Origin of the sequence: Myxococcus guangdongensis, from assembly GCF_024198255.1 — a bacterium.
GTDB classification, from domain to species: Bacteria; Myxococcota; Myxococcia; order Myxococcales; family Myxococcaceae; genus Myxococcus; species Myxococcus guangdongensis.
On sequence record NZ_JAJVKW010000012.1, the window covers coordinates 288,358 to 343,507 of the forward strand.

Below are 55,150 nucleotides of genomic sequence, written 5' to 3' on the forward strand. Positions count from 1 at the left end.
AGGCGCGCTGGAGGAACCGCGCCCCCACGCCCGCGGGGTCGGCCACGGTGAACACCACGCGCACGAAGCCCTGCGCCGCGCTGGGCAGGAAGTCATCCGGCAGGGGCAGCGTGGTCTCTCCCGCGAACGTGGCCGAGTGCAGTTGCCGCCGCTCCTGGCCCTGCATCTTCCCGCTCACCACCATCCGCATGGCCACGGTGTTGAGCGTGCCGGAGGGACGCTCCAGCACCAGCTTCGCCCCCTTCCGGTCCGCGCGAGGCACCGGGATGGTGGACTCCAGCTTGTCGCTTCCCGACATGATGTTCCCCCCTCGTGAGTCTGGGCGGACGCCGACGTCCTGCCCACCGTCCATTCTAGCGCCCGGCATGACACGGCTTGAAGGCAGCCGGGTGCGCGCGAGGCACACCTGGCGGCCGAGCGTGCCACCGGGTGCGTCACACTGACGCATGGACGGACAGGCCCGGGGGTGGGAGAGAGGACGAGGAGACCCTCATGCTGAAGACCCCCCTTGGACGATTCCGCGCCGTGGCCCTGCTGGAGGGCCTGTCCTTCATCGCGCTGCTGTTCATCGCGATGCCCCTGAAGTACGCGGCGGGGATGCCCCTGGCGGTGCGCTTCGCGGGCATGGCCCACGGGCTGTTGTTCGTGCTGTACCTCTTCGCGCTGATGGAGGTGGCCATCGCCCTGCGCTGGTCCTTCTCGCGCGGGGTGTTCGCGTTCGGCGCGTCGCTGGTGCCGTTCGGCAACTTCCTGCTCGACGCGAAGCTCCGGAAAGAGGAAGCATCCAGTCCCCCCCGCGCCGCCGGCCCCCTTGGTTCCTGAACCAAGAGCGCTGAATGGCCCAGAAGAAGACGACGAAGCCGTCCTCCCCCGCGAAGCCCGCGGGGGCCAAGAAGTCCCCCAAGCCGAAGCGCGCCCCCGCGCCGTACGGGGATGATGCCCGGGCGTTGGAGTCCGCCTCGGCGAAGGGCGACGTGGCCGCGGTGAAGGCCCTGCTCGCGCGGGGCGTGCCGGTCCACAGCGCGGAGCCCACGACGGGGCAGACCTCGTTGCACGTCGCGGCCAGGGAAGGGCGCCTGACGGTCGTCGACCTGCTGCTCGAGGCGGGCGCGGACGCGGCGGCGCAGATGCGCAGGTCCAAGGTGACGCCCCTGTACCAGGCGGTCCTCCACGAGCACGTCGCCGTGGTGAAGCGCCTGCTCGAGGAGGACGTCCCGCTCGACGGAATCCAGGGCACCAAGAGCATGTCGCCCCTGCAATGCGCCGCGCGCACGGGCAACGTGAAGCTGGTGAACCTGCTGCTCGACGCGGGCGCGCCCCTCGAACAGAAGGACAAGTTCGAGCTCACCCCGCTGGCCCATGGCTTCTTCGACGACGACAACCCGGTGGTGAAGGTGCTGCTCGAGCGCGGCGCCCGACTCGACGCCCTCCCCGCGCACATCACCGAGCAGCTCGCCACCTGGGAGCAGTACGCCTCCGTGCGCCCGCTACTGTACGAGTATGGTTTCCCCCGGCCGACCGCCAAGGCCGGTGGGAAGAAGGCGTAGCGGCCCCGCCGAGGGCCTCCACCCGACCTCGTGCGTCAGCCCGTGCTTCACGCGGAGCGCGCGTCATTCGGTGGAAGCCCTCCAAGGAGTTCGCGCGCGAGAGCAAGCTGTGCGAGCATTCCGCGCGGATTTTTTCACGGTGGAGGTTGGCTCTCATGGAACGCGGCATCTGGAACACGCCCGAGGACGTCCAGCGCGAGCTGGATGCGCGGCTCGCGCTCGTGCAGCCCACCGAGCACATCCGTGGGATGCACTTCGCCGCCGTGCTCGACACCGTGCGCTTCCTGGGCGGTGAGCAGGCGGTGAAGCGCATCGTCGACGCGGGTGACATGCCCGCGGACCTGGACCCCACCGAGCTGTACCCGGTGCCGCCCTTCATGCGGCTGTTCTTCGCCGCGGCCCACCTGCTCGCGCCCCAGCTGGGCGGCTTCGAGGAGGCCATGCGCCAGATTGGCGTCCAGGGCACGCTCGCCTTCGTGCACTCCATGTTCGGCTCGGAGGTCCGCCAGCAGGTGGGCGGCGACCCGAAGCAGCTCGTCAACATGCTGCCGGAGGCCTACCGCATGGCCATCGACTTCGGTGAGCTGGTGGTGGAGTGGACGAGCGCCCGCGCGGGCCGCATCCACATGCGCCGCATCTTCACTCCCGTCGCCTACAACGAGGGCATGCTCGAGGGCGCGCTCCAGGCCGTCGGCGCCCAGGACATCCAGGTGCGGGGCCGCCAGACGTCGCTGCTCGACAGCGAGTACTCCCTCTCCTGGGACGACTGACTCACGGCGCGTCCAAGACGAAGGCGCCGTAGCCCACCACGCCTTCGTGCGCGCCAAACGCATCCCCGGAGCTGCGCAGCGCCACCAGCCGGGGCCGCAGCTCCCGTCGCTTCGCCACCCGCAACAGCCCGTTGATGGCCTCCGAGCCACACGCGCTCCCCGCGTCCAGCGGCTCCTCCAAGGACAGCACCCGCGCCGCCGTCACCTGGTCCGCGCGCGCGGCCTGCTCGTAGGACAGGTGGTGGGACAGGTCCGAGGTGATGACGGGCAGCACGTCCTCGTCCCACAGCGCCTCCAGCACCTGGGCCACCGCGTCCGACGCGCCCCGGCCCACCACCAGGGGCAGCACCGTGAAGTGCTCCAGCATTCGCTGCAGGAAGGGCAGCTGCACCTCCAGCCCATGCTCCGCCTCGTGCGCCCCCGTCGACGCCGTCACCTGGGGCAGTCGCCGGGCCCGCTCGCGCAGCCCCTCGTCGAGCCGCACGTCTCCCAGGGGCGTGCACAGCAAATCCACCTCCGGATACGCCACGCCCCGCAGGGGCACGAAGTGGCTGGGGCCCAAGAGCAGCACCCGCGTGCGCGCCGCGCGTCGCGCCCACAGCGTGGCGTAGGCCGCCGCCGCCACCCCGCCGGAATAGACATACGCGGCATGGGGGACGATGAGCGCCGCGGGCGGCGTGTCCCCCGGCACACGCGCCTGCTCCAGCCACGTGTCCAACTGGGTGGACAGCGTGGAGGGCTGGGCCGGATAGAAGGAACCCGCGACCGCGGGCGTGCGCACTCGAGGCATGGTCCCCTCCCGACGCGAACGGGGCACCTGCTGGAATCCTAAAGAAGCACGGCAACGCCAGTCATGCCAATCATTGCAAGACTGTTCGCTTGTGGGATGAGCGGGTCCCACCTCCGCGCGTCCGCCATCGCCTCGGGCCTGACAAGGGATTGATTTCGCCGGGGCGCGCGGGTGGCTCGGTGATTGCTATCCAACGCTTCGTGCCGTGCACTCCTCCCGGGCGGTCAGGGCCGCCTGGTGCGCGGGACTTCGCGAATGGGAAGGCCGGCCGGGACCCATGACTCCTCCACCCGGTCGCGCCTTCTCGTCCGCGGGCTCGTCGCGTGACACGCGTGCGCTGACGCCGTGTCTCAGCGATGTCTCACGCCGGGCCCCGCTGCCGTGTGCCCACCTTGGGAGACACCGGCCAAAGCCCCGTTCTCCGGGCTCCCCGGCCACTTGTCGTACGGTGCGACGCGAATTCTCAAGGAGTGGTGATGTGATAGCCGACACATGAAGAACGAAAAAAGGATGCACGCTTTCGTGCATTGACTAGAAGGGGCCGCCGAGCGCCCGGGAATGACCGCGGGCTAGCGCAACGGAGGGACGCTTCATGAAGGCAAATCAGTGGCAGGCGATGGCCGTGGCGGCAGGGTTGATGGTGGCGTCGACGGCGAGCGCGCAGGAGACGGGTGGCGGTTCGGGGAGCTTCGGCAGCGCCGGGCAGATTGTCGTCAGCTCGGATGCGTACGGGAACCTGGGCTACACGACGGAGGGTGCGGGGTACGGCTACTTCCACCTCGCGCCGAGCGCCGATTACTTCCTCAAGGGGAACCTCTCCGTCGGCGCCAACGTGCAGCTGCGCGTGCTCTTCGGTGAGGGAGACACGCTGGCCGCCTTCGGTATCGGCGGGCGCGTGGGCTACAACATCCCGCTGGCGGAGAAGATCTCCGTGTGGCCGAAGGCCGGCGTCACGCTGTTCGTCGGTGACGACATCATCGCCGCGCAGGACGGGACGGGCGCTGCGTCCACCGTCATCCTGGATGGCTACGCGCCGTTCCTGTTCCACGTCACCAACCACTTCTTCGTCGGCGGGGGCCCCCGTCTGGCCATCGGCCTGGGCGACGACGTGGACGTGACGTTCGGCGTGTCCACGACCATCGGCGGCTACTTCTAGGCCGTAGGTCATCGGTAGGACCCACGAGCCCCGCGCACGGTTGGACGTCTCCACCGCGCGTCGGGGCTCGTGTCGTTCAAGGGGACGCCACCTCCACCCAGCCGCCCGCGGCCGACGCGCCCGGCTCGTGCACCAGGCGCAGCCCCAGCTGCAGTGAGCGCGAGCCCGTCGCCGGCGCATGGAGCAGCAGCACCGAGGCCGTCTCCTCCAGCACCCGTCGAGACACCGGGCGCGTCGCGTCGTCCCGGCCACCCCGCAGCTCGCGCCAGTCCTTCAGCCCCCAGCCCACCACGCGCCCGTCCCGCACCCGCACCGTCACATCCGCCCACGCGCTGCCACCCACCGGGACGCGCACCGGCGCGAGCAGCTTCTTCAGGCCCTCCACCACGGCGCCGGGCTCGGGCGTGCCGGCCTCGCGTCGACCCGGGGCGCTCCTCGCTCCTGGCGGACGCTCACCGGGGAGCATGAGGGGCGGCTCCACCCGCCACGAAGAGGCCCCGCGCTCGAGCGTCAGCACCACCTCCCCCGGCGGCTGTCGCGTGGTGGACAGAAGTCTCATGGCCACCTGCCGTTGCAGCTCCGCGGCGTCCACGGCGCGGCCCGCGCGTCCGCCGCGCTCCTGGGACTGGTAGCCCACCAGCGTCAGCGCGCCCTGCTCGGACCAGAAGGTGAGCTCCAGCTTGGAGCCGACCTCGCGCACGGTGCCAGCCAGCGCCGCCACGCGCGCGGCGACCTGCCGCGCCTCATGAAGTCGGGCCGCGTCGTGTTCGACGTGCACGTCGGGTCGCCCCGAGCCTCCCGTGCCGCCTCCCGCGCACGCGAGCCCGAGCGCGAGGAGGAGCGCGGCGCCCGCGCGTGTGCAACTCCGGAGTCGGAGATGGATGGCCATGTGCTTCCCCCTGCCGGGCGCGATGCACCCGGGTGTCCTGGCACGGCGTCGTGGCGGCGGGACGACAGGAATTCCCGTGGGAGGAGGACGCACGCGGTGCGTGAATCCTGAGCGCTCGCGACTCGCGGACGGGACGTCTGTTCAATCGGACACGCGCGGGCCGGTGTCCGCTTCAACCTCGCGCGAGGCTCTTCAGTACGAAGGCTAGGTTCGCGGGGCGCTCGGCCATGCGGCGCATGAGATAGGGATACCAGTGGCGACCGTATGGGACATACACGCGCACCGGATGTCCCTGGTCCGCCAGCTGGCGTTGCAGGTCCTGGCGGATGCCATGGAGCATCTGGAATTCGAACGCATCGCGAGGCAACCCGCGCCGCGCGGCGTGCTCCAGCGTCGCGTCAATCATCCGCTCATCGTGCGTGGCGATGCCGTGATACACGCCGCTGTCGAGCAGCACCTTCATGCACCGCACGAAGCTCGCGTCCACGTCCGCCTTGTCTGGATAGGCGATGGCCTCGCTCTCCAGATAGGCGCCCTTGCACAGACGGATGCGCACCCGCTCGGCGCACAGCGCGCGGGCGTCCGCCTCCGTACGCCTCAAGCAGCTCTGCAGCACCGCGCCCACGTGCGGCTCACCGAACTCGGCGTGGAGCTTGCGCACGATGTCCAAGGTGACCTGCGTCACCGCGCCGTGCTCCATGTCGATGCGCACGAAGCAGCCGCGTGACGCCGCGTCCGCCACCACCTGTCGCGCGTTCTCCAGCGCCAGCGCCTCATCCAGCAGCAGCCCGCACTGCGTCAGCTTCAGCGACACGTTGGCCCGCACCCCCGTCTGGTCGATGCGCGCGAGCAGCCGGCGGTACTCGCGCACCTCCTCGCGCGTCTCCGCCGCGTCCTTCACCGCCTCGTTGAGGTGGTCGAAGGAGGCCCGCAGCCCCTTCGCGGTGAGCGCCTTCACCGCGTCCATCGCCTCGTCGAGCGTCTCGCCCGCGACGAAGCGCCGCGACAGCTTCTTCAGCGGGGGCAGCCGCGTGGCCCAGTCCTTCAGGCCCGTCTGCCGCGACAGGAACATCAGCGCTCCGCGAGACCACTGTTCGGCGATGGCGCTCATCCACGCAGCTCCCGGGGGGCGACCCCATACTCCTCGAGGAAGGCCCCCACGAGGGCGTTGAACGCCTCCGGGTGGCTCATGTACGGCAGATGGCTCGCGTCGCGCAGCAGCTCCAGCCGCGCTCCGGGGATGTGCTGGGCCACGTCCACCGCGGCCTCGGGCGGCACCAGCAAGTCCCTGCCGCCCTGGATGACGAGCGTGGGCACGCGCAGCTCGTGCAGCCGGGGATGGAAGTCCGCGGCCAGCACGTCCCGCAGTCGACGCAAGAGCTCCAGGGGCGTCAGCCTCCGCGCCTCGCGCACGATTTCCGCGCGCCCCTCCGGCGGCAGTCGCGCGCCACCCAGCACCCGCGCCACCATGGGCGCCACCAGGTAGGCGAGGGGACGCGGCGCGCGGACCAGCGTCGACAGTGACACCGCCAGCCGCCTCACCCGTCGCACGCTGGCCACGGGGGAGATGAGCACGAGCGCCCGCACCCGCTCCGGATGCGCCAGCGCGAAGGCGATGGAGAGCAGGCTCCCATAGGACGAACCCACCAACGCGAAGCGCTCTGGCAGCCGCGCCTCGACGTGGTCCAGCACGGCCAGGTTCCACGCGAGCGGCGTGTGCGTGGCCGGTGTGTGCAGGGGCGGCGTCCACAACAGCAGACGGAACAGGCGCGACAGCGGCTCCATCGGCGCGAAGGAGCGGCCACTGGCGCCCAGGCCCGGCAGACACACCACGGTGCGCGACGCGTCCGTGTCGCCGTCGGGAAAGGTGAACAACCGCACCGGCGTGCCCTTCACCGGGCGCTCCTCGCACACCAGGCGCTCGTAGCCGGAGGGGATGTCCTCCACATCGGGGACGAGGGGGGCTGCGCGACGACGCTCCAGCGAGGAGGAGGGCTCAAGCATGGCGGGCCTTCACCATCAACCGGTGCACGCTCGTGGCCACCCGGTCGCGAAACGCACGCAGGCGGGACTCGGACGCTCCGGCCGGCGGCGGCATGTGCGGGCTTCCCAACGCGAAGGTGAGCCGCACCGGGAAGGGCAGCGGTCCCAACCCCACGAGCAGGGGCACGCGGTACTTCTCCTCGTCGGTGAGGCGCACGCCCAGCCTCGCCTCTCCCGGAGGGAACAGGAACGTGTCATCCACCCCGAAGCCCGCGAAGGGCACCACCGGCACCCCCGCGTGCGCCGCCACCTGCGCGAAGCCCAGGGCCCGCTCCCACCGGAGCTGGTAGCGGCCTCGGGGACGCTTGAAGACCTCGCGCGCGCCGCCGGGGTAGCACACCACCAGCGCCCCTCCCTTCAGCGCCGCCAGCGCGTTGTCCTTCGTCCCCTCCACCCCGCCCAGCCACGGCAACACCGTGCGGAGGACGGGGACGCGGAAGAAGCCGCGCTCGGCCAGCCCCAGCGCCCAGCGTCCCGTCGCCCGGTGCAGCAGGTGGAAGAAGGCCGGTGTCTCGTAACCCCAGACGCCATGGTTGCCCACCAGCAACACGGGGCCCTGGGCGGGGATGTGCTCGGCCCCCACCAGTCGGGCGCGATGGTAGCGCGCGGACAGCGCCGCACCCCGCTCGGCGAGGTGGAACACGGCCCTGCGCACGGTGGCGAGCGAGGCTTCCACGGAGGAGACATCATGGAGACGCCCGAGCGCCACGTCAGCCGGACCGGCCGGGCAACCGGGCCCCTGGACTCCATGTCCGTAGGTCCCAAACCCACGCACCGTCCTTGGGGGGGATGACCCGGGCCCACCCCCCAGGTTGCTTTGAGTAGGCAACGCTTGGCGTCGACCCCCATGGGCTTTCAGCCCCGGGATACGGCACGATTCCAGGGGGGTGTTTCACCCCTGTCGAACGTTCGCTCCACCCCTTCGTTTGAGTTTCGATAATGTGAGGATGAAGCCCGCCTTTGGTTGTCTGCCTGCCGCGTCGTGCAGATGGTTCAGGGATGGGAGGCCCTTTCGACATCCTCGTCGAGCAGCACCGGGAGCTCGAGGAGCGCTTCGAGCACCTGGGAGCGGGTGACGATGAGTCTGGGTCATCCGGGGTCGTGCGGGAGCTGGTGGCGCTGTTGCGACACCACCTGTGGCTGGAGGAGCGCTGTCTTCAGCCCTGGGTGACCCGGGTGGAGGGGCGTGCCCGGGGTCGGCAGCAGGCCGGGGACCGGCAGGCCATGCATGAGCTGTTGGATGAGATGGAGGAGCATCCTCCCGACAGCGCGGAATGGCAGGCCCGCTTCCTCACGCTCGAGGACCTGTGGGTCGCGCATCTCCAAGAAGTGGAGTCCTCATTGCTGCCCCGGCTCACGTCGGTGATGGATCCACGCGAGCAACAGGCGCTCGCCCAGGAGCTGTCCCGGAGCCGACGGGACATGGGCTCCGAGGCCTCCGAGGCCTGTTTCTCGGGCTCCGGACCCCTCCTGGATGACCTGCGCTGGGAGGGTTGAGCGCCGTTCCCGCCTCACTGGAATGGGACCCGACCTGGGACGGCGGGGGGGGTGATACGTCCTTCAGTCACACCTTTTATCGCTTCCTTTAGACAAATCCTAAATTGGAAGGTATGGGTATGGACGGCTTCACAAATCAACTCCCCCTTCCAGACCTTCAACACCCAGACTAGCCAAGACGAGGATTGAACGAATGTCCGTGGATAAAGCGTTTCGGGACATGATCCGTAACGAAATCGAGGTCCAGCTCAAGCCGCTGCGCGACGTGGTCTCCCGCCTGGAGTCCGGTACGGCGGATCTGGATGCGCTGCGCAACGTGGCGGAGCGACTGGCCCCCCTGGCCGAGGTGGTGGGCCCCCTGTTCGGCGCCCAGCTGCCCGCGGCGAAGGCCGGCCGCAAGCCCGTGGGTCGCCCGGCGACGGCGGCGCGCAGCGCGGTGAGCGTGGCGGCCCCCAGCAGCGCGGGTGGCAAGCGCCGGGGCCGCAAGCCCGCGGTCGCGACGGCGGATGGCTCGCGCGCGTGCGCCATCGTCGGCTGCGGCAAGCCCAGCCGGACCAAGGGCTACTGCGCGGCGCACTACCAGAAGCTGCGCATGCTGGAGAAGACCAACCGTCGCCCCTCCGCGTGGGTGGATTACGCCCCCGCTGACAGCGTCGAGGACATCAAGCTTCCGCGTGGCCGCGCCGCGTCGAAGGCCCTGGCAGCAGCAGCGCAAGCCGCGAACGGTTAATCCGCGGCACGCTGCCCCGGCCCGGGCAGAGAGTGACCGCGCACCTTCGTCAATCCAGCTCCGTCGTCGGGAGAGGGTTCGAGGGACGCCCGTACGGGAAGTCTTGCCCGCGGGGGCTCGCAGGGGCATGAATGCCCGGGCCCATGAACAAACGAGATCTGGAGCCTGGCATCATCACCGACCTGGCCGGACGGACCACGTACGGTGAATACCTACAGCTCGACCGGGTGTTGTCGGCGCAGGTTCCGCGCTCGCAGCCACCGCATCACGACGAGCTGCTCTTCATCATCCAGCACCAGACGAGCGAGCTGTGGATGAAGTTGCTCATCCACGAGCTGAGCGCGTGTATCCGCTATGTCCAGGCGGACCGGCTGGAGCCTTCCTTCAAGATTTTCGCGCGCGTGGGGCACATCCAGCGGATGCTCTTCGAGCAGTGGAGCGTGCTGGAGACGCTCACGCCCAATGAGTACCTGGAGTTCCGTGACGCGCTGGGGCCCGCGTCCGGCTTCCAGAGCTGGCAGTACCGCGCGGTGGAGTTCCTGTTGGGCAACAAGGACGTCAACGCCCTGGGCCCCTTCCGCCACCAGCCGGACGTGCACGGGGAGCTGGAGCGGCTGCTCGAGTCCCCCAGCCTCTACGACGAATTCCTGCGCTACCTGGCTCGCAAGGGTCACGCGATTCCCGAGGACCACGCGAAGCGCGACTGGAAGAAGCCGTACGAGAAGAGCCCCGCGGTGGTGGAGGTGTTCCGTCGCATCTACGAGGACACCGAGGCGCACTGGGACGCGTACGAGATGTGCGAGAAGCTGGTGGACACCGAGGAGCGCTTCCAGCTCTGGCGCTACCGTCACATGATGACGGTGATGCGAATCATCGGGTTCAAGCAGGGCACCGGTGGCTCGTCGGGCGTGTCCTTCCTGCGCAAGGCGTTGGACCTGCGCTTCTTCCCGGAGCTGTGGGATGTGCGCACGGAGCTGCTCCCGCCTGGCGCCCGGCCCCCGTCTCCCACGCGGTGAGTCTTCTTCCCCGCCCCGGTCATGGCAGGCGTTGCGCGCCTGTCCTGACATCCGAGAGGGTGAGAGGAATGAGGCGAAGCCGGGGGTGACAGGCTTCGGCGGCTGAAACATCGACAATGTGACGTGGGAGGGCGGGTGGGGTGGCACCCCGAGGGCCGAGCGAAGCGGCCGTGGGTGGAATGACGCCTCCCGGACACGTGGGCGAGGAAGGGCGCTTGGCGGCCTGAAGGGTGGGAGCCAGCGGCTAGGCTTCCGCGCACCATGGCCGCCGAGTCTCCCCTGCTCTTCGAGAAGGCGCACATCCTGTGCTACCGGACCTTCGATATCGCGGAGGAGATCAACCTCGAGCGGGCGCGCAGGGCCGTCTCCGAGGACACCCGCCGGTTGAAGCTGTCGCGCGAGAATGGCCAGTACCTGCAGCTGCCCAATCCGCCGCTGGCGTATGAGTTGGGGCGGCGGGCGCTGGCGCTTCGTGACAATCCTGTCACGGTGGATGCCACCGCGCGCCTGTTCGACCATGGCGCGGCGTCCATCATCTTGAGGGTGCCGGTGGTGCCGGGCACGTCGTTGGAGCAGCTCACGCGGGTGGCGGACGAACTCTACGACAGCCAGGCGCTGGAGGACCTGGCGTTGGATTTGGTGGAGGGCGTGCGGCGCACGATTGCGCCGGCGGTGCAGGGCGCGCACCTGTGGGACCAGAACGAGAGCTACACGGTCATCTTCGCGGAGAGCATCCGGGGCCACCCCACCGCGGAGGCGCTGCTGGAGCAGGCGGACCTGGCGCGGCTCTTGTTGGGGGAGAACGGGGAGACGCCGCTGTCGCGCCGGGAGAGCGAGGCCGTCACCCAGGTGCGCTTCAGCTACACGGTGAACGATTTGGTCGTCATCGACTGGAACAGCGCGTTCGTCTACGAGCCGTCGGGCTCCGGGGACATCCCGGACCTGCTCGAAATCGCCAACGCGCAGCTGTTGGAGTTCCGTTACTTCGACGAGAAGCTGGACCAGCACATCGCGCGCATCCACGACGAGGTGCAGGCCAAGCGCCACGGGTGGACGCGGCTGTTCCGCAGTCCGTACCGCACGCTGACGCGCCAGACGTTGGGCACGCTGGTGGACCTGAACGAGTTCATCGAGCGGGTGGACAACAGCCTGAAGATCATCGGCGACTTCTACCTGGCCAAGGTCTACGAGGCCGCGGTGCGGCGCATGCGCATCCCCGCGTGGCAGGGCTCGGTGACGCGCAAGCAGCAGCTGCTCGCCCAGACGTACGGCCTGCTCAAGGGCGACGTGGACATCGACCGCTCGCACACCCTGGAGGCGGTCATCGTGCTGCTCATCGTCCTGGAAATCTTCTTCGCCTTCTTCAACGTGTTCGCCCACTGAAGCGGAGTGTTCGCCCACTGAACTCCCGGGCGACTTGTCCCCGGGTCCTGGGCGCGCTCGGGTTTCGCGGGCACAGCGGACATGGGACACTGGGCCTTCGCGGTGGGGCCCGCCGGTGGGCCTTGGCTGGGGGGACGTGTGGGCATGAAGGTGCCCGAGAGCAACCGGGGAGCCGCCGAGGACCGCGTGACGCGGACGTTGGAGCGGCTGCCCCTCGCGCCGTCCGTGGAGGCGGTGCTGGAGGCGCTGCTGCGTGAGGCCGCGTCCGCCCTCGCCGTGTCCGGTGTCTTCATGTGTTGGCGAGAGGACGGAAGCGACCTGCGGGTGCTCGTCACGCCGGGGCTGTCCGTCGACGCCGCGCGCGCCCGGGGTGGGCGGCTGCTGGACGGCCTGAGGGACATCGACGGTGGCCTGTTGCCGTACGTGGCGTTGGACGCGGAGCGGGAGGTGCTGGCGGCGCTGCCGCTGCTCTCGGGTGTGGAGCCAGGGAGCGGCGTGGGCGTGCTGTGCGCGGTGCTGCCGGAGGGCCGGGTGCCGACAGAGGAGGAGCTGGCTCGGCTGGGATTGCAGGCGCGGCTGGCGGGCCTGGTGTTGGAGCGCGAGTGGGCGGTGGCGGGCACGCGCGAGGCGGTGGCGCGGGCGCGCGCGGAGGTGGAGCAGGCGGAGGTGCTGCGGCTCAGCCGCTTCCAGGCGGTGACGGAGGCGTTCGGCCAGACGCTCACGCGCGAGGAGGTGGCCCATGTCGTGCTGGACTTGGGGCTGCCCGCGGTGGAGGCGACGTCGGGCATGGTGCACCTGACGGCGGAGGGGCGCGCGGCCTCGGAGCTCGTCGCGGTGGTGGGCGTTCCGGACGCGCTGGTGGAGCCCTTGCGCGTGTTGCCCCGAGGGGGCGAGGAGTTGTTGGCCGAGACGGCGATGCGCGCGGAGGCGCCGGTGTGGCTGGAGACGGTGGCGGCGATACGCGAGCGCTATCCGGCGCTCACGGAGCCGTTGGGGGAGGGGCCGCCCTGCTCACTGGCGCTGTTGCCGCTGTTCGTGGAGGGGCGGGTGTTCGGGACGCTGGCGTTCGGCTTCGCGCGGGAGAAGGGCTTCTCCGCGCTGGAGCGCGCGTCGCTCGTGGGGTTGTCGCGGCAGTGCGGGCAGGCGCTGGAGCGCGCGCGGTTGTACGAGCGGGAGCACACCGCGCGCCTGGAGGCGGAGGCGCTGGGGGCTCGGCTGAGCCTGCTGGCGGACGCGAGCGCGTGGGTGTCCGGCTCGTTGAGCTGGGAGGAGACGGTGGCGGGCGTGGCGCGGCTGGCGCTGGGACACTTCGCGGATGGGTGCGCGGTGGACTCGTACGAGGACGGCGTGGTGCGCCGGCTGGCGGTGCTGCACGCGGACCCGGAGAAGGCGGAGCGGGTGTTGGAGCTGACCAGCTTCCCACTGGATGCGGGGCAGCCGTCGCTCCTGTCGCGGGTGCTGACGAGCAGGCAGTCCCGGCTGGAGACGCGCAGGACGCGGGGGCCCGTGGACGCGAAGCTGGGGGCGTCCTGGCGCGCGAGCACGCTCATCCTCACGCCGCTGGTGGCGCGGCAGCGCACGTTGGGGGCGCTGACGTTCGTGCGGGACTCGGAGCGCTCGCCCTTCGACGCGGCGGACGTGTCGCTGGCGGAGGAGCTGGCGCGGCGCGCGGCGCTGGCGATGGACAACGCGCGGCTGTTCCGGGACGCGCGCGCGGCGGAGGAGGAGAGTCGCCGGGGCGCGGCCAGGTTGCACGTGCTGGTGCAGGTGAGCCAGCTCATCGCCGAGGCGGGGTTGGACTTGCCCACGGTGCTGGACGTGCTGGCGAGCAAGGTGTCGGAGGCCTTGGGGGGCGGGTGCGTGCTGCAGTTGCTCGGGGAGGACCGGGAGCAGCTGGAGGTGGTGGCGGCGCACCATCCGGATCCGCTGGCGCGTGGGGTGCTGGAGGAGGCGTTGCGCAGGGACCCGGCGCGGGTGGGGGAGGGGTTGTCGGGCCGGGTGGTGGCGACGGGCAAGACGCTCTTCGTGCCTCGGCTGAGCGCGGAGGAGCTGCGCGGGGACCGCTCGCCGGAGGGCGTGGGTTTCCTGGAGCGGTACGGGCCGCAGAGCCTCATCGTGGTGCCGCTGGGCGCGCGGGGGCGGGTGCTGGGGACGTTGGGCGTCATCCGCGAGGCGCGGGGGCGCGAGTACACGGCGGAGGAGCGGGCGTTGTTGGAGAGCCTGGCGGCGCGGGCGGCGTTGGCCATCGAGGACGCGCGGCTGTACGGCGCGGCGACGCAGGCGGTGAAGGCGCGCGACGAGCTGTTGTCGGTGGCGGGGCACGAGCTGAAGTCGCCGCTCAACGCGCTGCAGTTGCAGATTCACCTGTTGGCGCGGATGGCGAAGGACGCGATGTCGGCGAGCGGGCTGGCGGAGCGGGCGGAGAAGGCGGCGCGGGCGGGGCAGCGGTTGGGGCTGCTCATCGATGACTTGTTGGATGTGTCGCGCATCAGCGCGGGGCGGCTGAGCCTCAACCGCGAGGAGTTGGATTTGGCGGCGCTGACGCGCGAGCTGGTGTCGCGGATGTCGGAGGAGCTGGCGCGCGCGGGCAGCGAGGTGCGGTTGGTGGCGGACGTGGAGGTGTTGGGGCACTGGGACAAGCTGCGATTGGAGCAGGTGTTGGTGAACCTGTTGTCCAACGCGGCGAAGTACGGCGCGGGGCGGCCGGTGACGGTGCAGGTGGAGTCGAGGGGGCTGGTGGCGGCGCTCGCGGTGCGCGACGAGGGCATCGGCGTGGCGCAGGAGGACCAGGAGCGCATCTTCGAGCGCTTCGAGCGCACCGAGTCCGCGCAGCACTTCAAGGGCCTGGGGTTGGGGCTCTGGATTACCAAGCGCATCGTCGAGGCCCACGGCGGCGGCATCCGCGTGGAGAGCCAGCCCGGCCGGGGCTCCACCTTCACCGTGGAGCTGCCGTTGCCGTCAGCCGCCCCGCGTTGAGCGTCAACAGGGGCCGGGTCCTGGATGCCTCGCCCGCTCTGGATGAGAGCGTCCTCGTCGCGGTGGTGGGAGTCCTCCCGGACCGGGGGCAGGTCGGATACGCTGCGTCCTTGCGTCCCTGGCTTCCTGGACGCGGAAGGCCGCCCCCACATGAGCGCATCCAGCCCCCTCTTCGGTGACCTGTTGCTCAAGCTGGGCATCGTCACGCCCATGCAGGTGCAGGAGGCCCTGGCCCTCCAGGCCCTCACCGGCCAGCGCGTGGGTGAGGCCCTCATCTCCCTCGGCTACGTCACCCGGGAGCAGATTCAGGACGCGCTCGGCGAGGCCCTCGGCCTCCACCACGACAAGGGCCCCTCGCAGCCCGCCCTGGGCGAGCTGCTCGTGGGCCTCAAGTACGTGACGCTCGCCCAACTGGAGGAGGCGCTCGCCCGTCAGCGCCGCGATGGCCGCAAGCTGGGCGAAATCCTCGTGGAGCTGGGCCACTGCACCTACAAGCAGATCTACGAGGCCCTGGGCCTGCAGAACCGCATCGCCGGCCGCCAGGAGAACCCCCGCCCCTTCATCGACGGGCGCCGCCGCGTCGTCGTCGTCGATGACAGCCCGCTCGCCTGCGCCTTCGTGCAGGAGGGGCTCGTCGCCCTGGGCTACGAGGTGCTCTGCTTCCAGGACCCGTTCGAGGCCCTCGAGGGCATGAGCCGTCTGCAGCCCGCCATCGTCCTGAGTGACTTGGAGATGCCCGGCCTGGACGGCCTGGAGCTGTGCCGCCGCCTCAAGGAGGGCCCCACGCGCGGCCTGCCCGTCATCTTCCTCACGGCGAATGACCGCGAGGCGGAGAAGGTGCGCGGCCTGCGCGCCGGCGCGGACGACTACGTCAACAAGTCCGCGTCCATGGATGAGCTCGCCGCGCGCATCGAGAGCGTGGTGCGCCGCACCAGCGAGACCGAGCGCATGCGCAAGCTGTTCGCGCGCTACACGTCCGCGGCCGTGGTGGACGAAATCCTCAAGAGCGCCGACGGCGTGGTGCTCACCGGCGAGAAGCGCGAAGTCACGCTGCTGTTCGCGGACATCCGCAACTTCACGGGCCTGGCCGAGAGCCTCCCTCCCGAGCAGGTCGTCGGCGTCCTCAACCAGGTGCTGGGTCGGCTGTCCGACGCGGTGCTGACGTGCGGCGGCACGCTGGACAAGTTCCTCGGCGACGGGCTGATGGCCGTGTTCGGCGCCCCGGTGGCGCGCACGGACGACGCGCTGCGCGCCCTCCAGTGCTCGAAGATGATGATGGACGCGATGACGGACCTGCGCGTGGAGGCGGAGGCCGAGTGGTCCGCCAACGGGCGCGAGGGACACCCGCTGGTGCTCGAGCTGGGCGTGGGCATCAACTCCGGCGTCGTCGTCGCGGGCAACATCGGCAGCACCGTGCGCTCGGAGTACACCTGTATCGGCGACGCGGTGAATGTCGCCGCGCGCCTGTGCGCCCTGGCTGGCCCCGGGGAAATCCTGGTGGGCGAGCGCACCCGGGACCTGGTGGACGCCCGGGAGACGGCCTTCGAGGACCTGCCTCCCGTGCGCCTGAAGGGCAAGCAGCAGCCCGTGCCGCTCTACCGCGCGCTCTAGGGCCCCAGGCGAAGTCTTTCGCGCCCCAGGGCGTCTCAACGGGTAGGGTGGGGGCATGACAGCACCCGCCTCCGATGCCCACCCTCCGCCCTCCCGCCGCTCTCCCGTCCTCTGGGTGGGGCTGGTGTTCGCCGTCGCGCTCGTGGGCGCGGTGCTGATGGGGGCGCTGACGCGCTCGAAGGCGGTGCACGCGGAGCGCATCCATCAGGACCTGGCGGTGCTGGAGGACGCCCTCAACCGCTACCACGCGGACGGCAACGTGCTGCCGGAGGAGGCGGACCTGGAGCCGCTGCTCGTCCCCAAGTACCTGTCCGCGCTGCCCGTGGACCCGTGGGGCCGGCACTACCGCTACACCAGCAACGGCAGCCAGGTGTTCCTCGCCACCTTCGGCAAGAGCGACGACCGGGGCGGCAACGGCGAGGAGCAGGACCACACCAACCACGACGGCCACCCTCGGCCGGAGGCGAAGTAGCCGTCCGGGCGGGCGTTTGCGCGGCGTGAGGAGAGCAGGCGTGCGGTGGGCCCGCCGCCCCTCCCCGTCCGAGGAGGGGCCCCCGTCCGGCGACAGCGTGCGCATCTGTCCTCCAGGGGGTGGAGTCTCGGCCATCCCTTCCGAGGAGGGCGGCCATGGCCATCGTCTGTGCGAGCCCGCTGATGGCGCGGGAGTCCCGGGAAGTGGAAGTCGCCGCGGCGCTGGCGGCGCGGCTGGGTGAGCCGCTGTTGCTCGTGGGGGTGATGGACGGCGAGCCCCTCACCGACGCCGTGCGCCGGGAGGCCCAGCATCACCTGGAGGCCCAGGCGGAGCGGCTGCACCTGCCTGCGGGTCGGGTGAGCTGCCGGGTGCGCTCGGATACCGAGGAGGTGCTCGCGGACGAGGAGTGCCGGCACTCGCGCTGGGTGGTGGCCGCGGCGGAGGGCTGGCGCACGTCGGCGTGGCGGCGCGCCTCGCTGCCCGAGCGGCTGGCCCGACACGGCTGTGGCCCGGTGCTGTCGGTGCGCCGCGCGGACGCGCTGGTGGACTGGATGCGCGGTCGCAGGCGGCTGCTCGTCGTGGTGGGCGTGGATCCGCTGTCCCCCACGGCCGACGCGGCGGTGGGCTTCCTGCGGGAGCTGCGCCGGGTGGGGCCGTGCGACGTGCTGGCCACGTACGTGTGCTCGCCCTTGGAAGAGCGCGAGCGGCTGGGCATCCACACGCCGGTGCACGTGGACGTGCTGGAGCCCGGCTTGCGGGACATGGAGGCGCTGGACCCCGCCGTGCAGACGGTGCTGCTGCGCGAGGTGCGCGAGCAGGTGGGCGACTTGCTGGGCGAGGGCGGCGTGGACGTGGTGCTGGAGCCGGGCTTCGGCCGGCCCGCGGACCACCTGCTGCACGTGGCGCTCTCGCGCGGCGCGGACCTGGTCGTCGTGGGCATGCGCGCGCAGGGGCCGGTGAAGCGCTGGTGGCATGGCTCGGTGTCCGCGGGCGTGCTGCGGCACGCGGAGCAGGCGGTGGTGTGCGTGCCGGACACGTTGCACGCGCCCCGTCGCGCGCAGCCTCCGAAGAGCGTGCTGGTGCCGGTGGACTTCTCGGATGCGTGCCTGCGCGCCATCACCCAGGCGCGCTCGATGGTGGGGCCGGGAGGCCGGGTGCACCTGCTGCACGTGCACCGCCGACGCTTCGGCGAGACGGGCTTCATGGACCACTACGGCGTGCTGCCCGAGCCTCCGCGCGAGCACGAGGCGACGCTCCAGCGGCTGTGGGGCCTGGTGCCCCAGGACGAGGGCGCGCGGGCGCTGCGCTGGAGCGTGGAGGGCGTGTCCGGCGAGGACATCGCGCTGGCCATCTGCCAGGCCACGGAGCGCGAGGGCGTGGATCTGGTGTGCCTGGGCACGTCGGGCGTGCCCTCCCAGGCGCCGGACGCGCTGCCCGTCGTGGTGGCGCGGGAGCTGGTGGCGCGCTGCCGTCGCCCCGTGATGGTGGTGCCCGCCTCGTGACATCTCCGAGACACCAGTCACCCAGGTACACATGAAAGGGCTTTCAGGTGGGTCGCGCCGAGCCCCACCTGCCAGGATACCCGGGGCGTTGAATGGAGCACCCGAGGGGGCGTTAGAATCCGGCCTCCACGCTTCAGGCAGCAGGGGGTTTGCCGGTGACGCTCAGCGGTTACCGAGAAGAAGAGCTCGTCTGCAATCGTGCCTCGCTCATCATCCACGGAGGTACCGAAGAGGAGCGACGCAGCTGGGCCCAGGAGGCCGCGCGCAGCTTCGATGTGGAGCTGATGGAGGTGCGGCAGGCCGTGGACCTGGCCAACGCGCTCCGCCAGCGCAACGGCGTGGTGTTCATCCCGGACGCGGTGAAGCTGGGGCGCGAGGCGCAGGGGCTCATCCTGCGCTGCCTGCAGATGCAGGAGGAGCGGCCCAAGGTGGTGGTGGGCGTGTCGGGCGCGGCGGACGCGGCGCTCTCACGCGGCACCCTGCGCGAGGACCTGCACTACCGGCTGCATCAGGCCCAGGTGGACTTGCAGAAGGAGGGCCTCCGGGACTTGCTGCGTCGTCGCTGGGCGCTCCAGGCGGAGCAGCTCGCGGTGAAGGCCGCCGCCGTCCGCGCCGCCGAGGAGAAGGCCCGCGCCGCCGCCGAGGCCCGTCGCCCCGGCACCGTGACGCGCACCTTCCCCAAGGCGCGCAAGCCCGTGTCGAGCTCGCGCAAGTCGGCGCCTCGCAACGCCTCGCCGCGCTGAGCAGGCGCACAGGTCCGGCTCTTCCGCGCCTCGAGTCAGGCGCGGTGGCCGGAGGCGTCGTCCGTGGCCCACTGGTGACAAGAGGAGAGGCCATGACCCTGGAGCTCATCCGAGGAGACATCACCCGCGTCGACGCGGACGCCATCGTCAACGCGGCCAACAGCGCGCTGTTGGGCGGGGGCGGCGTGGACGGGGCCATCCACCGCGCGGCCGGGCCGGAGCTCCTGGCCGAGTGCCGCATGTTGCACGGCTGTCCCACGGGGCAGGCGAAGCTGACGAAGGGCTACCGGCTGCCCGCCCGCCACGTCATCCACACGGTGGGGCCGGTCTGGGGTGGAGGGACCCGGGGGGAGGAGGCGACGCTCGCGCGGTGCTACAAGAGTGTCTTCGCCCTGGTGGAGCAGCACGGCCTGCGCTCGGTGGCGTTCCCGTCCATCTCCACGGGCGTGTATCGCTTCCCCATCGAGCGGGCGGCGTCCATCGCGCTGCGGGAAATCCGGGCGGCGCTCGGGCGGCTGCCCCAGCTGGAGAAGGTGACGGTGGTGCTCTTCTCCCAGGCGGACCTGGAGACCTACCAGCGAGCCCTCACGGGGCTGTCGTCAGAGGGGGGCGGGGGCGAGAATGTGTGAACGAGAAAAACTGGGCTAGAGTTTCGCCCACGTCCTTTCTTCGTCGGAGCATCACATGTCTCAGGATAACGCCCCCGCCAAGCCCAAGCGCGGGCTCAAGCGACCCATCGAGGTCGTTCGCGCCGAGCTGCTGAACGACGCGGACACCAAGAAGATTGCCAAGGCCGTCGGCATGAAGCTGGAGGACTACGTCGAGCTGGTCCTCAAGTACGCGCAGGACAAGGACCTGGAGCCGGAGCTCAACATCGTCCCGGACGAGGAGCTGAAGAAGAACGGCATCACCCCGGTGACGGCCGACGAGGCCGCGGACCTGCTCATCCGGGGCATGAAGGGCGAGCTGCCCGGGTCGGCTCCGGACTTCGACAACTCCAAGTTCGAGAAGGCCACCTCGGGCGCCGCCGCCGGGAAGCCCTCCCTGAGCGTGGACGCGCCTCCGTCGACGCCCCAGGCCCCGGCCCCCTCCACGGGGACCCAGGACGCCGCGGCGCGGCAGGCGATGTTGGATCAGATCAAGCGGGGTGGTGGCGGTCGGGCCTGAGGTCCTGCCCCGGGGGGATGGAAGGCCGGAAAAATTCCCACGGAAATTCTGGCGGAAACTATTCAGCCGCCCTGTCGAGAATCACTTCGAGTCTTCCTTCTCCCAAACTTCCGCGTCCCCCGCGAACCTCTGAGGTGTCACCATGGGCCTGTTCAATCTGAAGAACCTGAACCCCGCGAACCTGTTCAAGGATGTCCTCAAGACGGTCGGCTCCGCGGCGGAGAAGGTCGGCGGCCTCGCCGGTGGCATCGCGAAGTTCGGTGAGAAGCTCCTGGGCTTCCTGAAGAAGCCGGCCTCGGAGATCATCGAGCCCATCACCAACAAGATCAGCGAGCAGATCAACAAGATCCCCTACGTGGGCAAGTTCCTGGCCCCGGTGGTGGACGGCCTGCTGAAGCAGGGCGTGACGTCGCTGGTCGGCGAGGGCCCCATCGGCGGCATCGGCGCGCTGGCGAAGGCCACCTCGAAGATCGAGGACGTGACCAAGGTCGCCGAGCAGGTTCGCGCTGGCGCCGAGAAGGTGGGCGCGTGGACGGACAACGTCCTCGGCCAGCAGAACGTGCAGAACATCATCGCGCAGCGCCACGCCGCCTTCCTCGAGTAAGGCACCTCGCGCCCCTGGCGCGAAGCTGTGGCAAGCCAGAGGGCCGGTCCTCCGCCAACGCGGGGCCGGCCCTTCGGCTTTGCGGGGCAGCAGCGCGGGCCGGTCCTCCGAGCGGGAGGCGCCGGCCCTTTGGCGTTGTGGGGTGGCTTCCGCGCGTGAGGCAGGGCGGCCCTCTGGCTTTGAGGGACGCTGCGAGGGCGGGTTCCGCGCGTGAGGGCGGCCCTTCGGTTTTCGGGGGCAGATGCGAGGTCTGGAGGCGCTGCCCCCTCGGCTTCGGGGCCGTGGCGAGCCGCGAGCCTCCGAGGCGTGAAAGACGGCGAGGGCCGACTCGTCGGTTCCACAGGTCCATCGGGGGGCTACTGCCAGAGGCGCGAGGCCACTCGATAGACGTCGGGTGGGCAGGCATCCGCGAGGGCCGGGCTGCTCGGGCCCGACTCACCTCACGGGGCAGACCGGATGATCCTCATTCCTCAAGAATCGGGAGTCCGGAGGCATACTGCCAGTGAATGCATTCGCCCGACTCACGAAGGCAGGCGATTCGTTGCGTCGCCGGAGGCGAAAGGCGCGCTCACGGTCTCACGAGCGCGAGCTGGCGGCACGGTCGAGCGCCACGCCACGGATCAACATCCCCGGGTCCATGGGACCCCGCCCGCCTCACGCCTCTTCGCGCATCAGCCGCTTCACGTCGACGAGGAGTCGGTCCGTCGAGTCGCTGTCGGCGCTGTCGTAGTACCCGCGGACCTCCCCCTTCGAGTCCACGAGGACGAAGTGGGAGCCGTGGAAGATGGAGGTCAGGTCGTCCTCGGGGGCGCCGGCCTCGCGGCCCATGCTGACCTTGAAGCCCTGGACGATGACGTCCTGGAGGACGGCGTAGTCCCCGGTGAGGAAGCTCCAGCGGGCGAAGTTGGCGCCGTGCGTCTGGCCGTACTCGGCGAGGCGCTCGGGGGTGTCGTACTTCGGGTCGACGGAGAAGGAGACGAGCTGGAGGCCCGTGCCGTGGGCGTCGGTGCTCTTCTGCACGTGCGCCATCTTCCGGGTGAACGCGGGGCAGATGGTGGGGCAGCGGGTGAAGATGAAGTTGGCGATGTAGGGGTGCCCGCGGAGCTGGGCGTTGCCGAAGGGCTGTCCGTCCTGCCGGGTGAAGGAGAAGTCCGGGAGGGTGCCGAGTCGGGGCAGCGGCTCGCTGTTGCCGCGCACCAGGGACAGGCCCAGGGCGGCGGTGAGTCCCAGGGCGATGACGGCCAGGCCAGCCCAGAAGGCGGGGCGCTGGGTGAGACGGGCCTGGGGGAGCGCGAGGGGCGATTCGGCGGACATGGGCCTGGGACTAACGAAAGGCCTGGGAGGGCACAAGCGCCGAGGTGTCGCAGGGGCCAAGCCGCCTACTCGCGAGGTGTAGCCGGCGACAGGTCACCCCGGTGGGCAGGCGAGCCCAGGAGGGCCTCGGCTTGAGGCGGCCACTTCCGCGTGCTAGCCGGGAGGGCGGTGATGACCGGTGAGCGCTCCAACCTGGGTCGACGAGCCGCATCCCGCCTCTCGGGACCGAGCGGGCACGTCCTTCGTGGGTCCTGTGTGAAGTCCCCACGGGACGCCAGGTCCCGTCGAGGCAGCGTGAACCATGGGCACTCCGCGATTCTCGCGCTGACGCTCCTGTCCCTGATGCCCGCGGAAGCCTGGGCCTGCGCGACGTGCTCCCTGCGGGAGCCGGAGTCCGCGGTGCGCTCGATGCTGCTCGTCGTGGGGTTGATGCTCACGCCCTTCGCGGTGTTGGGCGTGGGCCTGTGGGCCGTGCGCCGCGCGAACCGTGAGGACCCCCGGAAGGACCCGACATGAGCACCCCCGTCGAAGGGTCCACCCCTGTCTCGACGGGCGCGCAGACTCCCTCCGGGCTGAAGACCCTCGCGTTGCCCGAGAACGCGAGCACCCACGGCCCTCGCATCGACGCGCTGCTCGGGTGGAGTCACCGCATCGAGGCGGGCCTCGCGGCGATTGCGCTCGGGTGGATGCTCATCGCGGTGTGGCGCTTCCGAGGCGCGAAGCGCGCGGCCTCGGACGGCGGCACGAAGCGCTCCATCGCCTTCGTGCTCGGCCTGGCGCTGAGCACGTTCCTCATCGTGGACGGGACGTTGCTCGTGGGCTCCGAGGGCTACCTGCGGGACGTGCTGTGGAACCTCCAGGTCCCCGCCGAGGACCCGCGCACGGTGCGCATCGAAATCAACGCGCATCAGTGGTCCTGGGAGGCGCGCTACGCGGGCGAGGACGGCCGCTTCAACACGCCCGATGACGTGGTGACGTGGAACGACCTGCGAGTCCCCGCGGGAGTCCCCGTCTGGGTGCAGCTCGTCTCCACGGACGTGGTGCACGGCTTCTCGCTGCCGCACTTCCGCGTGAAGGTGGACGCGATTCCAGGTCGGGTGAATCAAACCTGGTTCCAGGCCGCGCGCGAGGGCACGTGGGAGGTGGCCTGCTACCAGCACTGCGGCACCAGCCACTACCGGATGCGCGGTGAGCTGCGCGCCCTGTCCTCGGAGGCCTATGCCGCGTGGCTGCGCGAGGCCGGACGACAGGCGCTCCAGGCGTACGACGCGGACGACGTCGCGGCCCACTGGGGTTGGGACTGGAGGACGCCGTGAGCGTCGACCACAAGCAGGTGGCCCGTCGCTACCTGTGGAGCGGGCTGGGCTTCCTCCTCCTGGGCGGACTGCTGGCGCTGCTCATCCGCTGGCAGTGGGCGTGGCCGGGGCAACCCGTACCGGGGCTCGCGTGGGCGCTGCCCGAGTCCCGAGGCGCGCTGACTCCGCCCACGTACACCTCGGTCTTCACCATGCACGGCCTGGTGATGATCTTCTTCGCGGTGACGCCGCTGCTCTTCGGCGCGCTGGGGCACTTCGTGTTGCCGCTGGCCATCGGCGCGCGAGGGCTCGCGTTCCCCCGACTGTCGACGCTGGGCTTCTGGGTCTACGCGCTGGGCGGCGCGCTGGTGCTCGTCTCGTTCGGGGTGCGGCTCGGGCCCGCGAATGCGGGGTGGACCGCGTATCCCCCGCTGTCGACCACCGCCTTCACGCCGGGCCTGGGGCAGACGCTGGTGACGGTGGCGGTGCTGTGCGCGGGCGTCTCGGCCTTCACGTACGGGCTGAACTTCGTCGTCACGGTGGCGCGGTGCCGAGCGCCCGGGATGACCTGGGGCCGACTGCCGCTCACGGTGTGGGGCCTGTTCTTCGCGTCGGTGTTGAACGTGCTCTTCGTGCCGGTGCTCGCGGCAGCCACCGTGTTGCTGTTGATGGACCGGTTGCTGGGGACACAGTTCTTCATCGCGGGCGCGGCGGCGGTGGGCGGCGGCGGGGACCCGGTGGTGTACCAGCACCTGTTCTGGCTGTTCGGTCACCCGGAGGTCTACATCCTCATCCTGCCCGCGTGGGGCATGGTGGGGGACATGGTGTCCTTCTTCAGTCGCAAGCCCGCGCACGGCTATCGACTGACGGCCGGGGCCATGGGCGTGGTGTCCGCGCTGAGCGGGCTGGTCTACGCGCACCACCTCTTCACCAGCGGGATGTCGCCCATGTTGGGGCGCACGTTCATGGTGTTGACGCTGCTCATCTCGTTGCCGGCGGAGGTGATGTTCCTCAACTGGCTGATGACGCTGTGGCGAGGGAGCGTGCGGCTGACCTCGCCGATGCTCGCGGCGCTCTCGACGGTGGTGGTGTTCGGGCTGGGCGGAATCACCGGGCTCGCGCTGGGCGCGGTGGCCACGGATGTGCCGCTGCACGGGACGCTGTGGGTGGTGGGGCACTTCCACCTGACGATGGGCGCGGCGAGCTTCCTGGGGGTCTTCGCGGGCCTGTACTTCTGGTTCCCCAAGATGTTCGGGCGGCAGCTGCACGAGGGGCTCGCGAAGGCGCACGTGGTGTCGAGCGCGGTGTTGTTCCTCGGGGTCTTCGGCGGACAGCTCGCGGCGGGCTACGCGGGACAACTGCGCAGGCTCTATGACCCGTACCAGTACACGTACCTGAAGCACCTGTTGCCGCTGAACCAGTGGACCACGGCGTGTGCGTTCCTGCTCGGGGCCGCGCAGGGGTTGTTCGTGGTGAACCTGGTGTGGACGCTCTGGCGCGGGCGCGTGGCGGACGCGAATCCGTGGCAGGTGGGCACGCTCGAGTGGACGTGCGCGGCCAGCCCTCCGAGCGACGAGAACTTCGAGCGAATCCCCGTCGTGCTGCGCGGGCCGCATGCGCTGTCCCAGCCCGAGGTGCTGGAGCAACTGGGCCGCGACTGGGTCGGACAGGCAGAGGCGCTGCCCGCGGAGGCCCCGGCCATCAGCGGTCCGCAGCCCCTGCTGGAGCGCACGTCATGAGCACGCCCGCTCAGGACACGTCGCCTGAAGTCGACACACGGGCCGAGGCGACACGGTGGCTCGGAACGGTGCTTGGCCTGTCCGCGTGGGCGATGTTCTTCGCGGCGCTCGTGTTCGCGGTGGGCTGGTACCGGATGCGAGAGGCGTGGCCGTCGCCGCGAGTGCCCACGTGGGGCCTGTGTCTCACGGGGCTCCTGCTCGTCGCGGGGAGCGTGGCCCTGCACCTGGGCTCACGGCGCGAGGGCCGCCGTCCCCTGTGGACAACTTGGGGAGTGTGGACCGCGGGGCTCGGGTTCCTCGCGCTCCAGGCGATGTGGATGCACCAGGCCTGGTGGACCGAGTACCTGCGCATCCCCGAGAGCGGCGTGCCCGCGTCGGCCTTCCATGGCCTCACCGCGCTGCACGCGCTGCACGTGCTCGGGGTGGAGGTCGGGCTCTTCGCCTGCTGCTGGCGTCACCTGCGCGGAGCGGACGCGCGAGCCTCGTGGCGGACCTGGTCCCTGGGCTGGCACTTCGTGACGGTGACGTGGGTGTTCCTCTTCGTGGCGGTGTACCTCCCATGACCTCTCGTGTGCTGTCGGCCCTGCTGCTCCTGGTGTCGCTGGCGTTCACGGGGTGTCGCTCGAAGAGCGCGCCCACCTTCGAGCCCCTGAAGCTCGCCGATGGCCGCGTCCTCTCCGCCCAGACGCTGGCGCGTGGGCACTCGGTGTACGCGTACTACTGCGCCTCCTGTCACGGAGAGCAGGGCGACGGACAAGGCCCGGCGGGACGGGGCATGCGGCCCGTGCCTCGCAGCTTCCGTCAGGGACTCTTCAAGTTCGGCGGCGTCTCCGTCGGAGAGCTGCCCACGGATGAGGCGCTGAAGCGCACGCTGCGACGCGGGCTCCACGGCACGCCGATGTTCGCGTGGGACGTGCCCGACGCGGACCTGGACGCGGTGGTGCAGTACCTCAAGACCTTCAGCCCGCGTTGGAAGGAGGAGGTCCCCGGCAAGCCGCTGGAGGTGTCCGCGGACCCGTGGCGAGGCCGTGACGCGGAGGCCATCGAGCGGGGCCGCGTCGCCTATCACGTGTCGGGCGCGGGGAACGCGGGCTGCTCGAGTTGTCACGTCGCGTACCTTCCGCGCGCGGAGCTGGCCGCGCTGATGAAGAAGGCCTTCGGGCGCGATGTGGACCTCTCCAAGGTGGACCCCTACACCGCGCAGGTCCGCGAGTCCGACCACCCCGTGGAGGTGGACACGAAGGGCGAGCCCACGCGCACGCAGAAAGTGCTCCCGCCGGACTTCCTCTTCCAGCCCCTGCGCACTATCTGGGCGGTGGGAGACACCGTCGAAGGCGCGCCGTACACACCCGAGCGTCAGCGCGAGGACCTCTACCGGGTCATCGCGGCGGGGGTGGGCGGCGCGGCCATGCCGACGTGGAAGGGCGCGATTCCGGAGGAGAACCTGTGGGCGCTCGCGTACTACGTGCAGACCCTCGTGATGCTGCGCGACACGGACGAGGCCGAGGCGCTGAGGGCTCGGCTGCGCGGCTCCACGATGAAATGAAGAGGCCGATGAGCATCTCTCGCCCTCGGGTCCGCGCGCGCCCTGCGCGAGGAGGCTTCATGTCCCCGCCGTGTCGTGTCCCCGCGCCGAGGGGGGGCTGAAGCCGCCCTCGTTGGTCCAGGTGTCCTGGTCCAGCAGGTGGTGTCTCCAGGTCGAGGGTGCGGTGGCGAGGGCACCCCGCGTCGTGTCCCCGAAATCCAGCAACCGCAACAGGTGCTCCTGAGGGGTGATGCGATAGGAGAACCAGAGCCCGCCGAGCTCCACGAGGTGCTCGCCCGCGTCCAGGCCGGCGATGTCACTGCGGCTCGGACCTCCATCCACGGCGGAGTATCGCCGGGGCGCCAGCTCCGCCATCGCCAGCAGATGCAGCGCGACCGCCATGCGCATCTCATTGGGCAGTTGCCAGTATGCGTGGTGGAGATGGAGCGGGATGTCGACCGTGTAGGAAGGCATGGCGGACCTCGGGCGGCCCGCCGCGCGACTTTGCGAGAAGGACGGCTTGGAAGGGTGGGTAGAGCCTCTTGAGGATGGACACGAAGGAGGCGGCGGACATGGAGCGGTGGGCCACTCGCCCGCCGAGGGGGCTCGGGGATGCGTCCTCGGGGCCGGAGACCCGAGCCCTGTCGCGACCTCCCGGAGGCGTGTGTGCCAGCGAACGGTGGCCCGAGGGCTCGGCGCTCTTCCCGCTCACCTCCGTCAGGCTCAATCCTTATCCCCTCTCCCGGGATGCACGGGACGGCGCCTCCGTGCGGCAGCGCGATGGGGTCACACGATGAACCGCATCTCCGACATCATCCACCGGCACTACGACGACATCGTCCGGATGTGGACCGAGGTGGCGACCCGTGCCGCCTCTGCCCGAGGGCTGGACGCGCCCGAGCTCAAGAACATCATGCCGGCCTACCTGGCCTCGCTCGCGGATGACGCGAAGGGGCAGGCAGTCACTCTCGCCGAGCGGCGCAAGTTCGTGGAAGCGCATGTGGCCGCGCGACTCCGCCAGGGGTTCCATGTGGCGGAGGTCGTCGAGGAGTTCGCGCTCCTGGGCAGGTGCATCTCCCGGATGTGGGCCGGAGCTCCTCCCGAGGCGCGGCCCGGTGTCGAGGACGTCGAGCAGCTCTTCGGCGAGCTGCATGCGGCTTCGGCGAACGTCATCGCCTTGTTCAGTGAGCACATGCGGGAGGATGAGCAGACGGAGAAGCGCTACCTGCGGCTCATCCAGAAGGTGGCGAACGAGGCCCTGGAGGTGGATGCCGCTTCCCTCCGGGAGCGATTGAAGGAGGTCCTCGAACTGGTCATGGAGGCGCTGGGGGGGCAGAGCGCGGCCCTGCTCTTGAAAGAGACCCCGCTTCCCGGGTTCGGCACGGTGGCCTCCACGGGCGTGGCGATGGAGGCCCTGGCGCGCTACGCCACCCTGCAAGGCGTCTCGGACGATGCCCCTGGCTCGGGAGAGGAGGCGGAGGCCACGCCGATGGCTGTGAGCGAGGACCTGCGGCGCGAGGGGCTCTCCTCACTGCTCGGAATCCGGCTGGCCACGCGCTACGCCCTGAGGGGCATCTTGTACGTCGGTATCACCGCGTCGCGCGACTTCACGGCCCGGGAGCGAAGGCGGCTCGAGTCCCTGGGCGAACGGCTCACCATCCACCTGGACAACGCGAAGCTGTACGCGGACCTGCTGGCGAAGGTCGAGACCCTGCAGGAGGAGCGTGTGCTCCGGGAGCGCTTCGTCTCCGTGCTGGCCCATGACCTGCGGGGGCCGCTGTCGGCGGCGAAGGTGGCGGCGCAACTGCTCTTGCGCCGGCCGGAGGTGATGGAGGAGCGCAGGGACCTGGCCCGGCGCATCGACCAGAACATCGAGCGCACCGACCGCATGGTGAGGGACCTGCTCGACGCCAACCGCCTGCGCGCCGGGGAGCAGCTCTCGCTCCAGTTCGCGCCGTGCGACCTGAGGGCCATCGCCCGGGAGGTCATCGAGGAGCTGAGCACCATCCACGGTGAGCGCTTCCTCCTCGTGGCCGAGTCGTCCGTCGAGGGCTGGTGGAGCGAGGACGAGCTGCGCCGCGCGCTCTGGAACCTGACGAGCAACGCAGTGAAGTACGGCGCCCTGGACGAGCCCATCACCCTCACCGTCGCGCGGACCGACTCCGTCGCGTGGGTCTCCGTCCACAACGAGGGCCGGGCGATTTCGCGGGCCGACCAGGAGAGCCTCTTCAAGCCGTTCTCCCGCACGCGCACCGCGCAGACCGGCGTCGCGAAGGGCTGGGGCCTGGGGCTGACCCTGGTCTGGGGCTGCGCCCAGGCCCACGGGGGCCGGGTGCGCGTGGAGAGCGAGGAGGGCGACGGGACGACCTTCACGCTGGAGCTGCCGCTCGACTCCCGGGCCGTCGCCGCCGTGGGCACCTGAGCCCTCACGGGCGCCTCCTGGCGAGGACGTCCGCTTCGGGAGATTGCGCGTCCGGAACTGGCGATGGCCCGAGGGCGCTCGGGGCCCAGGTGCTGCTCGGAGCGGACCCTGGTGTGCCCGGTGCAGAGCGGCCGGAGGTCCCCTTTGCGGAAGCGAGCGCATGTCCCGAATCGACGCAGCAGGCAGCAACGCCCTGGCCCTCGACCCTGTCCCCGATGAGGTGCCTTCGTCACCGCGGACTCCCTCGCAGGCACCCCTCTCCGTCGCCCGCGAGCGCAACGCGGTGCAGCCGTTCAAGGAGCCCACCTCGAAGTCCTCGTCCCCTCCGAAGCAGGGGAGCACGTCCCGGGACACCGGCCCCACCGTGTCGGCCGGAGAGCTGACGGCGCTGGGCGGCAGGCTCCGGGCCCGGAGCGCGGAGGTCCCCGCGGACGTCTACTCGGACCTCCAGTCGAGACTGACGCGCAGCCTCGGCGACTGGACGGTCAGCGACGCGGACGTGCGCACGGTGCATACGCTGCTGGGGCAGCTCCCGCCGGACGGCTACCGCGCGACCCTGGAGCGGATGGAGCGCGATGGCCTCTTGAAGACCTTCCTGGCCGAGCAGTCTCCCGAGGCGCGCGCGTCCTTCCTGGAGCAGGCCCACGCCAAGGGCACGCTCCAGCGGCTCGCGGGAGAGCCCGCGTCGGGCCCGCTGGGCTACCCGGGCAGGCCCGCCTTCTTCCGCAACGACGTGGCCTTGCCGGACTCGCTGCGCCAGGCCGTGAGCGAACACGCCGTCACCGCGGGCCGGACGTACCTGGCCGACCACGCCGCCTACCTCGGCCGCTACGTCCAGGCCGTGGAGCAGGCCCCGGGCCTCCCCGAGCTGCGCAAGCTGGGCCCGCCCCGGGACGCGCGCCTGTCGGACTCGATGGTGGGGTTGGACCGTCAGGACCCCCGGCGGGAGTCGCTCGCGAAGGAGTGGCGCATGGCGGTGGGGACCGCGGGGTCCACGGGCTGGGTCTACCAGGCCATCAACGCTCGACAGAGGGAGCTGCTCGGTGAGCGCACGGGCGGCACCTTCTCGGTGAATGGCAAGGCGGAGCTGCAGCACGACCACCTCCTCCTGGGCGGCGAGGCCCGGCTCGACTCGCGAGGCCGCGTCGACCTGAAATCCTCGGGGGGTGTGGCCCTCAAGGGCGGGCCCGTGGGGCTCGAGGTGACGCGCGATTCGAAGGGCCAGCTCCAGTCGGAGGTGAAGGTGGACCTGGGCCTGTTCTCGGTGAGCCACTCCTCGGACGGGGACCTCAAGCTGTCGGTCGGCGTGGGCAAGCACGCGGGCAGCTACAGCAAGTTGAACCTGCGGGAGGCGGAGTTCGGCGGAGGCGTCTTCGTCGACGTGAAGGGCGAGGGCAACAAGGCCGAGCTGCGGCTGGGCTACGAGATGAAGGGCCTCACGGCGAAGCGCGCGAAGGAGGCCGTGGACCCCAAGCACGTGGGCCTCTTCGCCGAGCCGCCCGAGCTGGGCCGGGGCGTGTCCTGGGAGGCGCTCCCCGAGTCGAAGCGTGAACGCTACCTGCGCAACGGCTGGAACCGCGAGGAGTGGACCCGGGCCCGGAACACCTAGCGTGCGGACTGGGGCTCCTCCGCCGTGCTGGAGGGCAGGCGGGAGGGGGAGGCACCCGGGATGGCGCATGCGCAGTCTCCTTCCATGAGCGCCCCTTCCACTCAGGGGCGAGCGAGGACACGCGCATGGCGACGGAGCGAGCGCAGCGGTTCGTGGAGGCACTGTCGGGTCTGGAGGAGGACGGCGACCTGGAGGCGCTCGTCGCGCTCTTCAGTGACGATGCCCAGGTGAGCAACCTGGCCTCTTCCCGGGTGTTCAAGGGGAGGGAGGGCGCGCGTCAGTTCTGGCGCGATTACAAGGCCACGCTGCGCCGGGTGAAGTCGTCCTTCCGGAACATGATTGAGTCGGGGGACCGGGTGGCGCTCGAGTGGGAGTCCCATGGCACCGCGCAGAACGGCGCGGCCGTGGCCTACGAGGGCGTCTCCATCATCGAATGGGATGGCGAGTACATCCGCCGCTTCTACGCGTACTTCGACCCGCACGCGCTGGGCGAGGAGCTGGCCCACGGCACCGCCCAGCGCTCCCAGGTCCCCTCCACCGCTCCGGCGTGAGGGCCCTGAAGGCTCAAGAGGGCTCGGGCGTCCTGGGCAGCTCCACGGTGACGGTGGTGCCCAGCCCTGGTGAGCTCTCCAGGTGGATGTGCCCGCCATGGGCCTCCACCACCTGCCGGGAGAACCACAGCCCCAGGCCGAAGCCGCCGTAGTGCCTCAGCGGCACCGCGCGGCCGAAGCGCTGGAACAGGTGGGCGAGCTGCTCGGCGGGGATGCCGATGCCCCTGTCCCTGACCACCAGCCGCGCCAGGTCTCCGGGGGTGCAGGTCACCTCCACCTCCACCGGGCGCCCCAGGCCGTACTTCAGCGCGTTGGACACCAGGTGCGTCACCATGCCGTCCACGCGCGTGGCATCCCAGCGCCCGGGCACGGCGCTGTCGGCGCGCAGGAAGATGGTGGCGCCCGCGCGCTCGCGCTCCTCGGTGAAGCGCGTGAGAACCTCCCGGCACACGTCCACCAGGTCCACGGGCTCGGGCGTCAGGTGCAGGCGGCCCTCGGACAGGTGGGCCACCTCCAGCAGCTCGCGCACCAGCCGGCCCAGCCGGTCCACCTGCTGCACGGCGGACGTGGTGCGCGCCCGCACCTCTCCGTCCGAGGACATGCGCCGCAGCCGGGACAGCTGGAGCTTGAGCGCCGTCAGCGGCGTGTTCAGCTCGTGGCTCGCGATGGCGAGGAACTCGTCGCGCAGCTGGAGCGCCTGCTGCGTCTGGTGGAACAGGTGGGCGTTCTGCACGGCGGCGCTGGCGCGGCGGGCCAGCTCCATCGCCAGCTCCAGGTCCTCGCCCGTGTGGTGGCGGCCGGACAGGCAGTGGCCCAGCGTGAGGGCGCCGAGCACGCCCTCGGGTGTGTCGAACGGGACGGACAGCCAGGAGGTGGGGGACAGGGTGCGCAGCAGGGCGAGCGTCTCTGGCCCGCACGCGGTGGCCTCCACCCAGGCGGTGTCGACCTGGGGCGCGAAGACGGGCTGCCCGCTGGCGAGCGCGCAGATGGGGGTGCCCGGGCGCTCCGGGGGGCGCCAGTGGCTGGCGGCGAGCAGGCCGGCGCACTCGGGGGTGGCGGCGTGGAAGGTGCGGCGCACCTCGTGGTCCGGCCCCATCACGTCGATGATGCAGAAGTCGCCCAGCGTGGGGACCAGGCCCAGCGCGACGCCCCGCAGGGTGTGGCCCAGGTCCAGCGACGTGGCGAGCATGGCGGTGGCGTGTTGGAGCAGTCCCACGCGCTCCACCTGGCGGCGCTCGGCGGCGAGCAGTCGGGCCCGCTCCAGGGCCATGGTGGCCTGCTGGGCCAGCATGTCGACGAAGGCGCGCTCCTCCTCGTCGAAGTCGTGCGCGCGGCTCCAGATGAACGTGAGGCAGCCCACCGTCCTGTCGCGGGCGACCAGGGGCAGGCACGCGAGGGATAAATCTCCATGCTCGGGGCGGGCGGGGTCGGCCGCGTCGGGGAAGCGCTCGGCCAGGGTGGCGAAGTCGGAGAGCCACAGGGGCGCGCGGGTGCGCACGGACTGGGCCACGGGGACCTCGGCGCCCAGGGGGACGTGGGTGAAGGCGGCCTGGATGGCCGGAGGGCAGCGCACGCTGTGGACCAGCTCCAGGGTGGAGCCCCGGGCATCCAGCAGGTAGAGGCCGCCGGTCTGGGCCTCCAGGGTGCGCACCGCCTCCACGACGACGGCGCGGGCCACGTCCTCGGAGGTGAGGGCGCCGGAGAGGGCGAGCGTGAGCGACTGCAGACTTCGCATGCGCGCGCTGGCGAGCTCGGCGCTGGCGCGAGCGCGGCGGCTCTCCGCCAGCAATTCGACTCCGGGACCCGGACCCTCGTCGGGAAGGGGCAAGCGGAGGCTGACGGACGAATGCTTCTCCATGCGCGGCTGCCCGATGGCGCAGGTGACACCCCGGGCTGCCACCACTGAAACGCATCCGGAGCCGGATTTCCGGCCTCCGCCGGATGATTGTCGGGCGCCCGTCAGTCCCCGCGCGGGCAGTGAACACACCGGCCGGTGTCTTCCGACCCCGAGCCCGGAGGAAGGTGGCTGTCGGACAGAGGCCGCACCCGCTCATGCGGCTTCCTCAACGCGGAGTGTGGCGCTACCGTCCCCCTGGGCCTCGGAGTCACTCCGCCGGGGTCATCACCTGGTTGGGAGGTTTCGTTCGGGTCCCCTCATGCAGGCCGTCTCCGGCCGCCGCTCGCCTTCCACATCGCGTCCACGAAACCCCTGGCCGGTCCCCGTTGCGGCGACTTTGCAATCGGTTCCGGGTTCTTCGTGAATCACGTCGGCATGATTGGAAGCAGGCCCCCGGCTCCCCTGCCGCACCCGTCCGCCCTCCGCCACGAGCCCTCCACGGATACCCACTGATGAACCGCATCGCCGCCGTCCTCGTCATCCTATCGCTGCTCTCCACCACCACCGCCCGAGCCCAACAGAAGTCGCCGCCCGCCAAGGACGCGCCCACGAAGCAGGCTCCCGCCGAAGAGCAGGCCGCCCCGGCGGAGGACCCCTCGCTGGACTTCGACCTGCTGGAGCCCGCCGAGGACGTCGCCGCCGCCCAGGTGGACCCGGAGCTCCAGAAGCGCCTGGACCGGCGCCGCACCATGCTCAAGCTGCACCAGGGCCTGGGCTTCGCGCTGGCCGCGGGCCTGGTCACCACCACGGTGATTGGCCAGCTCCAGTTCAACGACTCGTTCCGCGGCGGCGGGGATGACCGCAACCTGCTGGGGCTCCACCGCGGCTTCGCCGTGGGGACCTCCGTGGTCTTCGCCTCGGTGGGCCTGCTCGGCCTGCTGGCCCCGGAGCCCTTCGAGAAGGAGAACGCCGAGTGGGACACCATCTCCTTCCACAAGCTCTTCATGTCCCTGGCCACCGCGGGGATGATTGCGCAGATCATCCTCGGCATCATGGCGACGGACCGCTTCGGCCGGCTGTCGGAGACGGACCTGGCCACCGCGCACCAGGTGGTCGGCTACACCACGCTCGGGGCCGTCACGGCCGGCATCTTCACCCTCTTCTTCTGAATCTTTTCCCCCGAGCGCCGTTGGCCTTCGGGGGGACGACCTCGCATTTCCTGGAGACGGACATGATTGTTCGACGACTCGCGCTGCTCACCACCCTGCTTCTCTCCGTGCCGGCCCTGGCCCAGGGTGGGGCCAAGACGTACGCGCTCAAGAAGGACGCCAGCAGCCTCACCTACAAGCTCCACCACCCCGCACACGAGGTGGTCGGCACCGCGAAGCCCAGCGACGGCAAGGCCCTGCTGAAGGCGGACGGCACGCTGCAGGTGGCCGTGCGCGCCAACATCAAGGACTTCGATTCCGGCAACGCCAACCGCGACCAGCACATGTGGGAAGTGACGGAGGTGGCCAAGCACCCCATCGTCGACTTCAAGGGCGTGGCCACGGGGGTGAAGCCGCCCGCGACGTTCCCCTCGAAGGTGCAGGTGACGCTCAAGGGCCAGCTGCTCTTCCACGGTGAGAAGCAGAGCGTGGAGGTGCCGGTGACGGTGCTGTTCAAGTCCGCCACGGAGGTGACGACGGAGGGCTCGTTCACCGTCAGCCTGGAGCAGTTCAAGATCGAGCGCCCGTCGCTGCTCATGGTGAAGGTGGACGACAAGCTGGAGCTGGAGCCCAAGCTGGTCTTCGTGGTGGAGGGGACGTGAGCACGTCGCGACGTGGATTCCTGAAGGGCATTCTGGGAACGAGCGCGGCGGGCGCGGCGGCGACGGCGCTGCCCGGCTGCGCGCCGGACATCGACCCGGCGCCGGTGACGGACGTGTCGGCCAGTGACGCGGGCGTGGTGGACCTGCTCGTCTCCCGCTATCCGGACCTGGAGCGGGTGGGCGGCGCGATTACGCTGCGCGTGGCGGGTGAGGAGACGAACCTCCTGGTGACGCACTCCGGGCAGGACACCTTCTCCGTGCTGTCCAACCTGTGCACCCACGCCGCGTGCCCGCTGGGCTTCGACGGGCGCGAGGTGGTGTGCCCGTGCCACCTGTCCAAGTTCAACCCCATCGACGGCGCGGTGACGCAGCGGCCGGCCACGGTGGGGCTGCGCAAGTTCGTCTCCACCTACAACCCGGGCACGCAGGTGCTGAGCATCGAGCTGCGCGCCGGCCAGGATGGTTTCCCCTCGGCGGTGAATGGCGAGGTGCGGCTGCCCTTCACGCAGTTCCCCACGCTCCGGGACAACGGCAGCTACGTGGAGGGAACGCCGAGCGGCTACGGGAAGAAGATCTTCATCACCCGCGGCTCGGATGGCGTGCTGTCCGCGGTGGACGCGCTGTGCACGCACGAGGCCTGTGAGGTGTCCGCGAATCCGAGCGCGGCGGGCTTCATCTGCTTCTGCCACAACTCGACCTTCACGCTGCAGGGTGCCGTCACGAAGGGGCCCGCGGTGTTGCCCCTCAAGCGGTTCACCGTGACGGAGACCCCGGACGCGGTGGTGGTGACGGGCGTGCAGTGACGACGTCTGGCGCGCGCTGAGGTGCGCGCCCGTGCCGGTTTGGACTCGAGGGCCTCGTGGGTCTCCACATCGTGGGGATTCGCGAGGCCCTTGACGTTTTCTTGGGACGACAGCGCCCAGGGGGCCTCTTGTTCCCCGGAGGGTGCTCGAGCATGGGGGTCGCGGAAAGTGAATCCATCGCAACTGACAGGCCCGGCATGGCTGGGAGGTGGGGGCCGAAGGTGGGGGTGGTCCTGCTGTTGGGGCTGTGGTTGCTGCCGCTCGGGGTGCGGGCGGAGGTGTCTGCCGACGTGAAGCGCTACCTGCTGTCCATCCATCGGCTGGTGGAGGACCTCGAGCACGAGCGGGCGCTGGAGCAGATTGCCCGGGCGAAGAAGGTGGCGAAGGGGCCCGAGGACGACGTGGCGGTGTCGCTCTACGAGGGCGTGGTGCTGGCGGAGCTGAGCCGGGGGCGGCAGGAGGAGGCGGACGCGGCGTTCCAGGCGGCGCTCTTCCTGGACCCGGAGGCGAAGCTGCCACTGGCGGTGTCGCCGAAGCTGAGGACGCGCTTCGAGGCGGTGCGCAAGAAGGTGCTCACGGAGCTGGCGGCGCGAGGTGAGCGACCCGAGCCGTTGAAAACGGAGGACGCCGGGGCCCCGGGCACGCGGGTGGGGGCGACGCCAACACCGGGGGCCTTGGGCCTCGTGGCTGCCAGTGGCGAGGGAGCGCTGTCCGAGCGACCCGTCTCCCTGCGTGAGCGGGCGTGGATTCCGGCGGCCGTGGGTGGGGCGCTGGCGGCGGGGGGCGGGGTGGTGTGGTGGTTGGCCTCGCGGGAGGAGTCGAAGCTGGATGCGCCATCACGGGACATCCACTCCGAGGACGATGCGCGGAAGGTGGCGTCGCGGACGCGGTCGCTCCAGTCGGTGAGCGTGGGGTTGCTGGTGGGCGGCGTGGTGGGGCTGGGCGTGGGGACGGGGATGTACCTGGTGGGGGCATCGCGGGCGCCGATGGCGCTGACGGTGGGGACGGATGGGACGTCCGCTTTCGTGTCCGGGAGGTGGCCGTGAGGTCGGGGCTGCGGTTCGTGGTGGCGGTGGCGTGTGTGCTCGGCCTCCAGGCTGTCGTGTCGTGCGTCGATGTGGAGGCGCGGACCTCTCTCTTCTGTCGGGAGCACCCGGCGATTTGTGACGCGGATGCGGGCGCCCACGATGGAGGCGACGCCGGGGACGGGGGGCTCGACGGAGGCGATGACGCGGGTGACGCGGGCCCCGGTGGAGGCGATGACGCGGGTGACGCGGGCCCCGGTGGAGGCGATGACGCGGGTGACGCGGGCCCCGGTGGAGGCGATGACGCGGGGCCCGACGCGGGGCGTCCTCGATGGGACCGGGCGGGGACTCCGAACACGGCGCGGACGGGGCACACCGCGACGTTGCTGGCGGACGGGCGCGTGCTGGTGGTGGGGGGCTTCTCGAATTCGAGTGGGACGGGTGCCCTCACCTCGGTGGAGATCTACGACCCCAACAATGGTGGCTCGTGGACGCCCTTGCCTCCCTTGCAGGTGTCGCGTGGTGACCACACCGCCACGCTGATCTCCGGCGGCAAGGTTCTGGTGGTGGGCGGACGCTCGGGGGCCACCCCGACGAAGAGCGTGGAGCTCTATGACCCGGACTCTGGCCCCTCACCCCGGCCAGACCTGCCGATACCGGCGCGCGCGAGCCACGGAGCGGTGCTCCTGCCGGATGGGGATGAGGTCCTGGTGATGGGAGGCGGAGCGAACGCGGGGACGGGCTTCAGCGACTCGGCGCGCTACAGGGTGTTCGGAGGCACCTGGTCGACCGGAAGTGGCTCCATGCGTACGGAGCGCAACGTCCTGTCCGTCACGATGGTGCTCAACAGGGTCTTCGCGGTCGGCGGCTACAATTTGAATCGGACCGAGAGCAGCTACGATGTGTACACGCCAGGAACGGGGTGGAGCCCCGTCGGGGGGCCCTTGCTGGAGCGTCGGCACGCCCATGCCGCCGCGGTGATTGGGCAGGGAGAGCTGACCGCGCAGCTGCTCGTCACGGGCGGCAAACGAGGGGATGGCTCCGGCTCTGTCATCGCCTCCGCCGCGGCCGAGGTGATTCCGACGGAGGAGGGCAGCGGTAACGTCTCGATTCCCATGGAGGTGATGTTCGATGCGCGCTTCGCCCATACGGCGACGACCCTGACGTCCGGCGATGTGCTGGTCGTGGGGGGCTCGGAAGCGGACTACGATTCGCTGTCGTCGGTGGAACTCTTCGACTCGAACCTGCTCGCTTGGGTCCTCCGCCCCGCCCTGACGACGGCGCGCGCGGGACACACAGCGACCCTGCTCGATGATGGCTCGGTGCTGGTGATAGGGGGGCACGGCTCCAACGGCGCCGCGCTGAGGTCCGCTGAGCGCTATTGGCCCTGACTCACGGAGGATGCGTGCATGGTGACAGGATTCAAACGGCGGCTGGCGGAGACCATCGCGTGCTGTCTGCCACGCGCCGAGGCTGCCAGGGCTGGTGTGACGACGCGCTCGGTGGAGTTGATGCCGCCGGTCTGCGGGCATGACGGCGACACGCTGGTGCGCCAGTTGTTGAGCTCGAAAGCGGTGCCCGCGGAGGCGGTGGGCTTCATCGTCGAACGACGTCGCCGGGCGCTCGAGCGGCTGAAACTGCCGCTGCCGCCGCTCGGGGATTTGATGGGCGGGCGGGTCTTCGCGACGGACTTCAACTCAGACCTGTGTGGCGCGGCGACGGCGCCGTCGAACGGCTACCTGGATGACTACGACATTCCAGGGTGGGACACCTGGTTCGCGCACGAGCCGGTGGGGGAGTTTGGCGGAGTCGTCTACGGCTGGGTCCCGCCCGTCCTCCTCGAGCTCGCCGGCCAGGGGTTCGATGTGATTCCCGTGTCCAGCGTGTGGTGGGTCGAGGACCCGGAGCTCCGCGGTCTGATGGAGACGTGAGCTCCGGTCCCTCGAGGTGACTTCAGCGCAGCCGCGTCCAGAACGAGCGGCGCGCGGAGATGCGCTCCAGGGCGCGTTGCAGCTCCTCGTCCGCGTCGGCGCGCTGGGCGATGTCTCCCAGTGAGATGATGCCGACGAGCCGGTCATCGCGCTCGATGACGGGGAGCCGGCGAATCTGCCGGCGGGCCATGATGTCGATGAGACCCTGCAGGCTCTCGTCGAGCGTCACCGCCTCCACGTCCTCGGTCATCACGTCCCCGGCGCGAAGTTGCTCCGGTGAAGTGCCACCGGCGAAGGCGCGCAGCGCGAGGTCCCGGTCCGTGACGAGCCCTTCGAGCCGGCCCTGCTCGTCGACGATGGGGACGACGCCGCAGTCCTCGTCCTTCATGATGCGAGCCACTTCGCGCAGCGGGCTGTCACGCCGCACCGAGCGCACGTTGCGCGTCATCACATCGCGAGCCGTCAGCGGCTCCCGCTGCCAGCGCTTGGACGTCCCGAGCGGCGGCGCGCGGTAGTCCTGGCTCCGGTCCTCGCGGATGTGGTCCGCGACGAACGAACGCTCCGAGCGCTCGACGCCAGACGCGCCTCGCGAAGGCGCGGACACCTCCCGGCGCTCCGAACGAGAACCTCCTCGCGAGGACGAAGACACGTCGCGGCCCTCGCGCGAGCCTTCCTCCGAACGCACCACACCGGAGCGCTCACGCGACCGCGCGGACATCTCGCGCCCCTCGCGCCAGCCATCATCGGAGTGCTGACGCGAAGGCGCGGAGAGGTCGCGACCGCCGCGCACGCCGCCCTCCGAATCGAAGTGCTGACGTGAGGGCGAGGCGCCGCGCCATCCACCTTCGGAGCGCTCCGAGTCGGAGTGCTGTCGAGACGGTGTGGAAAGCTCGCGACTGCCACGCCATCCACTCCCGGCGCGCTCACCCGGACGGCTCACATGCGAGCGCGCCTCGAACTCGAGCGTCTCCTCGCCGAGCCCCAACTCCGTGTCGACATCGCCCGTGTGGAACGCGCGTCCCTCGCTCCGGCGCGGAGGCTCATGCAGCGTGCTCGTCTCCAGCGGCAGCGGCGCCTCCTCCCGGGCCCTCCATCCAGAGACAGCACGGGGCGCGTCCCCACGCGTCCGTGACTCCTCGCCGCCGTAGCCCTCCCGGTCCCAGGACCGATAATCCGCGGGCTGGGGCGAAAGCTCCTGGTCCTGCGCCCCCATGCGAGCCCGAGGCCCCACGCCCGTGGCGTAGCGGTCATCCCGGTCATCCCGTCCATAGGGCCCGCCCTGGACACCTCCGCTCGCCCACGCCTCGTCGGAGCGGTCCTCCACCGCCGTCCGAGGCTGCGCCATGCGCAGCGAAGCGGCGCGGTGATAGCGCCCCTCGCGCGACGAGGGCGCCTCATCCCGAGCGGGGTTCCAGCCCGACACATCGGACTCACCCCGCTCGCGAGACCCTGGCGGCGCCGCGTCCGCCGGCCGAGCCGTCTCCATCCCGGGCCGAGTGGCGGCCCCCCGAGCCTCATCCTTGCCGTTGTCCATCCCTCGATGCGCCATGCGGCGCACGCTGGTGACGCCCCCGCCCGCCACCAACCCGCCACACCCACGCGGACCCACCCGAGTGTCCGGTTCCCATCGGCCTCGCACGCCGACTTCCCACGAGCCAACACCCGCGCCGCCCTGCATCGGACACGACGCCAGACCGAAGGGATGGCTCCCTCAACACAGGCCCCGCGAAAAGAAACGCGCGTGTCCCCATCCAGGGAGACACGCGCGAGCTCAGCAATCCGAAGGACGACCGCGCTCTAGCAGCAGGGGTCGTTCTTCTCCTCGCAACAGGCCTGCGTGGTGGAGACCTGGGGCGAGGTGCTCTGCGTCTCGGTGGAGGAGGTGGACGTGGCGCTGCCATCGCCTCCGTGGATGCGGGCGAGGTCCTTCACGAACAGCTCCTTCAAAGTCTTCACCTTGTGGCTCTTCATGATGCATCTCCCGTAGGGGTGAGGCCGGTCGCCGAATCGACCGGTGCGCGGGAGCGTAGGCCCCGCCCGAAAACCCGGGAAGCGTCATGTGTCACATGACTCACCGTGTCTCAGTGCTCACGCGAGCCCACTGAAATCTTCCACCGTGCGCGCGAGGCTGCACGGCGTGCAGCGAATGCTCGTTCAGTGGACGGCCCAGCGCTCCGCGATTTCCTCACACGCGAGCACCACGTCACTGAGTCGGCGGATATGCGCGCGGGGCGCGGTGAAGATGGTGCCCGCGAACACGTCCACCACCTGCACCATCCGATGGTCCGACGGGCCCAGCTGACACAGGTGCTGCTCGGCGAAGCGCTGCAGCATCGTCCCGATGTACTGCCCCGAGCGCTCATCCAACGGATGGTGCTTGGAGAAGTAGAGCTTCATCAGGCCCACGCGCGGGTTGCCATGGCGGTCCATGCGCTGCAGGACGACCTCCGGCCGCACGCTGATGGTGACGCCCGCCATCTCGAGCACGGGGGGCTCGGCGCCCACGGGGCTGATGATGGTGTCCTCCAACCCCAGCCACGGCACCAGGTCCGCGAAGCGCTCCAGCGCCTCCGAGCACAGATGCAGCCGCTGCGCCTCGAACTCCGACTGCGGCACGCTGCACGCGAAGCGGCGCTGGTGCTCGCGGAGGATGGCCGGGTCGAGGTCGCGACACAGGAAGTCCGTAATCGCGAGCGAGGCCTCCGGGTAGCGCAGATACTGCTGCTCGGGCGGGTGCTTCTGGTCGTAGATGATGCGCTTGCGACGAGCGGGGGTGGCGGTGAGGTACTCACCCAGCTTGTTCACGGATACACGAGGCAGCTCACGGACTTCCGCCATGGAGTGTCCTCCCCCTGGATGTGCTGGCGAATGAGCACACAGTACAGGGAGGGGCTGACATTCCAGACGGGGCGTGAGGGATTGCGCGCGGGGTCGGCGGACACTCCATTCAAGAAGAGGCCGTGGCCCGAGGGGACCTGGAGGGTTCGGGAAAGCCCCCTCGGGCCGGCCGTGAAGTCAGTCCTTCTCCTCCTCCAGGCTGCCCGGGAAGGCGGTCCAGTAGAGGTCGGGGAGGGGATTGGTGCCCGCGTCGCTGCGAGGGCCGTCGCCGTCCGGGATGTCGTCGAGGATGGCCTCCGGCGTGCGCTCGGCGGGGTCGATGGGGCGGGCGCGTCCATGGCGCTCGGGCTCGTCGTCAGGCGTGGAGGGCGGGACGCGGGGCGGCTCACGCTCCTCGCGGGGCGCGGGCTCGCCCCGGGGGCCGGTGGGGCGCCCGTAGAAGTCCTCGGCGGGCTGGGTGACGGGCTGTCGTCGCGGGTCCTTCGCCATGATGGAATCCTCCGTCTGGATAGAGTCATGACGCGGAATGCCTCCGGCAACCCGGCTATCGTCGTGGCGCAGAAGTCCGCACGGCGAGCGGACGGGCGAGCGCCTGTCCGCTTCGCGTCGACAAGGAGTGGGGTGATGGCATTGGGGCACGAGGAGCCGGCCGCGGCGCTGACGGAGCCGAGGCTCCGGCTGGGCTGTCAGTCGTGTGGCGCGATGCTGGTGTTGGAGCCCTCGCTGCGCACCACGCGGTGTCCCTATTGCGCCGCGCCCTCCGTGGTGGAGCGTCCGCCGACGCCCGGGGTGCCCGAGCCGCGCTTCGCGTTGGGCTTCTCGCTGAACCACGCGGCGGCGCGGCAGAAGGTGTCGCACTGGCTGCGCTCGCGGAGCCGCTTCTGCCGTTCGGGGATTCGGCGAGCGGCGCCGGGAGACGTGCACGGCGTCTATGTGCCCGCCTACCTCTACAGCGCGCTGGCGACCTCCCGATTCCAGGCCTCCATCGGGGAGAACTACCAGGAGCAGGAGCGCTACACGACGACGGAGAACGGGAAGACGGTGACGCGCACGCGCACGGTGACGCGCACCGAGTGGCGCCCGTTGAGTGGTCAGGTCTCCGGCTATGTGGCGGACGTGCTCGTCACCGCGTCCAATGGCTTGCACAACGATGAACTCGAGGCACTCGAGCCGTTCGATTTGCGGGGACTGGCGCGCTACACGCCGGCGTTGGTATCCGGCTGGGTGGCCGAGGAGCCCTCGCTGACGTTCCAGGCGTGTCTGGCGAAGGCGCGCGAGGAGGTGTCGGCGCGGCTGTCGGACAAGCTCGCGGCGCTGATGCCGGGGGATTCGCATCGGGAGTTGAGTCACGACAGCCACCTGGACCGCGAGTCCTTGGACGTGTGCCTGTTGCCCGTCTGGGTGCTGGCGGTGCGCTACGCCGAGGACGCGGAGCCCCTGCGCGTGCTGGTGAATGGACAGACGGGCGAGGTCGTCGGCAAGGCGCCGCTGTCCGTGTGGAAGGTGATGGCGGCGGTGGTGGTGGGCCTGCTGGTGGTGCTGGGCCTGTGGCTCTTCTTCCAGGGAGGTGGCCGATGAGCGCGGCCGCCAGCGTGTCGCCGTGCGAGCGGTGCGCGTGCGAGCTGGAGGCGGATGACCTGCGCTGCCCGGTGTGTGGCCTCGCGACGCCGGAGCCGCCGAGGAGGGAGGCCGTCGCCGAGCGCGCGCGCGTGGTGCGCTGTGACAGCTGTGGCGCGTCGGTGGAGTACTCGGTGGAGGCGCGGGCGCCACGGTGTGACTACTGTGGCGCGGTGACGCATGTGGAGATGACGGTGGACCCGGTGGAGCAGGCGCAGGGGTGGCTGCCCTTCTCGGTGGAGCCGTCGTTGGCGAGCGAGGCGCTGTCGCGCTTCCTGGGGCGCAAGGCCTTCTTCCGGCCGTCGGGGCTGGCACAGGAGGCGGCGCTGGAGTCCATGCGGCCGATGTGGTGGCCCGCGTGGGTGTTCAAGGCGGGCGTGGAGGTGAGCTGGACGGCGGACTCGGACGCGGGCTCACGGCGCTCGGACTGGGCGCCGCACGCGGGCCGCACGCACCTGGACTTCTCCAACATCCTGGTCGCCGCGTCGCGCGGCTTGAAGATGGAGGAGTGCGACAAGCTCACGCCGCACTACCGCTTCGATGAGAGGGTGGGCGAGGCGCGAGGGCCGGAGGGTGCCAGCGTCGAGCGCTTCGAGGCGACGCGCTCGGGGGCGAGGCGCAGGGTGTTCCAGTCGGTGGAGCGGCTCGCGAGCGAGCACGTGCAGTCGAGTGGAGACATCCCCGGCAGTCGCTACCGGAACGTGCGCGTGGCCGTGGCCCTGTCGAGCCTGCGCACCACGCGCTGGGCCTTGCCGGTGTATGTGCTGGCGTATCGCTATCGCGACAAGCCGTACCGCGTCCTGGTGCATGGCCAGGACGCGGAGGTGGTGTTTGGCGAGTCGCCCATCTCCGTGTGGCGCGTGCTGGGTGTGGTGCTGGCGGCGCTCGCGGCGCTGATGTTGATGATGCTCATCGCGGGGAGGATGTAACGCGACGGTGTTGTCCGAGGCGCGTGATGACTGCACCCGCGCTCGAGGCGCAGGTGATTCGAGGCGTCGAGCACGGGTGGGCGTGAAGGCGAGGCGTCGACGGGACTGCGTACGGGTACGCGCTCGTGACGTGGAGCGCGAGCGGAGGGTCGCCCGGCGCCACGCGCTCAGGGCGCGTCGGGCTCGTCGTCCGATTCGAGCGGCTTGCTCCCACCCGGAGGCGTGACGTCGTCCTCCGGCCACGGCGCGTCCACCGGCGCGGAAGAGGCCACCGACTCCGCTTCGACCTTGGACGTCCACCACGCCTCCTCCCCATCGCGAGGCGCGGGCTCCTCCACCCGGGCGCGCGTCACCCCGCGCTTCCCCGGCACCCCGAACACCCGCGCGGCCTCCTCGGCCAGCGAGCCCTCGGAATCCAGCTCCGCGAGCCCACCCGGCTCCAGCGGCACCGACGCCTCCTCCGCCGTGAGGTCCTCCGGATGCAGCCCGCCCTCGAGCAGCTCCGCCTGATTGCGCCGGCTGGTCGCCTCCATCGCCACGCGCGCCACCTCCTCCGCCGTCGCATGCCGCCCCTGCCCGGGCGCGTGCACGCTCAACCACCCGCGCAGCACGCACCCCATCTCCTCCGCCGTCTGGAACCGCTCCGCCGGGGCCCTGCGCAGCGCGCGCAGCACCACCGCCGCCAGCCCCTCCGGCACGTCCGCGACCATCCGCGCCACCATCTCCGGCTCCAGGTTCGCCATCCGCGCGGCCACCTCGTCCACCGGCATCCAGGTGGGCCCCTGCGCCTCCAGCATCAGCCCCTCCGGCAGCGGCGGAGGCGGCGTGTCCTCCACCGCGAGCGGGTGGCGCCCCGTGAGCAGCTCCAGCAACACCAACCCCAGCGAGAACAAGTCCGAGCGCGCGTCCACCGCCGGCGCGCGCAACAGCAGCTCCGGTGACGCATAGGCCACGTCGCCCTTCACCAGCGGCCGGCTGGTCTCCTCCCGCCCCACCAGCCGCGACGACGCCACGGTGAAGTTCGTCAGCTTCACGTCCCCATGCGTCCCCACCCGGATGTTCCGCGGGCTCACGTCCCGATGCACGATGCCCAGCGGCCGGTTCCAGTCATCCACCGCCAGGTGCGCGTGGTGCAGCGCGTCCGCCACCTCCGCCACCACGAACGCCGCCAGCGCGGGGGACACGGGCCTCCTGCGCATCGCCGTCAGATTCAACAGCGTGTCCAGCGAGCGCCCCTCCACGTACTCCATCACCACGTGAGGCGCGCCCCGGTACACCTTCATCTGGTGCACCTGCGCGATGTTGGGGTGCTTGAAGCGGAACGTCAGGCTGACCTCCTCCACCAGCCTGCGCCGCTCCACGAAAGTGGCCGGGCTGCGCAGCCGCTTCACCACCACCAGGCCGCTCTGCCCGTCCCGGTAGCGTCGCCGGACCAGCATCAACAGCTCTCCGGTGGAGCGCACCTCCAGCTTGCGCACGAACTCGAACACCGTGCCGCCCACGTTGAACAGCACCCGCGGCCGCCGCGGTCCTCCAGGAGAATCCTCCGTCGTCGTGTCGGGCGTCGTCATGGCCTGCCTCTCAACCTGGGAAGTGATTTGGGCGCTACAGGATGCTCCAGGTAACACGAAGCCGGCCGTGATGGAATATCTGAGGTTGGGCGCCACCCATTGGACCTCAGGTATCGAATGCCTAATCCTCCTTGCGCCAGGGCCTGAGCGCGCCCTTGAGCACGTGCAGCCGTCGACGCAGCCAGGAGCGCCAGGCAGAGACGGGCGGGGCCACGGGCTCGGTGGAGGGCGTGCGGGCTGAACCCGAGCCGGAGCTGGCGCCGGGCCAGTCCGGCCAGCGCATCCACTGCCGCATCTCCCGTTCCTCCTCGTCCCCATCGAACAGGGACTCGTCCTCCTCGGTGACGGCCTCGTGCGGCGGCCGGGGCGGGAACAGCGGCGCGTCCCACGTCTCATCCGCCAGCTCCAGCGCCGCGCTCAACGCGCCGAACAGCTCCGCGCCGCTCGGGAACCGTCCGCCCGCGTGCTTGTCGAGCAGCCGCAGCACGATTCCATCCAGCACCCGGGGCACGCGCGGGTTGAGCACGGAGGGCAGCTGCAACTGCGCCGACTCGATGCTGGCCAGCAGCGCGGACGGCGGCAGGTGGGCCGGATAGGGGAAGGTGCCCGTGAGCACCTCGTGCAGCACCAGCCCCAGCGAGTACAGGTCGTCGGTGGGCGCGAACCGGTAGCGCGCGCCCGGGATGCGCGGCCCCATCCAGAAGCGCAGCGACTCCGGGCTGCGATAGCTGGGCGTGCCCGGTGGCAGCCGGTCCTCCGTCAGCGACGGGGCGCACGGATGGTCCCCCGAGCCGAAGTCCACCAGCACCGGCTCCCCGTCCGACGCGCGGACGATGATGTTGCTGCCCTTGAGGTCGCGGTGCACCACCCCCGCGCCGTGGATGGCGTCCAACGTGAGCGCCAGCGACGCGAACACCTGCGCGACCCGGCGCGGCGTGGCCTTCTCCGTGGTGGCCCACCGCGCCAGGGTGGGGCCCTCCACGTAGTCCATGATGAGGTACAGGTAGCCGCGGTGCGCGTCCGGCCAGCGCCGGTAGCCGAGCAGCTCCACCACGTTGGGGTGCGCCAGGTGCATCAGCAGCCGGGCCTCCCGCTTCGTGCGCGCGTCCACCCGCGCCTCGTCGTTCTCCGAGGGGCCCTCCAGCGCGAACTTCAGCGCCACCGTGCCCTTCGTCTCGCTCTCCGCCAGGAAGATGGCGCCGTAACCGCCCGTCGCCAGCCTCCGGATGATGCGCAGGGCCCCCAGCTGCTCCGAGGGTTGGAGCAGCAGCGGGTGCATCGCCTCCAGGTCGCTCATCGTCCCATCCTCTCCATCTGTCCCCACCCATGAGGGCATCACCAGACCCGAGACCTTCGAGGTCGAATCCCTCTCGGTAAATCGAAACCCCGACAGCGAATCTGGATGACCTTGGTCAACCTCTGACGTCATTAGCATGGCAACCCTCTTTTTGGGTAGTCTTCCCCTCTCCTGAGGTAGGGTGCGGCGCGGACGATGTGGTAGGGAGACTGTCGAGAGGCGCGGGGACCATGAACGAGGAACTGGCCATCACCGTGGGGACGGCGGCGAAGGCGGCGCGGGCTCGGTTGGGATTGACCCAGGCGGACGTGGCGGAGCGCGTGGGCATCGCCATGGAGGTCTACAGCCGCATGGAGCGCGGCCGCGTGCTGCCCAGCGTCACCACGCTGCGCAGGCTGTGTCTGGTGCTGTGCATGGACGCGAACGCGCTGCTCGGCTTGTCGGAGGGCGCGCCCGTGGCCGTTCGAGGGCCGGTGGGTCCGCGCGTGGAGGACCCTCCCGTGCTGCGCCGACTGTTGCGCTCCCTGCGCGCGCTGGAGCCGGAGGCGCTCCGGGCCGTGGTGCAGGTGGTCCAGGGCGCGCTCGCGCTCCGGCGGCGCTGAGCTCCGATGGGGACGGGAAACTTGCCTCCCCCGCGCGCCGTGCGACGCTGGCCGAATCATGCGTGAGCCCGTCGACCACAAGCTCGCGGCCATCCTGGGTGGGGCGGCGCGGACCGCTCGCCTGCGGTTGGGCCTCACCCAGAGCGACGTGGCCGAGCGAATCGGCATGGCCATGGAGGTCTACAGCAGGCTGGAGCGCGGGCGGATGTTGCCTCGCACGCAGACGCTCAAGCGGCTGTGTGACGTGCTCCAGGTCTCCTCGGATACGCTCCTGGGGGTCGGCCGCGGGGGTGCCCCGGTCACGCCCGTGACGCGCAAGCCGGAGCGCGAGGACCCGCTGGAGCTGCGCCGCATGACGCGCAAGCTCCGGGAGCTGGAGCCCTCGCAGCTGCGCGCGGTGTCGCGCGTCGTCAACGCCGTGGTGTCGGTGATGCCGCCCCGGGCCGCCCCGGTGAAGCAGGCCCGTCCGGCGCGTCGGCGCAAGGCAACCGGCTAGGCGGCGGGTGTCAGGAGGCTGGGAATGTGAGCGCGCCGGGTGTTGAATCCCCGACGCGGAACCCTGGACAAACGTCCACTCGCCAGGTTCCCCGCACGTGGGTTACCACACCCTTTCCCCTGGAGGTCCGCCCCTCATGACGACCCTTCGCAAGGTGATGCTGGTGGATGATGAAGAGGACATCCGCGCCATCGGGAAGCTGAGCCTGAGTCGGGTGGGCAAATGGGACACGGTGCTGGCCTCGTCGGGCGCCGAGGCCCTCTCCAAGGCCGCCGAGGAGCTGCCGGACCTCATCCTGCTGGACGTGATGATGCCGGGCATGGACGGGCCCACCACCTTCGGTGAGCTGCGCAAGCAGGTGGCCACGTCGAGCACGCCCATCATCTTCATGACGGCCAAGGTGCAGAAGCAGGAGGTGGAGCGCTACCTCGGGCTCGGCGCGGTGGGCGTCATCAGCAAGCCCTTCGACCCCATGACGCTGCCCAAGGAGATTCGCAAGCTGGTGCCGGAGTGAGCGGCCCGCGCCTGTCGAAGCGCTCCGTGGCCCTCCCGGTGGGGGCGCTGCTGGTGCTGTGCGCCCTGTTCGTGGTGGGCCGCCCCTGGGGCACCGCCCGCATCGACGCGTACCGCACGGGCCTGCAGCAGCTGCGCCTGGCGAGCGCGGAGCTGGAGCAGGACGTGCTCCGCGAGCGGCTGGGCTTGCCCGAGCGCCACGGCTCCCACGCCCAGGCCTTCGCCGCGCTGAGGGCCCGCGCCGAGGCGCTGCGCGACGTGCCGTCCTTCCTGTCGGCGGAGGAGGCGCGGGTGATGGCGTCGTCGCTGGACGCGTACCAGGGCGCGCTGGAGGACAACCGGGTGCTCCTGGAGCGCTCGCGGGCCGCCCAGGCCCGGGGCGAGCAGCGCGAGGCGGACGCCGCGATGCAGGCCCTGTTGGAGCGCTCGGCCAGCGCGCAGGCGGAGCGGCTGGTGGGCACCTTCGTCCAGCTGCACGAGCGGGCGCAGGTGGCCAACGAGCGCACGCGCGTCGTCTTCTTCGCGGCGTCGCTGCTCTTGGGGGCGTACGTGGTGGTGGTGCTGGTGCGGCTGTCGCGCGCGTCCGGGGAGCTGGCCACGCTCAACGCGGCGTTGGAGCAGCGCGTGGAGGAGCGGGGGCGCGAGCTCGTCGCCGCGAGCGAGGAGCAGCGCACCACCCAGGCGCGCAAGGCGGCCATCCTGGAGGCGGCGCCGGACGGCATCCTGCTCATCGACGAGGGGGGCCGGCTGCTCGAGCTCAACCCCACGGCGGAGAAGGTCTTCCGGCTCACGGCGGCGGAGGCGGTGGGGCGCGAGTTCCTGGCGCTCGCCCTGCCCGCATCGTTGCCCGCAGGCAAGCGCGAGGAGGTCTCCGCCGCGCTGCGCGAGACGTCCGGGACGGCCACGCGGCTGGAGTCGCCGTGTCTGCGCGCGGACGGGAGCATGTTCCCCGCGGAGCTGACGCTGGCGCGGGTGCCGGGCGAGGGGCCCGCGCGCTTCACCGCCTTCGTGCGCGACATCACCGAGCGCAAGGAGGTGGAGCGGATGAAGAACGAGTTCGTCTCCACGGTGAGCCACGAGCTGCGCACGCCGCTGACGTCCATCCGCGGCTCGCTGGGGTTGCTCGAGGGCGGCATCGTCGGCGAGATGCCGGAGCCCGCGCTGGAGATGGTGCGCATCGCGCGCTCGAACACGGAGCGGCTCATCCGCCTCATCAACGACATCCTCGACCTGGAGAAGATGGAGGCGGGGATGCTCGAGCTGAAGCTCGCCTCCCTGGATGCGCGTGAGCTGGTGGAGGCGACGCTCGGGGGCCTGAAGGGCGTGGCGGACGCGGCGGGCGTGGTCCTGCGCGCGGACGTGGAGCAGGCGCCCCGCGTGCGGGGAGACCGGGACCGCCTCATCCAGGTGCTCACCAACCTGGTGTCCAACGCGGTGAAGTTCTCCACCGGGGGCGCGGAGGTGGTGGTGCGCGTGCTGCCCCAGGCGCCGGGGCGCGTGCGCTTCAGCGTGGTGGACGCCGGCCCCGGCATCCCCGAGGAGCAGAAGGACCGGCTGTTCGCGCGCTTCCAGCAACTGGACGGCTCGGACACGCGCTCCAAGGGCGGCACGGGCCTGGGGCTGGCCATCTCGCAGGCCATCGTGAACCAGCACGGCGCCGGCATCGAGGTGCTGAGCGCGTTGGGCAAGGGCTCCACCTTCACCTTCGCGCTGGACGCGGCGAAGCCGGTGTCGGGCTCGCACCCGGCGGTGGTGGCGGCGACGACGGCGCGCGACGCCAGCCGGCACGACGTGCTGGTGGCCACGGCGGACGCCGAGCTGTCCGGATTGTTGCGTGGGTTGCTGTCGCAAGAGGGTTACCGCGTGGTGCGGGCGGTGAGTCTCGCGGAGGCGGCGAAGGTGCTGGAGGCCGAGCCGCCGGACGCGGTGGTGTTGGACACGCGGATTCCGGATGGGCAGGCGCTGGACTGGGTGCGCTCGTTGCGCGAGCAGCCGCGCACGCGGGGGCTGCCGGTGGTGGCGCTGTCGGGGCGCTCGTCGGAGGGCGAGGGCGTGGGCACGCCGCTGGTGGTGGACTGGATGTCGCAGCCCCTGGAGGAGTCGGGGTTGCTCAGCGCGCTGCGCCACGCGATGCGGCGGCCGGGGCAGGCGCGGGTGCTGGTGGTGGATGACGACGTGGCCACGCGGCGGGTCATCTGCGCCAGGCTGGAGCGGCTGGGGCGGGTGCAGGTGTTCGAGGCGGCGGACGGGGAGAGCGCGGTGGAGCTGGCGCGGCGCACGCCGCCGGACCTCATCGTGCTGGACGTGGGGCTGCCGGGGCTGGATGGGTTCGAGGTGGTGGACATCCTCCGCCGGGGACGGGGGCGCACGACGCCGCTCATCGTCTTCACGGGGCGGGACTTGTCGCGCGCGGACCAGCGGCAGCTGACGCTGGGGATGACGCGACATCTGAGCAAGGCGCGCTCGTCCGAGGAGGAGCTGGTGGCCTCGGTGCGCGAGCTGTTGCATGAGCTGCTGTCCGGCAAGGACGGCGAGCCGGAGACAAGGGCCGCTTCATGAGCGACGCGAAGACGCTGCTGTTCCTCGAGGACGACAAGGACTTGCAGAGCCTGGTGTGCGCCTTCCTCCGGGAGAAGGGCTTCCGGGTGGAGGCGGCGCGCACGGCGGCGGAGGCGCGGGCGGTGCTGGCGAAGGTGCCGGTGGACGCGGCCATCGTGGACGGCCTGTTGCCGGGGGTGACGGGGGCGGACTTCATCCGCGAGCTGCGCGGCAAGCTGCCGGACCTGCCGGTGTTGTTCGCGTCGGCGTTCTGGAAGGACCTGAAGAGCCACGAGCTGCTCACGCGTCAGCTCAAGGTGGCGCGCATCATCCACAAGCCGTACCGGCCGGATGAGCTGTACCTCTGGGTGAGCCAGCTGTTCACCAAGGCGTTGCCGCCGGCGCCGGCGGGGCCTCGGGCGTTGGCGGACGTGGACCCGGTGCGCGACGAGCTGGCGGCGAGCCTGGTGGCGCTCAACGAGGAGTACGGCGCGCGGCTGAAGGACAAGGTGGGCGGGCTGGAGGCGCTCTTGTCCGCGGCGCGCGCGGGCAATGGGGGCGCGCTGGATGAGGCGAGCATGGTCGTGCACAAGCTGCATGGCACGGCGGGCAGCTATGGCTTCACGGAGGTGAGCCTCGCGGCGGGGCGGCTGGAGGAGGGGCTCCGGGCGGGGAAGGACGGCGGGCGGGTGGACTGGGGGTTGGTGGACGTGGCGTTCCGCGAGCTGGCGGCGACGGCGTCCGTGCAGGTGACGCCGCCGGTGCGCAAGGACGGGCCCGCGGCGATGTTGCCGACGGAGGGGGTGTTGCTGGTGGTGGACGAGGACCGGGCGGTCCTCGAGGAGGCGGAGCGGCTGGGGCGCGCGCACGTGGTGCGGGTGTTGCCGGCGCGCACGGCGGACGAGGCGGTGGTGTTGGCGCGCAGGCAGTGGGTGGACGGGGTGCTCATCCACATGCACCTGGGGGGGGAGATGGGCGGCATCCAGGCGGCGCACGAGCTGCGGTCCGCGGAGGGGATGGGCTCGTTGCCGTTGGGCTTCACGGGGGCGTCGGGCGGGTTGGAGGACCGGGTGGCGGCGGCGCACGCGGGCGGCTCGTTGTTCCTGCCCAGGCCCTTCACGGCGACGGACTTCTCGGCGGCGGCGGAGCGGATGGTGGCGGCGCGGCGACCGGAGCGCTCGCGGGTGTTGGTGGTGGACGACGACCCGGAGGCGATTGCTGCGTTGGTGCACGCGCTGGCGAGCGAGCAGATTGAGGTGGTGGGGTTGGGGGACGCGCACCGGCTGATGGAGGCGTTGGCGGAGCATCGGCCGGACCTGTTGTTGCTGGACGTGCAGATGCCGGGGCCGAGCGGGTTCGACTTGTGTCGGATTCTGCGGTCGATGCCGGCGTGGCAGGAGCTGCCGGTGTTGCTGATTACGGCGCACCTGGGGTTGGAGTTCCGGCTGGCGGCGTTCCAGGCGGGGGCGGACGACTACATCTCCAAGCCGGTGTTGAAGGAGGAGCTGCGGGCGCGGGTGCAGGCGCGGCTGGAGCGGGCGCGGCTGTCGCGTGAGCGCGCGGAGCGGGACGCGTTGACGGGGCTGATGTTGCGGCGGCCGTTCATCGAGGGGCTGCGGAGCCGGTTGTCGGAGGCGCAGCGTCAGCAGCGGCCGTTGTCGTTGTGCTTCCTGGACGTGGACCACTTCAAGCGGGTGAACGACAAGTACGGGCACCTGGCGGGGGACCGGGTGCTGACGCGGCTGGGGCGCCTGTTGGGGGCGCGGTTCCGGCGCGAGGACGTGCGTGGGCGCTGGGGAGGCGAGGAGTTCGTGGTGGGGCTGCTCGGCGAGACGGCGGCGAGCGCGAAGGCGATTCTGTCGCGGACGATGGCGGAGGTGGCGGAGATGACCTTCGACGGAGACGGCGGCGAGTCCTTCCGCGTGACGATGAGCGCGGGAATCGCGGAGTCACCCGGGGACGGCGCGACGCTGGAGGCGCTGCTGCGCGTCGCGGACGCCCGACTGCACCGGGCGAAGACGAACGGGCGCAACCGCATCGAGGTGTGAGCCTCGTCACTCGCCCGGGGGCTCGGTCAGCACGAGCAGTCCGCGCGACGTGTCCACCACGTAGACATGGCCATCACCGGGCACCTGGAGCCCGGTGGCGCCTTCCTCCATCGAGTCCCCGCGTCCCGGGTCCGTCTCGCGGAAGCTGTTGAAGTACGCCACCTCGCGCGGGTTCGTGGGGTTGCTCACGTCCAGCACGCGCAGCCCCTCCTGGTGGTACGTCACGTACAGCCGCGAGCCCCTCAACTCCATCGCTCGCGGTGACACCACGGCGCGCAGGCCGTACTCGCCCATCTTCACGATGTGACGCGGCTCGCTGACATCCAGCGCGCGCAGCCGCGCCCCCATGCCCATGCTGCTCTCGAACGCCACGACGCGCCCGCCGAACGTGCCCACCGCGCTCGCGCGGCTGTTGGCGTACGGATACGTGTACTGCCCCAGCACCCGGACCCCCGAGGACGCGCGCGCGTCGACGACCTGCAGCCCCGCGCCCCGGTGATTCACATACAGCCGGCCCTGGTAGCTCACCGGGCCCCGGGAGGACGGCTGGTCCGGCATGCGCATGCCGGAGACGATGCGCTCGAGCAGCCGCGGCTCGGTGGGCTGGCTGATGTCGAACATCAAGGTGCCCACCGTGGCATCCGTGGACACGGCATAGAGCCGGTCCCCATCCACGCTCACCATCGACACCCCCGGCACGGCCGTCGCGGACACGCGGCGCACCAGCACCGGCGCCGAGGGCACGGAGACATCGAGCACCACCAACCCCGAGCTGGCGCTCGCGACATAGAGCATCCCGCCCTTGAACGTCGCGCCCCGCCAGTCCGTGTCCCCCGGCGTGCTCAGCTCCGCCACGTGCACCGGCACCGCCGGGTCGCTCACGTCGAACACCGTGAGCCCACCGGGCCGCCCACGCCGGTCCTGCGAGATGACATACGCATGGTCGTCGACGCGCTGCACGTCCACGGGCTGGCCCAACCTCACCGCGCGCTCGGACACCAGCCGCATCCCGCCGGAGATTTCATGCTCGCCCTGGAAGCGCGTGACGCGCTCGGCGCGGAACGTCCCCGACTCCACCAGCACCCCGTCCCGGCACCGCGTGAAGCACCCCGTGACGACGCGAGGGTTCACCGCGTTGCAGCCCGCGAAGGTGAACAGCCCTCCATCCTGCGACTGGCTGGCGATGAGCAGCGTCCGCGTGTCCCAGACACCGGCCACGGCGCTGGCCCCCTGCACCTGCTCGGGCGTGCCCGCCGCGTTCAGCTTGAATCCCCCACCCAGGGGCACGAACCGCGCGGGCGCGCCGTTGCGCGCATCGATGCGCAAGAGGCTGCGATACACCCCCATGCGCTCCAACTGCTCCAGCGTGTGGCGTCGACACCCGGACAGGTCGAACGACTCCAGGCTGCCGCACGCGGCCTCGTTCTCGAGGACGCCGCAGACGGACAAGGGTCCGTGGTCGCTCCAGTCGCCGAGCTCCTCGAGCGGCGTGTAGCGCCCATCCCAAGGGGGCGCATCGGAGGACGCGCAGCCCGTCGCCAAGCAGGCGAGCAGTGCCATCGACGCAAGAAGCGCGGGCTGCATCGCGTACCTCCTGGGTGGGGAGCCACGCGCCGGCCAGCGGGCTCCCGCTCCAGGAGTGTAGGAATGAGGTCGCCCGCGCGGGAAGCGCACGTCCCCGCGGAGTGGTGAACGCCATACGTCTTGGGGGATGTGCTCTGTGTTCGCACCCACCCACCACGGCGGATGCGCCACCCCCGGTGTCCACGGGTCCACATCCCGCGCGGGAGCGACGGCTGGCCCGCACGCCTGGTCCGGGGGGCCCACCCGACGATGCGCCGATTCGCCCTGAATCGGCGCTCTCCCGCCAGAAAGGGCTCCCGTTTAGTTCTTCACCATGAACGACACACAGGTGAAGGACGTGGTGATTGTGGGGGGCGGCCC

General features: G+C 70.9%; 54 protein-coding genes (2 of these 54 running past the window's edge). 38 read left to right on the forward strand and 16 right to left on the reverse strand.

Annotated elements, in window-relative coordinates; all coding sequences use genetic code 11:
- A protein-coding gene (locus LXT21_RS32540) for a hypothetical protein (protein ID WP_254042101.1) crosses the window boundary here: on the reverse strand, positions 1–298 show its 5' portion. 107 nt of this gene lie to the left of the window's left edge; only the first 298 of its 405 coding nucleotides appear in the window; it begins with the start codon at positions 296–298; the stop codon falls past the left edge of the window.
- A 194-nt stretch (positions 299–492) separates the two neighbouring features.
- On the opposite strand from LXT21_RS32540, the gene LXT21_RS32545 reads away from it, so the two are divergent.
- From LXT21_RS32545 to LXT21_RS32555, 3 genes are all read left to right on the forward strand, one after another.
- A complete protein-coding gene (locus tag LXT21_RS32545; protein WP_254042102.1) occupies positions 493–822 on the forward strand; it encodes a DUF3817 domain-containing protein in 330 nt (109 codons plus the stop codon).
- Positions 823–836: 14 nt separating this feature from the next.
- Complete coding sequence (locus LXT21_RS32550) at positions 837–1,547, forward strand: ankyrin repeat domain-containing protein (protein WP_254042103.1); 711 nt, start codon at positions 837–839, stop codon at positions 1,545–1,547.
- A 155-nt stretch (positions 1,548–1,702) separates the two neighbouring features.
- Positions 1,703–2,317: a TIGR02265 family protein gene (locus LXT21_RS32555; protein WP_254042104.1), complete on the forward strand. Its 615-nt coding sequence runs from the start codon at positions 1,703–1,705 to the stop codon at positions 2,315–2,317.
- Between the two features lies 1 nt (position 2,318).
- Here LXT21_RS32555 and amrB read toward each other — a convergent pair whose 3' ends face one another.
- Positions 2,319–3,107, reverse strand: a complete 789-nt coding sequence (gene amrB / locus LXT21_RS32560) for an AmmeMemoRadiSam system protein B (RefSeq protein ID WP_254042105.1) — start codon at positions 3,105–3,107, stop codon at positions 2,319–2,321.
- A 592-nt stretch (positions 3,108–3,699) separates the two neighbouring features.
- Here amrB and LXT21_RS32565 point away from each other — a divergent pair.
- Complete coding sequence (locus LXT21_RS32565; protein ID WP_254042106.1) at positions 3,700–4,263, forward strand: hypothetical protein; 564 nt, start codon at positions 3,700–3,702, stop codon at positions 4,261–4,263.
- Between the two features lie 76 nt (positions 4,264–4,339).
- Here LXT21_RS32565 and LXT21_RS32570 read toward each other — a convergent pair whose 3' ends face one another.
- The 4 genes from LXT21_RS32570 to LXT21_RS32585 form a co-directional block, all read right to left on the reverse strand.
- Positions 4,340–5,152 carry a hypothetical protein gene (locus LXT21_RS32570; protein WP_254042107.1) on the reverse strand — a complete coding sequence of 271 codons (813 nt, stop codon included), beginning with the start codon at positions 5,150–5,152 and terminating at the stop codon, positions 4,340–4,342.
- A gap of 172 nt (positions 5,153–5,324) precedes the next feature.
- Entirely contained in the window at positions 5,325–6,263 is a 939-nt protein-coding gene (locus tag LXT21_RS32575; protein ID WP_254042108.1) for a proline dehydrogenase family protein, read from the reverse strand.
- Positions 6,260–7,156 carry an alpha/beta fold hydrolase gene (locus tag LXT21_RS32580; RefSeq protein WP_254042109.1) on the reverse strand — a complete coding sequence of 299 codons (897 nt, stop codon included), beginning with the start codon at positions 7,154–7,156 and terminating at the stop codon, positions 6,260–6,262. Before LXT21_RS32580 ends, LXT21_RS32575 begins: the two co-directional genes overlap by 4 nt.
- Positions 7,149–7,871, reverse strand: a complete 723-nt coding sequence (locus tag LXT21_RS32585) for a lysophospholipid acyltransferase family protein (protein WP_254042110.1) — start codon at positions 7,869–7,871, stop codon at positions 7,149–7,151. Before LXT21_RS32585 ends, LXT21_RS32580 begins: the two co-directional genes overlap by 8 nt.
- A 323-nt stretch (positions 7,872–8,194) precedes the next feature.
- On the opposite strand from LXT21_RS32585, the gene LXT21_RS32590 reads away from it, so the two are divergent.
- From LXT21_RS32590 to LXT21_RS32645, 12 genes are all read left to right on the forward strand, one after another.
- Positions 8,195–8,692: a hemerythrin domain-containing protein gene (locus LXT21_RS32590; RefSeq protein WP_254042111.1), complete on the forward strand. Its 498-nt coding sequence runs from the start codon at positions 8,195–8,197 to the stop codon at positions 8,690–8,692.
- A 193-nt stretch (positions 8,693–8,885) separates the two neighbouring features.
- Complete coding sequence (locus tag LXT21_RS32595; protein ID WP_254042112.1) at positions 8,886–9,422, forward strand: cell wall protein; 537 nt, start codon at positions 8,886–8,888, stop codon at positions 9,420–9,422.
- A gap of 131 nt (positions 9,423–9,553) precedes the next feature.
- Positions 9,554–10,438 carry a tryptophan 2,3-dioxygenase gene (locus LXT21_RS32600; RefSeq protein WP_254042113.1) on the forward strand — a complete coding sequence of 295 codons (885 nt, stop codon included), beginning with the start codon at positions 9,554–9,556 and terminating at the stop codon, positions 10,436–10,438.
- Between the two features lie 261 nt (positions 10,439–10,699).
- A complete protein-coding gene (locus LXT21_RS32605; protein WP_254042114.1) occupies positions 10,700–11,821 on the forward strand; it encodes a hypothetical protein in 1,122 nt (373 codons plus the stop codon).
- A 144-nt stretch (positions 11,822–11,965) separates the two neighbouring features.
- Positions 11,966–14,797 (forward strand): sensor histidine kinase, encoded by a 2,832-nt coding sequence (locus LXT21_RS32610; protein WP_267145431.1) that lies wholly within the window; start codon positions 11,966–11,968, stop codon positions 14,795–14,797.
- A 150-nt stretch (positions 14,798–14,947) separates the two neighbouring features.
- On the forward strand, positions 14,948–16,408 hold the full coding sequence (locus LXT21_RS32615; RefSeq protein ID WP_267145432.1) for an adenylate/guanylate cyclase domain-containing protein: 1,461 nt from the start codon (positions 14,948–14,950) through the stop codon (positions 16,406–16,408).
- 55 nt (positions 16,409–16,463) lie between these two features.
- Positions 16,464–16,880, forward strand: a complete 417-nt coding sequence (locus tag LXT21_RS32620; protein WP_254042115.1) for a type II secretion system protein GspG — start codon at positions 16,464–16,466, stop codon at positions 16,878–16,880.
- 155 nt (positions 16,881–17,035) lie between these two features.
- Positions 17,036–18,382, forward strand: coding sequence for a universal stress protein (locus LXT21_RS32625; protein ID WP_254042116.1), 1,347 nt, complete (start codon positions 17,036–17,038; stop codon positions 18,380–18,382).
- Between the two features lie 155 nt (positions 18,383–18,537).
- Positions 18,538–19,125 carry a Fis family transcriptional regulator gene (locus LXT21_RS32630; RefSeq protein WP_254042117.1) on the forward strand — a complete coding sequence of 196 codons (588 nt, stop codon included), beginning with the start codon at positions 18,538–18,540 and terminating at the stop codon, positions 19,123–19,125.
- A 92-nt stretch (positions 19,126–19,217) separates the two neighbouring features.
- Complete coding sequence (locus LXT21_RS32635; RefSeq protein ID WP_254042118.1) at positions 19,218–19,754, forward strand: O-acetyl-ADP-ribose deacetylase; 537 nt, start codon at positions 19,218–19,220, stop codon at positions 19,752–19,754.
- Between the two features lie 55 nt (positions 19,755–19,809).
- On the forward strand, positions 19,810–20,292 hold the full coding sequence (locus LXT21_RS32640) for a hypothetical protein (RefSeq protein WP_254042119.1): 483 nt from the start codon (positions 19,810–19,812) through the stop codon (positions 20,290–20,292).
- Positions 20,293–20,434: 142 nt separating this feature from the next.
- Complete coding sequence (locus LXT21_RS32645; protein WP_254042120.1) at positions 20,435–20,896, forward strand: hypothetical protein; 462 nt, start codon at positions 20,435–20,437, stop codon at positions 20,894–20,896.
- 654 nt (positions 20,897–21,550) lie between these two features.
- Here the strand turns inward: LXT21_RS32645 and LXT21_RS32650 are convergent.
- Positions 21,551–22,210 (reverse strand): SCO family protein, encoded by a 660-nt coding sequence (locus LXT21_RS32650; protein ID WP_254042121.1) that lies wholly within the window; start codon positions 22,208–22,210, stop codon positions 21,551–21,553.
- A 294-nt stretch (positions 22,211–22,504) separates the two neighbouring features.
- On the opposite strand from LXT21_RS32650, the gene LXT21_RS32655 reads away from it, so the two are divergent.
- Genes LXT21_RS32655 through LXT21_RS32675 form a run of 5 tightly spaced genes read left to right on the forward strand, consistent with a single transcriptional unit; the run spans position 22,505 to position 26,790 of the window.
- Positions 22,505–22,726 carry a hypothetical protein gene (locus LXT21_RS32655; RefSeq protein WP_254042122.1) on the forward strand — a complete coding sequence of 74 codons (222 nt, stop codon included), beginning with the start codon at positions 22,505–22,507 and terminating at the stop codon, positions 22,724–22,726.
- Positions 22,723–23,526, forward strand: coding sequence for a cytochrome c oxidase subunit II (locus tag LXT21_RS32660; RefSeq protein ID WP_254042123.1), 804 nt, complete (start codon positions 22,723–22,725; stop codon positions 23,524–23,526). Before LXT21_RS32655 ends, LXT21_RS32660 begins: the two co-directional genes overlap by 4 nt.
- Positions 23,523–25,244, forward strand: a complete 1,722-nt coding sequence (locus LXT21_RS32665) for a cytochrome c oxidase subunit I (protein WP_254042124.1) — start codon at positions 23,523–23,525, stop codon at positions 25,242–25,244. Before LXT21_RS32660 ends, LXT21_RS32665 begins: the two co-directional genes overlap by 4 nt.
- Complete coding sequence (locus LXT21_RS32670) at positions 25,241–25,807, forward strand: cytochrome c oxidase subunit 3 (protein WP_254042125.1); 567 nt, start codon at positions 25,241–25,243, stop codon at positions 25,805–25,807. Before LXT21_RS32665 ends, LXT21_RS32670 begins: the two co-directional genes overlap by 4 nt.
- The gene (locus LXT21_RS32675) at positions 25,804–26,790 is read left to right on the forward strand and encodes a c-type cytochrome (protein WP_254042126.1); all 987 of its coding nucleotides are present in this window, start codon (positions 25,804–25,806) and stop codon (positions 26,788–26,790) included. The genes LXT21_RS32670 and LXT21_RS32675 overlap by 4 nt, the downstream gene beginning before the upstream one ends.
- Before the next feature lie 57 nt (positions 26,791–26,847).
- Here the strand turns inward: LXT21_RS32675 and LXT21_RS32680 are convergent, their stop codons facing one another.
- Complete coding sequence (locus tag LXT21_RS32680) at positions 26,848–27,243, reverse strand: hypothetical protein (RefSeq protein ID WP_254042127.1); 396 nt, start codon at positions 27,241–27,243, stop codon at positions 26,848–26,850.
- 319 nt (positions 27,244–27,562) lie between these two features.
- Here LXT21_RS32680 and LXT21_RS32685 point away from each other — a divergent pair, with 319 nt between their 5' ends.
- The 3 genes from LXT21_RS32685 (at position 27,563) to LXT21_RS32695 (ending at position 31,351) form a co-directional block, all read left to right on the forward strand.
- Positions 27,563–29,191, forward strand: a complete 1,629-nt coding sequence (locus tag LXT21_RS32685) for a sensor histidine kinase (RefSeq protein ID WP_254042128.1) — start codon at positions 27,563–27,565, stop codon at positions 29,189–29,191.
- Positions 29,192–29,351: 160 nt separating this feature from the next.
- On the forward strand, positions 29,352–30,800 hold the full coding sequence (locus LXT21_RS32690; RefSeq protein WP_254042129.1) for a hypothetical protein: 1,449 nt from the start codon (positions 29,352–29,354) through the stop codon (positions 30,798–30,800).
- A 125-nt stretch (positions 30,801–30,925) separates the two neighbouring features.
- A complete protein-coding gene (locus tag LXT21_RS32695) occupies positions 30,926–31,351 on the forward strand; it encodes a nuclear transport factor 2 family protein (RefSeq protein ID WP_254042130.1) in 426 nt (141 codons plus the stop codon).
- 13 nt (positions 31,352–31,364) lie between these two features.
- Here LXT21_RS32695 and LXT21_RS32700 read toward each other — a convergent pair whose 3' ends face one another.
- The gene (locus tag LXT21_RS32700; protein ID WP_254042131.1) at positions 31,365–33,209 is read right to left on the reverse strand and encodes a sensor histidine kinase; all 1,845 of its coding nucleotides are present in this window, start codon (positions 33,207–33,209) and stop codon (positions 31,365–31,367) included.
- 491 nt (positions 33,210–33,700) lie between these two features.
- On the opposite strand from LXT21_RS32700, the gene LXT21_RS32705 reads away from it, so the two are divergent.
- The 6 genes from LXT21_RS32705 (at position 33,701) to LXT21_RS32730 (ending at position 38,757) form a co-directional block, all read left to right on the forward strand.
- A complete protein-coding gene (locus LXT21_RS32705; protein WP_254042132.1) occupies positions 33,701–34,357 on the forward strand; it encodes a hypothetical protein in 657 nt (218 codons plus the stop codon).
- 62 nt (positions 34,358–34,419) lie between these two features.
- Positions 34,420–34,998 carry a YceI family protein gene (locus LXT21_RS32710; RefSeq protein WP_254042133.1) on the forward strand — a complete coding sequence of 193 codons (579 nt, stop codon included), beginning with the start codon at positions 34,420–34,422 and terminating at the stop codon, positions 34,996–34,998.
- Positions 34,995–35,801 (forward strand): Rieske 2Fe-2S domain-containing protein, encoded by an 807-nt coding sequence (locus LXT21_RS45525; RefSeq protein ID WP_254042134.1) that lies wholly within the window; start codon positions 34,995–34,997, stop codon positions 35,799–35,801. Before LXT21_RS32710 ends, LXT21_RS45525 begins: the two co-directional genes overlap by 4 nt.
- Positions 35,802–36,022: 221 nt before the next feature.
- Complete coding sequence (locus LXT21_RS32720; protein ID WP_254042135.1) at positions 36,023–36,847, forward strand: hypothetical protein; 825 nt, start codon at positions 36,023–36,025, stop codon at positions 36,845–36,847.
- On the forward strand, positions 36,844–38,217 hold the full coding sequence (locus tag LXT21_RS32725) for a Kelch repeat-containing protein (protein ID WP_254042136.1): 1,374 nt from the start codon (positions 36,844–36,846) through the stop codon (positions 38,215–38,217). The genes LXT21_RS32720 and LXT21_RS32725 overlap by 4 nt, the downstream gene beginning before the upstream one ends.
- A gap of 18 nt (positions 38,218–38,235) precedes the next feature.
- Positions 38,236–38,757 (forward strand): hypothetical protein, encoded by a 522-nt coding sequence (locus tag LXT21_RS32730; RefSeq protein ID WP_254042137.1) that lies wholly within the window; start codon positions 38,236–38,238, stop codon positions 38,755–38,757.
- A gap of 22 nt (positions 38,758–38,779) precedes the next feature.
- Here the strand turns inward: LXT21_RS32730 and LXT21_RS45530 are convergent, their stop codons facing one another.
- The 4 genes from LXT21_RS45530 to LXT21_RS32750 all read right to left on the reverse strand — a co-directional run bounded on the left by LXT21_RS45530 (position 38,780) and on the right by LXT21_RS32750 (position 42,084).
- On the reverse strand, positions 38,780–40,366 hold the full coding sequence (locus tag LXT21_RS45530) for a CBS domain-containing protein (protein ID WP_254042138.1): 1,587 nt from the start codon (positions 40,364–40,366) through the stop codon (positions 38,780–38,782).
- Between the two features lie 188 nt (positions 40,367–40,554).
- A complete protein-coding gene (locus LXT21_RS32740; protein WP_170300510.1) occupies positions 40,555–40,728 on the reverse strand; it encodes a hypothetical protein in 174 nt (57 codons plus the stop codon).
- Between the two features lie 183 nt (positions 40,729–40,911).
- Positions 40,912–41,595, reverse strand: coding sequence for a hypothetical protein (locus tag LXT21_RS32745; protein WP_046717154.1), 684 nt, complete (start codon positions 41,593–41,595; stop codon positions 40,912–40,914).
- 177 nt (positions 41,596–41,772) lie between these two features.
- Entirely contained in the window at positions 41,773–42,084 is a 312-nt protein-coding gene (locus LXT21_RS32750) for a hypothetical protein (RefSeq protein ID WP_254042139.1), read from the reverse strand.
- A 135-nt stretch (positions 42,085–42,219) separates the two neighbouring features.
- Between LXT21_RS32750 and LXT21_RS32755 the strand changes: the two genes are divergently transcribed.
- Positions 42,220–43,173: a hypothetical protein gene (locus tag LXT21_RS32755; RefSeq protein WP_254042140.1), complete on the forward strand. Its 954-nt coding sequence runs from the start codon at positions 42,220–42,222 to the stop codon at positions 43,171–43,173.
- The gene (locus LXT21_RS32760; protein WP_254042141.1) at positions 43,170–44,141 is read left to right on the forward strand and encodes a zinc ribbon domain-containing protein; all 972 of its coding nucleotides are present in this window, start codon (positions 43,170–43,172) and stop codon (positions 44,139–44,141) included. The genes LXT21_RS32755 and LXT21_RS32760 overlap by 4 nt, the downstream gene beginning before the upstream one ends.
- 167 nt (positions 44,142–44,308) lie before the next feature.
- Here the strand turns inward: LXT21_RS32760 and LXT21_RS32765 are convergent, their stop codons facing one another.
- Positions 44,309–45,712, reverse strand: a complete 1,404-nt coding sequence (locus tag LXT21_RS32765; protein ID WP_254042142.1) for a serine/threonine-protein kinase — start codon at positions 45,710–45,712, stop codon at positions 44,309–44,311.
- Between the two features lie 121 nt (positions 45,713–45,833).
- The gene (locus LXT21_RS32770) at positions 45,834–47,009 is read right to left on the reverse strand and encodes a serine/threonine-protein kinase (RefSeq protein WP_254042143.1); all 1,176 of its coding nucleotides are present in this window, start codon (positions 47,007–47,009) and stop codon (positions 45,834–45,836) included.
- 230 nt (positions 47,010–47,239) lie between these two features.
- On the opposite strand from LXT21_RS32770, the gene LXT21_RS32775 reads away from it, so the two are divergent.
- The 5 genes from LXT21_RS32775 to LXT21_RS45250 all read left to right on the forward strand — a co-directional run bounded on the left by LXT21_RS32775 (position 47,240) and on the right by LXT21_RS45250 (position 53,206).
- Positions 47,240–47,611: a helix-turn-helix transcriptional regulator gene (locus LXT21_RS32775; RefSeq protein WP_223751000.1), complete on the forward strand. Its 372-nt coding sequence runs from the start codon at positions 47,240–47,242 to the stop codon at positions 47,609–47,611.
- Positions 47,612–47,669: 58 nt separating this feature from the next.
- A complete protein-coding gene (locus LXT21_RS32780) occupies positions 47,670–48,107 on the forward strand; it encodes a helix-turn-helix domain-containing protein (RefSeq protein ID WP_254042144.1) in 438 nt (145 codons plus the stop codon).
- 136 nt (positions 48,108–48,243) lie between these two features.
- A complete protein-coding gene (locus LXT21_RS32785; protein WP_254042145.1) occupies positions 48,244–48,621 on the forward strand; it encodes a response regulator in 378 nt (125 codons plus the stop codon).
- Complete coding sequence (locus LXT21_RS32790) at positions 48,618–51,179, forward strand: response regulator (RefSeq protein WP_254042146.1); 2,562 nt, start codon at positions 48,618–48,620, stop codon at positions 51,177–51,179. The genes LXT21_RS32785 and LXT21_RS32790 overlap by 4 nt, the downstream gene beginning before the upstream one ends.
- Positions 51,176–53,206, forward strand: a complete 2,031-nt coding sequence (locus LXT21_RS45250; RefSeq protein WP_267145433.1) for a response regulator — start codon at positions 51,176–51,178, stop codon at positions 53,204–53,206. The genes LXT21_RS32790 and LXT21_RS45250 overlap by 4 nt, the downstream gene beginning before the upstream one ends.
- Before the next feature lie 6 nt (positions 53,207–53,212).
- Here LXT21_RS45250 and LXT21_RS32815 read toward each other — a convergent pair whose 3' ends face one another.
- On the reverse strand, positions 53,213–54,790 hold the full coding sequence (locus LXT21_RS32815; protein ID WP_254042147.1) for an LVIVD repeat-containing protein: 1,578 nt from the start codon (positions 54,788–54,790) through the stop codon (positions 53,213–53,215).
- 313 nt (positions 54,791–55,103) lie between these two features.
- Between LXT21_RS32815 and LXT21_RS32820 the strand changes: the two genes are divergently transcribed.
- Positions 55,104–55,150: the 5' end (the start) of an NAD(P)/FAD-dependent oxidoreductase gene (locus LXT21_RS32820; protein ID WP_254042148.1), read on the forward strand. The gene runs 892 nt beyond the window's last position; only the first 47 of its 939 coding nucleotides appear in the window; it begins with the start codon at positions 55,104–55,106; its stop codon lies off the right edge, out of view.

What these genes read in the sequence shown, in the direction of transcription:
- LXT21_RS32545 (WP_254042102.1), top strand. Translation starts at nt 493, where the DNA reads ATGCTGAAGACCCCCCTTGGACGATTCCGCGCCGTGGCCCTGCTGGAG.
- LXT21_RS32550 (WP_254042103.1), top strand. Translation starts at nt 837, where the DNA reads ATGGCCCAGAAGAAGACGACGAAGCCGTCCTCCCCCGCGAAGCCCGCG.
- LXT21_RS32555 (WP_254042104.1), top strand. Translation starts at nt 1,703, where the DNA reads ATGGAACGCGGCATCTGGAACACGCCCGAGGACGTCCAGCGCGAGCTG.
- amrB (WP_254042105.1), bottom strand. Translation starts at nt 3,107, where the DNA reads ATGCCTCGAGTGCGCACGCCCGCGGTCGCGGGTTCCTTCTATCCGGCC.
- LXT21_RS32565 (WP_254042106.1), top strand. Translation starts at nt 3,700, where the DNA reads ATGAAGGCAAATCAGTGGCAGGCGATGGCCGTGGCGGCAGGGTTGATG.
- LXT21_RS32570 (WP_254042107.1), bottom strand. Translation starts at nt 5,152, where the DNA reads ATGGCCATCCATCTCCGACTCCGGAGTTGCACACGCGCGGGCGCCGCG.
- LXT21_RS32575 (WP_254042108.1), bottom strand. Translation starts at nt 6,263, where the DNA reads ATGAGCGCCATCGCCGAACAGTGGTCTCGCGGAGCGCTGATGTTCCTG.
- LXT21_RS32580 (WP_254042109.1), bottom strand. Translation starts at nt 7,156, where the DNA reads ATGCTTGAGCCCTCCTCCTCGCTGGAGCGTCGTCGCGCAGCCCCCCTC.
- LXT21_RS32590 (WP_254042111.1), top strand. Translation starts at nt 8,195, where the DNA reads ATGGGAGGCCCTTTCGACATCCTCGTCGAGCAGCACCGGGAGCTCGAG.
- LXT21_RS32595 (WP_254042112.1), top strand. Translation starts at nt 8,886, where the DNA reads ATGTCCGTGGATAAAGCGTTTCGGGACATGATCCGTAACGAAATCGAG.
- LXT21_RS32600 (WP_254042113.1), top strand. Translation starts at nt 9,554, where the DNA reads ATGCCCGGGCCCATGAACAAACGAGATCTGGAGCCTGGCATCATCACC.
- LXT21_RS32605 (WP_254042114.1), top strand. Translation starts at nt 10,700, where the DNA reads ATGGCCGCCGAGTCTCCCCTGCTCTTCGAGAAGGCGCACATCCTGTGC.
- LXT21_RS32610 (WP_267145431.1), top strand. Translation starts at nt 11,966, where the DNA reads ATGAAGGTGCCCGAGAGCAACCGGGGAGCCGCCGAGGACCGCGTGACG.
- LXT21_RS32615 (WP_267145432.1), top strand. Translation starts at nt 14,948, where the DNA reads ATGAGCGCATCCAGCCCCCTCTTCGGTGACCTGTTGCTCAAGCTGGGC.
- LXT21_RS32620 (WP_254042115.1), top strand. Translation starts at nt 16,464, where the DNA reads ATGACAGCACCCGCCTCCGATGCCCACCCTCCGCCCTCCCGCCGCTCT.
- LXT21_RS32625 (WP_254042116.1), top strand. Translation starts at nt 17,036, where the DNA reads ATGGCCATCGTCTGTGCGAGCCCGCTGATGGCGCGGGAGTCCCGGGAA.
- LXT21_RS32635 (WP_254042118.1), top strand. Translation starts at nt 19,218, where the DNA reads ATGACCCTGGAGCTCATCCGAGGAGACATCACCCGCGTCGACGCGGAC.
- LXT21_RS32640 (WP_254042119.1), top strand. Translation starts at nt 19,810, where the DNA reads ATGTCTCAGGATAACGCCCCCGCCAAGCCCAAGCGCGGGCTCAAGCGA.
- LXT21_RS32645 (WP_254042120.1), top strand. Translation starts at nt 20,435, where the DNA reads ATGGGCCTGTTCAATCTGAAGAACCTGAACCCCGCGAACCTGTTCAAG.
- LXT21_RS32650 (WP_254042121.1), bottom strand. Translation starts at nt 22,210, where the DNA reads ATGTCCGCCGAATCGCCCCTCGCGCTCCCCCAGGCCCGTCTCACCCAG.
- LXT21_RS32660 (WP_254042123.1), top strand. Translation starts at nt 22,723, where the DNA reads ATGAGCACCCCCGTCGAAGGGTCCACCCCTGTCTCGACGGGCGCGCAG.
- LXT21_RS32670 (WP_254042125.1), top strand. Translation starts at nt 25,241, where the DNA reads ATGAGCACGCCCGCTCAGGACACGTCGCCTGAAGTCGACACACGGGCC.
- LXT21_RS32675 (WP_254042126.1), top strand. Translation starts at nt 25,804, where the DNA reads ATGACCTCTCGTGTGCTGTCGGCCCTGCTGCTCCTGGTGTCGCTGGCG.
- LXT21_RS32680 (WP_254042127.1), bottom strand. Translation starts at nt 27,243, where the DNA reads ATGCCTTCCTACACGGTCGACATCCCGCTCCATCTCCACCACGCATAC.
- LXT21_RS32685 (WP_254042128.1), top strand. Translation starts at nt 27,563, where the DNA reads ATGAACCGCATCTCCGACATCATCCACCGGCACTACGACGACATCGTC.
- LXT21_RS32690 (WP_254042129.1), top strand. Translation starts at nt 29,352, where the DNA reads ATGTCCCGAATCGACGCAGCAGGCAGCAACGCCCTGGCCCTCGACCCT.
- LXT21_RS32695 (WP_254042130.1), top strand. Translation starts at nt 30,926, where the DNA reads ATGGCGACGGAGCGAGCGCAGCGGTTCGTGGAGGCACTGTCGGGTCTG.
- LXT21_RS32700 (WP_254042131.1), bottom strand. Translation starts at nt 33,209, where the DNA reads ATGGAGAAGCATTCGTCCGTCAGCCTCCGCTTGCCCCTTCCCGACGAG.
- LXT21_RS32705 (WP_254042132.1), top strand. Translation starts at nt 33,701, where the DNA reads ATGAACCGCATCGCCGCCGTCCTCGTCATCCTATCGCTGCTCTCCACC.
- LXT21_RS32710 (WP_254042133.1), top strand. Translation starts at nt 34,420, where the DNA reads ATGATTGTTCGACGACTCGCGCTGCTCACCACCCTGCTTCTCTCCGTG.
- LXT21_RS32730 (WP_254042137.1), top strand. Translation starts at nt 38,236, where the DNA reads ATGGTGACAGGATTCAAACGGCGGCTGGCGGAGACCATCGCGTGCTGT.
- LXT21_RS32740 (WP_170300510.1), bottom strand. Translation starts at nt 40,728, where the DNA reads ATGAAGAGCCACAAGGTGAAGACTTTGAAGGAGCTGTTCGTGAAGGAC.
- LXT21_RS32745 (WP_046717154.1), bottom strand. Translation starts at nt 41,595, where the DNA reads ATGGCGGAAGTCCGTGAGCTGCCTCGTGTATCCGTGAACAAGCTGGGT.
- LXT21_RS32750 (WP_254042139.1), bottom strand. Translation starts at nt 42,084, where the DNA reads ATGGCGAAGGACCCGCGACGACAGCCCGTCACCCAGCCCGCCGAGGAC.
- LXT21_RS32755 (WP_254042140.1), top strand. Translation starts at nt 42,220, where the DNA reads ATGGCATTGGGGCACGAGGAGCCGGCCGCGGCGCTGACGGAGCCGAGG.
- LXT21_RS32760 (WP_254042141.1), top strand. Translation starts at nt 43,170, where the DNA reads ATGAGCGCGGCCGCCAGCGTGTCGCCGTGCGAGCGGTGCGCGTGCGAG.
- LXT21_RS32765 (WP_254042142.1), bottom strand. Translation starts at nt 45,712, where the DNA reads ATGACGACGCCCGACACGACGACGGAGGATTCTCCTGGAGGACCGCGG.
- LXT21_RS32770 (WP_254042143.1), bottom strand. Translation starts at nt 47,009, where the DNA reads ATGAGCGACCTGGAGGCGATGCACCCGCTGCTGCTCCAACCCTCGGAG.
- LXT21_RS32775 (WP_223751000.1), top strand. Translation starts at nt 47,240, where the DNA reads ATGAACGAGGAACTGGCCATCACCGTGGGGACGGCGGCGAAGGCGGCG.
- LXT21_RS32780 (WP_254042144.1), top strand. Translation starts at nt 47,670, where the DNA reads ATGCGTGAGCCCGTCGACCACAAGCTCGCGGCCATCCTGGGTGGGGCG.
- LXT21_RS32785 (WP_254042145.1), top strand. Translation starts at nt 48,244, where the DNA reads ATGACGACCCTTCGCAAGGTGATGCTGGTGGATGATGAAGAGGACATC.
- LXT21_RS45250 (WP_267145433.1), top strand. Translation starts at nt 51,176, where the DNA reads ATGAGCGACGCGAAGACGCTGCTGTTCCTCGAGGACGACAAGGACTTG.
- LXT21_RS32815 (WP_254042147.1), bottom strand. Translation starts at nt 54,790, where the DNA reads ATGCAGCCCGCGCTTCTTGCGTCGATGGCACTGCTCGCCTGCTTGGCG.